General features: G+C 59.6%; 53 protein-coding genes, 2 tRNA genes and 1 other RNA gene (1 of these 56 running past the window's edge). 30 read left to right on the top strand and 26 right to left on the bottom strand.

Going from position 1 to position 56,439, the window contains the following annotated elements; translation table 11 throughout:
- Positions 1-22 precede the first annotated feature (22 nt).
- From ACRAWE_RS08850 to ACRAWE_RS08780, 15 genes are all read left to right on the top strand, one after another.
- The gene (locus ACRAWE_RS08850; protein ID WP_063919343.1) at positions 23-439 is read left to right on the top strand and encodes a DUF2502 domain-containing protein; all 417 of its coding nucleotides are present in this window, start codon (positions 23-25) and stop codon (positions 437-439) included.
- Positions 440-618: 179 nt separating this feature from the next.
- Positions 619-1,626 (top strand): vitamin B12 ABC transporter permease BtuC, encoded by a 1,008-nt coding sequence (gene btuC, locus ACRAWE_RS08845; protein ID WP_063919344.1) that lies wholly within the window; start codon positions 619-621, stop codon positions 1,624-1,626.
- Positions 1,627-1,669: 43 nt separating this feature from the next.
- On the top strand, positions 1,670-2,221 hold the full coding sequence (locus tag ACRAWE_RS08840; RefSeq protein WP_063919345.1) for a glutathione peroxidase: 552 nt from the start codon (positions 1,670-1,672) through the stop codon (positions 2,219-2,221).
- Positions 2,222-2,226: 5 nt separating this feature from the next.
- A complete protein-coding gene (btuD, locus tag ACRAWE_RS08835) occupies positions 2,227-2,982 on the top strand; it encodes a vitamin B12 ABC transporter ATP-binding protein BtuD (protein ID WP_019456025.1) in 756 nt (251 codons plus the stop codon).
- A gap of 401 nt (positions 2,983-3,383) precedes the next feature.
- Positions 3,384-4,538 carry a UDP-4-amino-4-deoxy-L-arabinose aminotransferase gene (gene arnB, locus ACRAWE_RS08830; protein ID WP_063919346.1) on the top strand — a complete coding sequence of 385 codons (1,155 nt, stop codon included), beginning with the start codon at positions 3,384-3,386 and terminating at the stop codon, positions 4,536-4,538.
- Positions 4,525-5,505 carry an undecaprenyl-phosphate 4-deoxy-4-formamido-L-arabinose transferase gene (arnC, locus tag ACRAWE_RS08825; RefSeq protein ID WP_019456023.1) on the top strand — a complete coding sequence of 327 codons (981 nt, stop codon included), beginning with the start codon at positions 4,525-4,527 and terminating at the stop codon, positions 5,503-5,505. The genes arnB and arnC overlap by 14 nt, the downstream gene beginning before the upstream one ends.
- Positions 5,505-7,487, top strand: a complete 1,983-nt coding sequence (gene arnA, locus ACRAWE_RS08820) for a bifunctional UDP-4-amino-4-deoxy-L-arabinose formyltransferase/UDP-glucuronic acid oxidase ArnA (RefSeq protein WP_063919614.1) — start codon at positions 5,505-5,507, stop codon at positions 7,485-7,487. The genes arnC and arnA overlap by 1 nt, the downstream gene beginning before the upstream one ends.
- Entirely contained in the window at positions 7,484-8,389 is a 906-nt protein-coding gene (arnD, locus tag ACRAWE_RS08815) for a 4-deoxy-4-formamido-L-arabinose-phosphoundecaprenol deformylase (protein ID WP_019456021.1), read from the top strand. The genes arnA and arnD overlap by 4 nt, the downstream gene beginning before the upstream one ends.
- Positions 8,386-10,050 (top strand): lipid IV(A) 4-amino-4-deoxy-L-arabinosyltransferase, encoded by a 1,665-nt coding sequence (gene arnT / locus ACRAWE_RS08810; RefSeq protein WP_432525249.1) that lies wholly within the window; start codon positions 8,386-8,388, stop codon positions 10,048-10,050. Before arnD ends, arnT begins: the two co-directional genes overlap by 4 nt.
- Positions 10,047-10,391: a 4-amino-4-deoxy-L-arabinose-phosphoundecaprenol flippase subunit ArnE gene (gene arnE / locus ACRAWE_RS08805; protein ID WP_025159699.1), complete on the top strand. Its 345-nt coding sequence runs from the start codon at positions 10,047-10,049 to the stop codon at positions 10,389-10,391. The genes arnT and arnE overlap by 4 nt, the downstream gene beginning before the upstream one ends.
- A complete protein-coding gene (gene arnF, locus ACRAWE_RS08800; protein ID WP_019456018.1) occupies positions 10,388-10,780 on the top strand; it encodes a 4-amino-4-deoxy-L-arabinose-phosphoundecaprenol flippase subunit ArnF in 393 nt (130 codons plus the stop codon). The genes arnE and arnF overlap by 4 nt, the downstream gene beginning before the upstream one ends.
- A gap of 173 nt (positions 10,781-10,953) precedes the next feature.
- Positions 10,954-11,418 carry an NlpC/P60 family protein gene (locus ACRAWE_RS08795; protein ID WP_016927954.1) on the top strand — a complete coding sequence of 155 codons (465 nt, stop codon included), beginning with the start codon at positions 10,954-10,956 and terminating at the stop codon, positions 11,416-11,418.
- Between the two features lie 59 nt (positions 11,419-11,477).
- On the top strand, positions 11,478-12,491 hold the full coding sequence (locus tag ACRAWE_RS08790; protein WP_309531170.1) for a lipoate--protein ligase A: 1,014 nt from the start codon (positions 11,478-11,480) through the stop codon (positions 12,489-12,491).
- 514 nt (positions 12,492-13,005) lie between these two features.
- Entirely contained in the window at positions 13,006-13,737 is a 732-nt protein-coding gene (locus tag ACRAWE_RS08785; RefSeq protein WP_063919349.1) for an EAL domain-containing protein, read from the top strand.
- A gap of 248 nt (positions 13,738-13,985) precedes the next feature.
- Positions 13,986-15,428 carry a protein adenylyltransferase SelO gene (locus ACRAWE_RS08780; protein ID WP_432525248.1) on the top strand — a complete coding sequence of 481 codons (1,443 nt, stop codon included), beginning with the start codon at positions 13,986-13,988 and terminating at the stop codon, positions 15,426-15,428.
- Positions 15,429-15,463: 35 nt separating this feature from the next.
- Here ACRAWE_RS08780 and ACRAWE_RS08775 read toward each other — a convergent pair whose 3' ends face one another.
- The 9 genes from ACRAWE_RS08775 to ppsR all read right to left on the bottom strand — a co-directional run bounded on the left by ACRAWE_RS08775 (position 15,464) and on the right by ppsR (position 24,362).
- Positions 15,464-16,249: a heme ABC transporter ATP-binding protein gene (locus tag ACRAWE_RS08775; protein ID WP_019456014.1), complete on the bottom strand. Its 786-nt coding sequence runs from the start codon at positions 16,247-16,249 to the stop codon at positions 15,464-15,466.
- On the bottom strand, positions 16,242-17,246 hold the full coding sequence (locus ACRAWE_RS08770) for a FecCD family ABC transporter permease (RefSeq protein WP_016927948.1): 1,005 nt from the start codon (positions 17,244-17,246) through the stop codon (positions 16,242-16,244). Before ACRAWE_RS08770 ends, ACRAWE_RS08775 begins: the two co-directional genes overlap by 8 nt.
- Positions 17,246-18,076, bottom strand: a complete 831-nt coding sequence (locus ACRAWE_RS08765; protein WP_432525247.1) for a heme/hemin ABC transporter substrate-binding protein — start codon at positions 18,074-18,076, stop codon at positions 17,246-17,248. The genes ACRAWE_RS08770 and ACRAWE_RS08765 overlap by 1 nt, the downstream gene beginning before the upstream one ends.
- Complete coding sequence (locus tag ACRAWE_RS08760; RefSeq protein WP_198636456.1) at positions 18,073-19,110, bottom strand: hemin-degrading factor; 1,038 nt, start codon at positions 19,108-19,110, stop codon at positions 18,073-18,075. Before ACRAWE_RS08760 ends, ACRAWE_RS08765 begins: the two co-directional genes overlap by 4 nt.
- Before the next feature lie 65 nt (positions 19,111-19,175).
- Positions 19,176-21,218 (bottom strand): TonB-dependent hemoglobin/transferrin/lactoferrin family receptor, encoded by a 2,043-nt coding sequence (locus tag ACRAWE_RS08755; protein ID WP_432525246.1) that lies wholly within the window; start codon positions 21,216-21,218, stop codon positions 19,176-19,178.
- Positions 21,219-21,312: 94 nt separating this feature from the next.
- Positions 21,313-21,495, bottom strand: a complete 183-nt coding sequence (gene hemP / locus ACRAWE_RS08750) for a hemin uptake protein HemP (protein WP_004931384.1) — start codon at positions 21,493-21,495, stop codon at positions 21,313-21,315.
- 171 nt (positions 21,496-21,666) lie between these two features.
- Positions 21,667-22,152, bottom strand: coding sequence for a glutathione peroxidase (locus tag ACRAWE_RS08745; RefSeq protein ID WP_019456010.1), 486 nt, complete (start codon positions 22,150-22,152; stop codon positions 21,667-21,669).
- A 105-nt stretch (positions 22,153-22,257) separates the two neighbouring features.
- Entirely contained in the window at positions 22,258-23,304 is a 1,047-nt protein-coding gene (locus ACRAWE_RS08740; RefSeq protein WP_004931381.1) for a 3-deoxy-7-phosphoheptulonate synthase, read from the bottom strand.
- Positions 23,305-23,501: 197 nt separating this feature from the next.
- Complete coding sequence (gene ppsR, locus ACRAWE_RS08735) at positions 23,502-24,362, bottom strand: posphoenolpyruvate synthetase regulatory kinase/phosphorylase PpsR (protein WP_049239973.1); 861 nt, start codon at positions 24,360-24,362, stop codon at positions 23,502-23,504.
- Between the two features lie 458 nt (positions 24,363-24,820).
- Here ppsR and ppsA point away from each other — a divergent pair, with 458 nt between their 5' ends.
- Positions 24,821-27,199 carry a phosphoenolpyruvate synthase gene (gene ppsA / locus ACRAWE_RS08730; protein WP_063919355.1) on the top strand — a complete coding sequence of 793 codons (2,379 nt, stop codon included), beginning with the start codon at positions 24,821-24,823 and terminating at the stop codon, positions 27,197-27,199.
- 109 nt (positions 27,200-27,308) lie between these two features.
- On the opposite strand, the gene rprA is transcribed toward ppsA, so the two are convergent.
- An RNA gene (gene rprA, locus ACRAWE_RS08725) (antisense sRNA RprA) lies at positions 27,309-27,418 on the bottom strand.
- 257 nt (positions 27,419-27,675) lie between these two features.
- Positions 27,676-28,776: an AI-2E family transporter YdiK gene (gene ydiK / locus ACRAWE_RS08720; RefSeq protein ID WP_432525245.1), complete on the bottom strand. Its 1,101-nt coding sequence runs from the start codon at positions 28,774-28,776 to the stop codon at positions 27,676-27,678.
- A gap of 245 nt (positions 28,777-29,021) precedes the next feature.
- Here ydiK and ydiJ point away from each other — a divergent pair, with 245 nt between their 5' ends.
- Positions 29,022-32,078 (top strand): D-2-hydroxyglutarate dehydrogenase YdiJ, encoded by a 3,057-nt coding sequence (ydiJ, locus tag ACRAWE_RS08715; RefSeq protein WP_025159701.1) that lies wholly within the window; start codon positions 29,022-29,024, stop codon positions 32,076-32,078.
- Positions 32,075-32,491: a 1,4-dihydroxy-2-naphthoyl-CoA hydrolase gene (gene menI / locus ACRAWE_RS08710; RefSeq protein ID WP_019456005.1), complete on the top strand. Its 417-nt coding sequence runs from the start codon at positions 32,075-32,077 to the stop codon at positions 32,489-32,491. Before ydiJ ends, menI begins: the two co-directional genes overlap by 4 nt.
- A 45-nt stretch (positions 32,492-32,536) precedes the next feature.
- Here the strand turns inward: menI and ACRAWE_RS08705 are convergent, their stop codons facing one another.
- Positions 32,537-32,941, bottom strand: a complete 405-nt coding sequence (locus tag ACRAWE_RS08705; RefSeq protein ID WP_019456004.1) for a hypothetical protein — start codon at positions 32,939-32,941, stop codon at positions 32,537-32,539.
- A 527-nt stretch (positions 32,942-33,468) separates the two neighbouring features.
- On the opposite strand from ACRAWE_RS08705, the gene sufA reads away from it, so the two are divergent.
- From sufA to ACRAWE_RS08670, 7 genes are all read left to right on the top strand, one after another.
- Positions 33,469-33,840: a Fe-S cluster assembly scaffold SufA gene (sufA, locus tag ACRAWE_RS08700; protein WP_019456003.1), complete on the top strand. Its 372-nt coding sequence runs from the start codon at positions 33,469-33,471 to the stop codon at positions 33,838-33,840.
- Positions 33,841-33,854: 14 nt separating this feature from the next.
- A complete protein-coding gene (gene sufB / locus ACRAWE_RS08695) occupies positions 33,855-35,351 on the top strand; it encodes a Fe-S cluster assembly protein SufB (RefSeq protein WP_025159702.1) in 1,497 nt (498 codons plus the stop codon).
- A gap of 43 nt (positions 35,352-35,394) precedes the next feature.
- Positions 35,395-36,141 (top strand): Fe-S cluster assembly ATPase SufC, encoded by a 747-nt coding sequence (gene sufC / locus ACRAWE_RS08690; protein ID WP_004931365.1) that lies wholly within the window; start codon positions 35,395-35,397, stop codon positions 36,139-36,141.
- The gene (gene sufD / locus ACRAWE_RS08685; protein WP_019456001.1) at positions 36,116-37,402 is read left to right on the top strand and encodes a Fe-S cluster assembly protein SufD; all 1,287 of its coding nucleotides are present in this window, start codon (positions 36,116-36,118) and stop codon (positions 37,400-37,402) included. Before sufC ends, sufD begins: the two co-directional genes overlap by 26 nt.
- On the top strand, positions 37,399-38,625 hold the full coding sequence (sufS, locus tag ACRAWE_RS08680) for a cysteine desulfurase SufS (RefSeq protein WP_432525244.1): 1,227 nt from the start codon (positions 37,399-37,401) through the stop codon (positions 38,623-38,625). The genes sufD and sufS overlap by 4 nt, the downstream gene beginning before the upstream one ends.
- A 36-nt stretch (positions 38,626-38,661) precedes the next feature.
- Positions 38,662-39,078, top strand: a complete 417-nt coding sequence (gene sufE, locus ACRAWE_RS08675; RefSeq protein WP_019455999.1) for a cysteine desulfuration protein SufE — start codon at positions 38,662-38,664, stop codon at positions 39,076-39,078.
- A gap of 298 nt (positions 39,079-39,376) precedes the next feature.
- A complete protein-coding gene (locus tag ACRAWE_RS08670) occupies positions 39,377-40,390 on the top strand; it encodes a L,D-transpeptidase family protein (RefSeq protein ID WP_063919358.1) in 1,014 nt (337 codons plus the stop codon).
- Positions 40,391-40,531: 141 nt separating this feature from the next.
- Here ACRAWE_RS08670 and ACRAWE_RS08665 read toward each other — a convergent pair whose 3' ends face one another.
- The 6 genes from ACRAWE_RS08665 to ACRAWE_RS08640 all read right to left on the bottom strand — a co-directional run bounded on the left by ACRAWE_RS08665 (position 40,532) and on the right by ACRAWE_RS08640 (position 45,043).
- On the bottom strand, positions 40,532-40,768 hold the full coding sequence (locus tag ACRAWE_RS08665; protein WP_004931354.1) for a major outer membrane lipoprotein: 237 nt from the start codon (positions 40,766-40,768) through the stop codon (positions 40,532-40,534).
- A 308-nt stretch (positions 40,769-41,076) separates the two neighbouring features.
- Entirely contained in the window at positions 41,077-42,489 is a 1,413-nt protein-coding gene (pykF, locus tag ACRAWE_RS08660) for a pyruvate kinase PykF (protein ID WP_063919359.1), read from the bottom strand.
- A gap of 393 nt (positions 42,490-42,882) precedes the next feature.
- A complete protein-coding gene (locus ACRAWE_RS08655) occupies positions 42,883-43,188 on the bottom strand; it encodes a hypothetical protein (protein WP_019455996.1) in 306 nt (101 codons plus the stop codon).
- Between the two features lie 122 nt (positions 43,189-43,310).
- A tRNA-Val gene (locus ACRAWE_RS08650) sits at positions 43,311-43,387 on the bottom strand.
- A gap of 20 nt (positions 43,388-43,407) precedes the next feature.
- A tRNA-Val gene (locus tag ACRAWE_RS08645) sits at positions 43,408-43,484 on the bottom strand.
- Positions 43,485-43,666: 182 nt separating this feature from the next.
- Positions 43,667-45,043 (bottom strand): MATE family efflux transporter, encoded by a 1,377-nt coding sequence (locus tag ACRAWE_RS08640; RefSeq protein ID WP_025159704.1) that lies wholly within the window; start codon positions 45,041-45,043, stop codon positions 43,667-43,669.
- A gap of 238 nt (positions 45,044-45,281) precedes the next feature.
- Here ACRAWE_RS08640 and ACRAWE_RS08635 point away from each other — a divergent pair, with 238 nt between their 5' ends.
- On the top strand, positions 45,282-45,932 hold the full coding sequence (locus tag ACRAWE_RS08635) for a riboflavin synthase (protein ID WP_016927930.1): 651 nt from the start codon (positions 45,282-45,284) through the stop codon (positions 45,930-45,932).
- Between the two features lie 54 nt (positions 45,933-45,986).
- The gene (locus tag ACRAWE_RS08630; RefSeq protein WP_019455994.1) at positions 45,987-46,277 is read left to right on the top strand and encodes an I78 family peptidase inhibitor; all 291 of its coding nucleotides are present in this window, start codon (positions 45,987-45,989) and stop codon (positions 46,275-46,277) included.
- A gap of 73 nt (positions 46,278-46,350) precedes the next feature.
- Here ACRAWE_RS08630 and cfa read toward each other — a convergent pair whose 3' ends face one another.
- Both cfa and punC read right to left on the bottom strand, forming a co-directional pair.
- On the bottom strand, positions 46,351-47,502 hold the full coding sequence (cfa, locus tag ACRAWE_RS08625; RefSeq protein ID WP_019455993.1) for a cyclopropane fatty acyl phospholipid synthase: 1,152 nt from the start codon (positions 47,500-47,502) through the stop codon (positions 46,351-46,353).
- Between the two features lie 343 nt (positions 47,503-47,845).
- Entirely contained in the window at positions 47,846-49,057 is a 1,212-nt protein-coding gene (punC, locus tag ACRAWE_RS08620; protein ID WP_063919362.1) for a purine nucleoside transporter PunC, read from the bottom strand.
- 123 nt (positions 49,058-49,180) lie between these two features.
- On the opposite strand from punC, the gene punR reads away from it, so the two are divergent.
- The gene (gene punR, locus ACRAWE_RS08615; RefSeq protein ID WP_019455991.1) at positions 49,181-50,125 is read left to right on the top strand and encodes a DNA-binding transcriptional activator PunR; all 945 of its coding nucleotides are present in this window, start codon (positions 49,181-49,183) and stop codon (positions 50,123-50,125) included.
- On the opposite strand, the gene purR is transcribed toward punR, so the two are convergent.
- Positions 50,122-51,147 carry an HTH-type transcriptional repressor PurR gene (gene purR / locus ACRAWE_RS08610; protein WP_063919363.1) on the bottom strand — a complete coding sequence of 342 codons (1,026 nt, stop codon included), beginning with the start codon at positions 51,145-51,147 and terminating at the stop codon, positions 50,122-50,124. The genes punR and purR overlap by 4 nt on opposite strands.
- Positions 51,148-51,471: 324 nt before the next feature.
- Between purR and ACRAWE_RS08605 the strand changes: the two genes are divergently transcribed.
- On the top strand, positions 51,472-51,561 hold the full coding sequence (locus tag ACRAWE_RS08605) for a YnhF family membrane protein (RefSeq protein WP_019455989.1): 90 nt from the start codon (positions 51,472-51,474) through the stop codon (positions 51,559-51,561).
- Between the two features lie 62 nt (positions 51,562-51,623).
- Here the strand turns inward: ACRAWE_RS08605 and sodB are convergent, their stop codons facing one another.
- Together sodB and ACRAWE_RS08595 are read right to left on the bottom strand one after the other, a co-directional pair.
- A complete protein-coding gene (sodB, locus tag ACRAWE_RS08600) occupies positions 51,624-52,202 on the bottom strand; it encodes a superoxide dismutase [Fe] (protein WP_004931333.1) in 579 nt (192 codons plus the stop codon).
- Between the two features lie 199 nt (positions 52,203-52,401).
- Positions 52,402-53,220 (bottom strand): C40 family peptidase, encoded by an 819-nt coding sequence (locus ACRAWE_RS08595; RefSeq protein ID WP_019455988.1) that lies wholly within the window; start codon positions 53,218-53,220, stop codon positions 52,402-52,404.
- 416 nt (positions 53,221-53,636) lie between these two features.
- Here ACRAWE_RS08595 and ACRAWE_RS08590 point away from each other — a divergent pair, with 416 nt between their 5' ends.
- Positions 53,637-53,984: a Grx4 family monothiol glutaredoxin gene (locus tag ACRAWE_RS08590; protein WP_019455987.1), complete on the top strand. Its 348-nt coding sequence runs from the start codon at positions 53,637-53,639 to the stop codon at positions 53,982-53,984.
- A 68-nt stretch (positions 53,985-54,052) separates the two neighbouring features.
- Here ACRAWE_RS08590 and rnt read toward each other — a convergent pair whose 3' ends face one another.
- The 3 genes from rnt to ACRAWE_RS08575 form a co-directional block, all read right to left on the bottom strand.
- On the bottom strand, positions 54,053-54,736 hold the full coding sequence (rnt, locus tag ACRAWE_RS08585; RefSeq protein ID WP_019455986.1) for a ribonuclease T: 684 nt from the start codon (positions 54,734-54,736) through the stop codon (positions 54,053-54,055).
- Between the two features lie 78 nt (positions 54,737-54,814).
- On the bottom strand, positions 54,815-55,222 hold the full coding sequence (gene gloA / locus ACRAWE_RS08580; RefSeq protein ID WP_004931325.1) for a lactoylglutathione lyase: 408 nt from the start codon (positions 55,220-55,222) through the stop codon (positions 54,815-54,817).
- A gap of 337 nt (positions 55,223-55,559) precedes the next feature.
- Positions 55,560-56,439: the 3' portion of an alkene reductase gene (locus ACRAWE_RS08575; protein WP_019455985.1), read on the bottom strand. 224 nt of this gene lie beyond the right edge of the window; 880 of the gene's 1,104 nt are visible here — the last part of the coding sequence; its start codon lies off the right edge, out of view; it ends in the stop codon at positions 55,560-55,562.

Raw genomic sequence — 56,439 nt, 5'->3', positions numbered from 1 at the left:
AAAAATAGAGTGAGAAGGCAAAATGAAAAAGATCCTGTTGCTGGTGTGTTTCCCTCTGTTGCTGCCTTTGGCGGCGCAGGCCGATGTGTCCGTCGATATCAACGTACCGGGCGTTTCCCTGCATCTGGGGGATCAGGACCGCCGCGGTTACTACTGGGATGGCTACGACTGGCGTCCACCGCAATGGTGGCATGCGCATCAGGGGCGTGGCCTCGGCGAGCGCAATGCGCGTGGCTTGTACTGGGACGGCGGGCGTTGGCAACCTTCGCCACCGCGCGGGTATGAGCATCGCGAGCCGGCGCGCAGCGGCAATCCGTTCCACGGCGATCGCGATAATCGCGACCATGACCGGCGTCATGACGATCGCGGCGATCATAGTCGTGGCGATGACGGCCGCGGCCAGCCTTATCCGCAAGGCAACCCTGGCCCGCATCGTTAACCCCTGAGTTTATCGGCGGCTGGTTTTGCCATCATCGTTGCGATGACGGGCAGGGCCAGCCGCTGCTTTCCTGCGCCATCGCCAACGCAAGGCTTCCCCTTGCGGCGTTAACCCCCTAATATTCGACTCAGACGTCAATTATCCGGCCACCATAGCGGCCGGCAGGGAACCGCCGCGCCATGCCAACCAGCCGTACCTTCACCTTACTGTTGCAACACCAACGTTACCGCGACAAACGCCAGGTCATGCTGTTGGCGTTGGGCGTGGCGGTGGCGTTGTTGTTCAGCCTGTGCGCCGGGGATCAATGGATATGGCCGTCGGCGTGGTTCAGCGATCGGGCGCAGCTGTTTGTCTGGCAACTGCGTTTGCCGCGCGCGCTGGCGGTGATGCTGGTTGGCGCCGCCCTGGCGGTAGCGGGTGCGGTGATGCAGGCGCTGTTTGAAAACCCACTGGCGGAACCAGGCCTGCTGGGCGTGGCGAACGGCGCCGGCGTAGCGCTGGTGCTGACGGTATTGTTGGGCCACGGTCTGCTGCCGGTGGCGCTGATGAGCGCCGCCGCGATAGCCGGCGCGCTGGTGATGACTTTCTTGCTGCTGTGGTTTGCTCGCCGGCGGCGCCTGACCAATGCGCGGCTGTTGCTGGTTGGCGTAGCGCTGGGCATCGTGTGCAGCGCGCTGATGACCTGGGCGGTCTATTTCAGCACCAGCCTCGATCTGCGGCAGCTGATGTACTGGATGATGGGCGGTTTCGGCGGTGTCGACTGGCGTCAAAAGTGGCTGGTGCTGGCGTTGTTGCCGGTGCTGCTGTGGCTGTGCGGCCAGGGCCGAGCGCTCAATCTGATGGCGCTGGGCGAAGTGCAGGCGCGGCAGCTCGGGCTGTCGCTGCATGTGTGGCGCAATCTGCTGGTGCTGGCGATCGGCTGGCTGGTCGGTGTCAGCGTGGCGCTTGCCGGCGTGATCGGCTTCGTCGGGCTGGTGATCCCGCATATTCTGCGGCTCACCGGCCTGACCGACCAACGCTATCTGCTGCCGGCCTGTGCGCTGGCGGGAGCCGGCGTATTGCTGGTGGCCGATGTGATCGCCCGCGTTGCGCTACTGGCGGCCGAATTGCCGATCGGCGTGGTGACCGCCACGCTGGGGGCGCCGCTATTTATCTGGTTACTGACCCGGGCAAAAGGCGTAAGGTAGTTTTCTTCATTCACCTGCGATTAAAACTAAAGGATGACAACCGATGAGCAAGCCAATCTACAACCTGCCGTTACAAACCATCGAAAATCAGGCCACCACGTTGGGCGCCTATCAGGGCAAGGTGCTGCTGGTGGTCAATGTGGCCTCGGAGTGCGGCCTGACCAAGCAGTACGAAGGGCTGGAAGCGCTGTACGAAACCTATCGCGATCGGGGCCTGGAAGTGCTGGGGTTCCCGTCCAATGAATTCCTGGGCCAGGAGCCGGGCAGCAACGAAGAGATCCTGGCGTTTTGCCGTGGCACCTTCGGCGTGCAATTCCCGATGTTTGCCAAAATTGAGGTGAACGGCGACCAGCGCCATCCGCTGTATCAGGCGCTGATTGCCGCGCAGCCGGAGGCCACCGCCCCAGAGGGCAGCGAATTCCTGGCGCGGATGACCAGCAAAGGCCGCGCGCCGAAGCAAGCCGGCGATATTCTGTGGAACTTCGAGAAATTCCTCGTCGCGCGCGACGGTACGGTGATCCAGCGCTTCTCGCCTGACACTACGCCGGAAGATCCGGCGCTGGTGGCGGCGGTGAAACAAGCGCTGGCGGGATAAGACGGATGCTGCAGCTCGTTGAGGTTGGCGTGGCGGGGCGCCTGGCGCCTTTTTCGGCACAGATTGACGGCGGGTTGCAGGTCCATCTGATCGGCCCGAACGGCGCGGGGAAGAGCACCCTGTTGGCGCGGGTGGCGGGCATGTTGCCGGGGCTGGGCGAGGTCCGCCTGAACGAACGCGCGCTGTCCGATTATTCGGGGAGCGAACTGGCATGCCGGCGCGGTTACCTCAGCCAGCAACAGCCGCCGGTGTCGCTGATGCCGGTATTTCAGTATTTGGCGTTGCATCGGCCCGCGGCAGCGCCGCAAACTGATGTGGAGCACGCCATCCTCTATCTGTGCCAGCGCCTGAAGCTGGCGGATAAGCTGTCGCGCATGCTGACGCAGCTTTCTGGCGGCGAATGGCAGCGGGTGCGGCTGGCGGCGGTGCTGTTGCAGGTGTGGCCCAGCGTCAATCCGCACAGTCGGCTGTTGCTGTTGGATGAACCGACCAACAGCCTGGACGTGGCACAGAAAGTTGCGCTGGATCGCCTGCTGCGGGAGTTTTGCCAGAGCGGGCGCAGCGCTCTGGTGTGCGCGCACGATCTGAATCATACCTTGCAGCAAGCCGATCGGGTTTGGTTGCTGCACGCCGGGCGGCTGGTGGCGCAGGGCGTGACGCGTGAGGTGATGGCGCCCGCACTGCTGTCGCAGATCTACGAAGTGGATTTCCACCTGCAATGGGTGGGAGAACAGCGTTGGATCATGACCAAAACGGCTTAGATTTCTCCGCCAGCGTTCCACAACATAAACGAAAACTAAACATAGTGAATATAAATAGCGGGGTAAGCATTGACCAATATTGTGCTGCCTCTCATTTTCTCGTCGATTTTCTTGAAAAACGTCGATGACGTGCTACGCTTGATTCGGCAAAAATAAAATAAGTAAATAATTATTTAAAAACATAATAAATTGATTTTAATAATGATTTTAAATTGATGATGGCGACACCCACCAATCAGTTAACCCACTGATGACAAGTCTCGTCTTAAGGTTTAGTTAAGCTTGCGGCCTTACATTGGCAGTTAATCCACGGAAACGATTCTTCTCTGGCGTTTAATATTCGTTAAACGAAAGGGATTTACAGTGTCATCAAAAGCAGTTCGATACGTTTGGGGTTAACTATGGATCAATTTTTGCCTTTCTCTCGCCCGGCCATTGGCGATGAAGAAATCGCCGCGGTAGAGAAAGTGTTGCGTTCAGGTTGGATCACCACCGGGCCGCAAAACCAGCAATTGGAAAGCGACTTCTGTTCCACCTTCGGTTGTAAGCACGCCATCGCCGTCAGTTCCGCCACCGCGGGCATGCACATCACGCTGATGGCGCTCGGCATCGGTCCCGGCGACGAAGTCATCACCCCCTCGCAAACCTGGGTTTCCACCCTCAACATGATCGAGCTGCTGGGCGCCACGCCGGTGATGATCGACGTTGACCGTGATACGCTGATGGTCAGCGCCGCCGATGTCGAGGCCGCCATCACCCCGAAAACCAAAGCGATCGTTCCGGTGCATTACGCTGGGGCTCCCCTGCAGATGGACGCGCTGCGCGCCGTGGCCGAACGCCACCGTCTGCCGTTGATCGAAGACGCCGCTCACGCGGTCGGTACGCGTTACAACGGCGAATGGGTCGGCGCACGCGGCACGGCGATTTTCTCGTTCCACGCGATTAAAAACGTGACCTGCGCCGAAGGCGGCCTGATCGCCACCGACGACGATGCGCTGGCGGATCGCCTGCGTTGCCTGAAATTCCACGGTCTGGCCGTCGATGCCTTCGACCGCCAACAGCTCGGCCGCAAACCGCAGGCCGAAGTGGTGGAGCCGGGTTACAAATACAACCTGTCCGACATTCACGCGGCGATCGCCGTGGTGCAACTGTCGCGCTTCGCTGAGCTGAACGCGCGCCGTAAAGCGCTGGCGCAGCGCTACCTGAAGGCGCTGGAAGGTTCGCCGTTCCAACCGTTGGGCGTGCCGGATTACCCGCATGAACACGCCTGGCACCTGTTTATGGTCCGCGTCGATCCAGAACGCTGCGGCATCGATCGCGACCAGCTGATGGAGCGCCTGAAGGAGGTTGGTGTCGGCACCGGGCTGCATTTCCGCGCCGCCCATACCCAGAAATTCTACCGTGAGCGTTATCCGCAGCTTTCTTTGCCGAATACCGAATGGAACTCGGCGCGGCTGTGCACCTTACCGCTATTCCCTGATATGACCGACGCCGATGTCGATCGCGTGGTCAATGCCTTGTCTTCTGTTGTGGAGTCTTTACGTGTCTCGCGTTGAACCGATTAAAAAAGTGTCGATAGTCATCCCGGTATACAACGAGCAGGAAAGCCTGCCAGCGTTGCTGGAGCGTACTACCGCCGCCTGTAAGCAGTTGTCTCAGCCTTATGAAATCATCCTCGTCGACGATGGCAGCAGCGACAACTCCGCTGACATGCTGACCGCGGCGGCAGAAAAGCCGGACAGCCACGTGATCGCCGTCCTGCTGAACCGCAACTATGGCCAGCACTCGGCCATTATGGCCGGTTTCAATCAGGTGACCGGCGATCTGGTGATTACGCTGGACGCCGATCTGCAGAACCCGCCGGAAGAGATCCCGCGCTTGGTCAGCGTGGCGGAAGAGGGCTATGACGTGGTGGGCACCGTACGCGCCAACCGTCAGGACTCCTGGTTCCGCAAAAGCGCCTCGCGGGTGATCAACATGATGATTCAACGCGCCACCGGCAAGTCGATGGGGGACTACGGCTGCATGCTGCGCGCCTATCGTCGTCATATCGTGGAGGCGATGCTGCACTGTCATGAGCGCAGCACCTTTATCCCTATTCTGGCGAACACCTTCGCCCGTCGCACCACCGAAATCGAAGTGCGCCACGCCGAGCGCGAGTTTGGCGATTCCAAATACAGCCTGATGAAGCTGATCAACCTGATGTACGACCTGATCACCTGCCTGACCACCACGCCGCTGCGTTTGCTCAGCGTGGTCGGCAGCATCGTGGCGCTGTCCGGTTTCGTGCTGGCGCTGGTGCTGATTGCGCTGCGTCTGCTGCTGGGTCCTGAATGGGCCGCCGGCGGCGTGTTCACCCTCTTCGCCGTCCTGTTCACCTTTATCGGCGCCCAGTTTGTTGGCATGGGGCTACTGGGTGAATACATCGGCCGCATCTATACCGACGTGCGCGCACGTCCTCGCTATTTTGTTCAGAAAGTGGTCGGCGTACAGCAAGACCACAATACTCAGGAAGAAGAATGATGAAAGCTATTGTATTTGCTTACCATGATATTGGCTGCGCAGGTCTGAAAGCGCTGACTGAGGCGGGTTATGACGTGCAGGCCGTATTCACGCACACTGATGACCCTGGTGAGAACAACTTCTTCTCCTCCGTGGCCCGTTTGGGCGCCGAATTGGATCTGCCGGTCTACGCGCCGGAAGATGTGAACCACCCGCTGTGGGTTGATCGCATTCGCGAACTGCAGCCGGACGTGATCTTCTCGTTCTATTACCGTCACATGCTGAGCGACGAGATCCTGTCGCTGGCGCCGCTGGGCGGTTTCAACCTGCACGGTTCGCTGCTGCCGCGCTACCGTGGCCGCGCGCCGGTGAACTGGGCGTTGGTGAATGGCGAAACCGAAACCGGCGCCACGCTGCACAAGATGGTGAAACGCCCGGATGCCGGCGACATCGTTGGTCAGCAGAAAGTGACCATCGCCGACAACGACACCGCGTTGACGCTGCACAAAAAAGTGCTGGAAGCCGCGCAGGCCGTATTGAAAGAGCAGTTGCCGAAGCTGAAGAACGGCACCGCCAGCTTCACCAAGCAGGATGAGTCTCAGGCCAGCTACTTCGGTCGCCGCACCGCGGCGGACGGCGAGATCCTGTGGCACAAATCCGCCAAAGAGATCAACAACCTGGTGCGCGCCGTCACCGAACCGTACCCGGGTGCCTTCAGCTACCTCGGCCAGCGCAAGCTGATCGTCTGGCGCTCTCGCGTGCTGGATACCCAACACGATAAGCAACCGGGCACCGTGCTGAGCACTGCGCCGCTGGTCATCGCTTGTGGCGAAGGCGCGCTGGAGATCGTCGCCGGTCAGAACGAAAGCGGCCTGTATGTACAGGGCAGCCGCCTGGCGCAGGAAATGGGCATCGTCACCGACGTGCGTCTGGCCGCCAAGCCGAATGCAGTGATGAAGCGCCGCACCCGCGTGCTGATCCTCGGGGTCAACGGTTTCATCGGTAACCACCTGACCGAGCGCCTGCTGCGCGACGATCGTTATGACATCTACGGTCTGGACATCGGCTCTGATGCCATCAGCCGCTTCCTCGACAACCCGCGTTTCCACTTCGTGGAAGGCGACATCAGCATCCATTCCGAGTGGATCGAGTATCACATCAAGAAATGCGACGTGGTGCTGCCGCTGGTGGCGATCGCGACGCCGATCGAATACACCCGCAACCCGCTGCGCGTGTTCGAGTTGGACTTCGAAGAGAACCTGAAGATCGTTCGCGACTGTGTGAAATACAACAAGCGCATCATCTTCCCGTCCACTTCCGAAGTGTACGGCATGTGCGACGACAAAGAGTTCGATGAAGATCATTCGCGTCTGATCGTCGGGCCGATCAACAAACAGCGCTGGATCTACTCGGTTTCCAAACAGCTGCTGGATCGGGTGATCTGGGCCTACGGCGCCAAAGAAGGCCTGAAGTTCACGCTGTTCCGTCCGTTCAACTGGATGGGGCCGCGTCTGGATAACCTGGACGCCGCGCGCATCGGTTCTTCCCGCGCCATCACCCAGCTGATCCTCAACCTGGTGGAAGGTTCGCCGATCAAACTGATGGACGGCGGCGCGCAGAAACGTTGCTTCACCGACATCAACGACGGCATCGAAGCGCTGTTCCGCATCATCGAGAACCGCGACGGCCTGTGCGACGGCCAGATCGTCAACATCGGCAACCCGACCAACGAAGCGAGCATTCGCGAGCTGGCGGAAATGCTGTTGGAAAGCTTCAACAACCACCCGCTGCGCGACCGCTTCCCGCCGTTTGCCGGCTTCAAGGACGTGGAGAGCAGCAGCTACTACGGTAAAGGTTACCAGGACGTCGAGCACCGCACGCCGAGCATCAAGAACGCGCGCCGCCTGCTGGACTGGCAGCCGACCATCGAGATGAAGCAAACCGTCGCCGATACGCTGGACTACTTCCTGCGCACTACCGTTCAGGAAGGGAACGGTGCATGAAGAAAGTCGGTCTGCGGGTTGATGTAGATACCTTCAGCGGCACCCGTGAAGGGGTGCCGCAGTTGCTGGACCTGTTCGAAAAGTACGACATTCAGGCCAGCTTCTTCTTCAGCGTGGGACCGGACAACATGGGGCGCCATCTTTGGCGCCTTTTGCGTCCGAAATTTCTATGGAAAATGCTGCGTTCGAATGCTGCCTCGCTGTACGGCCTGGACATTCTGCTGGCCGGCACCGCCTGGCCGGGGCGCAATATTTCGCGCGCGTTGGGGCCGCTGATGAAGCGCACCGCTGAAGCCGGCCATGAAGTCGGGCTGCACGCCTGGGATCACCAGGGCTGGCAGGCCAAGGTCGGCAAGTGGAGCGAGGCGCAGTTGACCGAACAGGTGCAATTGGGCGTCGACGCTCTGAGCGCCTGCACCGGTCGGCCGGTGAAATGCTCCGCCGTGGCGGGCTGGCGTGCCGATACGCGCGTGCTGGAGGTCAAGCAGCGCTTCGGCTTCCATTACAACAGCGATTGCCGCGGCACCCATCCGTTCCGCCCGGTGCTGAGCGACGGGCGTCACGGTACGGTGCAGATCCCGGTGACGTTGCCGACTTTCGACGAGGTGATCGGCAGCGAAGTGAGCATGGCCGACTTCAACGACTACATTCTGCGCGCCATCGAGAACGATAGCGGCGTACCGGTGTACACCATTCACACCGAAGTGGAAGGCATGTCGCAAGCGGCGATGTTCGAACAGTTATTGCAACGCGCACGGCAGCAGGGCATCGAATTCTGCCCGCTGAGCGCGCTGTTGCCGCAAGATTTGGCGTCACTGCCGTTGGGCCGCATCAAGCGCGCTCCTTTCCCCGGCCGCGAAGGTTGGCTGGGCTGTCAAACCGATGTGAAGGACGTTACATGAAGGCGCTAAAAGGATCCTGGGCCATTGTGCTGGCCGTTTTTTTTGCTCTGGTTTACCTGATCCCGCTGAACGGTCGCCTGCTGTGGCAGCCGGACGAGACGCGTTATGCCGAGATCAGCCGTGAGATGCTGCAGCGCGGCGATTGGGTGGTGCCGCATCTGCTGGGGCTGCGTTATTTCGAAAAGCCGGTAGCGGGTTACTGGTTCAATAACATCAGCCAATGGCTGTTCGGCGAAAACAACTTTGCGGTGCGCTTCGGCTCGGTGTTCAGCACCGGCATGACCGCATTGCTGGTGTTCGCGCTGGCGATGCTGATGTGGCGCAATGCGCGCCGCGCCAGCCTGGCGACGCTGATGTTCCTGTCGATGGTGCTGGTATTCAGCATCGGCACCTACAGCGTGCTCGATCCGATGATTTCGCTGTGGTTGGCGGCGGCGATGGTCAGCTACTATCTGACGCTGAAAGCCACCTCGGTCAAAGGCAAACTGGGCGCTTACGCGCTGCTGGGGCTGGCCTGCGGCATGGGCTTTATGACCAAGGGCTTCCTGGCGCTGGCGGTGCCGGTGATCGCGGTGATCCCGATCGTCATTCAGCAACGACGCATCAAGGATCTGCTGTTCTACGGCCCGGTGGCGATCGTAACCGCCACGCTGCTCAGCCTGCCGTGGGCGCTGGCGATCGCGCAGCGTGAACCCGATTTCTGGAATTACTTCTTCTGGGTCGAGCACATTCAGCGTTTCGCCGAAGATAACGCTCAGCACAAGGCGCCGTTCTGGTATTACCTGCCGATCCTGCTGGCGGCGGTGCTGCCGTGGCTGGCGCTGCTGCCCGGTGCGCTGCTCAAAGGCTGGCGTGAGCGCGTGCAGCGCCCGGAGCTGTTCTTCCTGCTGAGCTGGGCGATGATGCCGTTGATCTTCTTCAGCATCGCCAAAGGCAAGCTGCCGACCTACATTCTGCCGTGCATGGCGCCGCTGGCGCTGCTGATGACCGCCTATGCGGAAGACTACGCCGCTACGCTGCGCACCAAGTTGTTTAAGGCCAACGCCTGGCTGAACGGCCTGTTCGGGCTGATCGGCATCGTGGCGCTGGTGGTGTTGATCTCCGGTTTGCTGCCGAAAGCGCATCTATTTACCCTGCAGGAGTGGCCAAAAGTGGTTCTCGGCCTGGTCGCCTTCGGCGGCTGGCTGCTGTTCGCGCTGGTCTCCGTACGCGATAACGGCCGTCAATGGCGTTGGGCGGCGGCTTGCCCGGTGCTGTTGTGTCTGGTGATCGGTTACGCGATTCCGCAGCAGGTGACCGACTCCAAACTGCCGCAGAACTTCGCGCGCGCCACGATGGCCGAGCTGGGCAACAGCCGTTATGTGCTGACCGACAGCGTCGGGGTGGCGGCCGGCCTGGCCTGGGAGCTGAAGCGCAGCGACGTGCTGATGTTCAGCCAGAAAGGCGAGGTGGCCTATGGTCTGGAGTATCCGGACGCCAAGGGGCACCTGATCAGCGACGCCGACTTCCCGCAGTGGCTGGCGCAGGCGCGCAAGCAGGGGAACGTGTCGCTGGTGCTGCAGCTGTCCCGCGGCGAAGCGTTGCCGCAGGAACTGCCTGCCGCAGACAAGGTGGATCGCATGAATCGTCTGGTGCTGATGTGGTATAAACAGCAACCATGATGGGTTTTCTGTTGGTGATAGTGGTCAGTCTGCTCACCTGTGGTGGGCAGCTGTGCCAGAAGCAGGCGGCGCACTGTTGGGAACAGGCCGGCGAGGCGCGGCTGAAGCAGACGCTGCGCTGGCTGGCGCTGGCGGTGTTGTTGCTGGGGCTGGGCATGGCGGTGTGGCTCAATGTGCTGCAACGCCTGCCGCTCAGCCTGGCTTACCCGATGCTGAGCCTGAATTTCGTGATGGTGACACTGGCGGCGCGTTGGCTGTTTCATGAGCCAACGACCCCGCGCCATTGGTGCGGCGTGGCGTCGATTATGTTGGGGATCCTGCTGATGAGCGTGCATTCATGAGGGGCTATGCCTGGGGCGCTGCCAGCGTGCTGCTGGTGACGCTGGCGCAGTTGCTGATGAAGTGGGGCATGGTGCAAATCCCGCTGATGTCGTTCGCCGACGTCTCGTTGGCGTTGATCGGCGACTACTGGCTGCCGTTGCTGGCAGTGGGCGGCGGCATCTTCGGTTATGCGTTGTCGATGCTGTGTTGGTTCTTTGCGCTGCGCCACCTGCCGTTAAACCGCGCTTATCCTCTGCTGAGCGTCAGCTACGCGCTGGTCTATCTGGCGGCGGTGATCCTGCCGTGGTTTAACGAATCCGCTACGCTGCTGAAAACGTTGGGCACGCTGTTTATTCTGTTCGGCGTCTGGCTGATTAACAGCAAATCCGAGACGAAATCGCCGGAATAGGGTCAAAACCGGCGATCCTGCTATTATCTCCCTCATGGCGCTTGCCTTTTTCCCCGTGCGGGAGATAAATTACGCCAAATAGCGCTCTCCTTACGTGATGCCGGCTTTGCCTCGCAGGCGGTGGTGGTGTGCCGATTGGCATAATGCGGCAGCGTGTTCAATGAAGGGATATTATGCGGATGCGTGTGTGGTTTTTATTAGCCAGTTTGATTCTCGCCGGTTGCAGCAGCCATGCGCCGCCGCCCAGCGGCCGCCTGGCGGATTCGATCGTGGTGGTGGCCCAGCTCAATGAGCAGCTGCGCCAGTGGTACGGCACACCTTACCGCTATGGCGGTCTGGATCGCGGCGGCGTGGATTGTTCCGGCTTCGTTTACCGCACGTTCCGCGATCGTTTCGACATGCAGCTGCCCCGTTCGACCGAAGAGCAAACCTCGCTGGGCACCAAAGTCTCGCGCGATGAGCTGATGCCGGGCGATCTGGTGTTTTTCAAGACCGGCGGTGGCGAGAACGGCCTGCACGTCGGCATCTACGATACCAACGACCAATTTATCCACGCTTCGACCAGCCGCGGGGTGATCCGTTCCTCGCTCGATAACGTCTACTGGAAGCGGGTGTACTGGCAGGCGCGACGCATTTAGCCTTAACCCGTTGATTTGGTGTATCATGGCGGCATCACGTGTTTTGAACGGTGCCTGCCATGAACAGCCTGCGTTTACTGATCTCCGACTCCTACGATCCCTGGTTCAACCTGGCGGTGGAAGAGTGCATCTTCCGCGAAATGACCACGCAAAAAATCCTCTTCCTGTGGCGTAACGCCGAAACGGTGGTGATTGGCCAGTCGCAGAACCCCTGGAAAGAGTGCAACACCCGACGCATGGAGCAGGACGGCATTCGGCTGGCGCGGCGCAGCAGCGGCGGCGGGGCGGTATTTCATGACCTGGGCAACACCTGCTTTACCTTTATGGCCGGCAAGCCGGGTTACGACAAAAGCGTCTCGACCAACATCATTCTGCAAGCGTTGCGGCAGTTGGGGGTTACCGCCGACGCCTCGGGCCGCAACGACCTGGTAATGGAAACCGCCGACGGGCCGCGTAAAATCTCCGGTTCGGCCTATCGCGAAACGCAGGATCGCGGTTTCCATCACGGCACGCTGCTGCTGAACGCCGATCTGGAGCGGCTGGCGGACTATCTGAATCCGGATCCCAAAAAGCTGCAGGCCAAGGGCATCGCCTCGGTGCGTTCGCGCGTCGCCAATCTGGCGGAGTTTTTGCCGGGCATCAGCCATGAGCAGGTGTGCGAGGCGATCGCGCAGGCCTTCTTCGCCCACTATGGCGAAACGGCCGAACCGGAGATCATTTCGCCGGATGCGCTGCCCGATCTGCCCGATTTTGCCGCGCAGTTCGCCAAACAGAGCAGCTGGGAATGGAATTTTGGCAAAGCGCCGGCATTCAGTCACCTGCTGAACGAACGCTTCGTCTGGGGCGGCGTGGACCTGTTCTTCGATGTGGAGAAGGGGGGCATTGTCCGCGCGCAGCTGTTCACCGACAGCTTGAATCCTGCTCCGCTGCAGCGGCTGGCGGAGGCGCTGGTGGGCTGCGCATACCGCAGCGAGCCGGTTTCCGCGTGCTGTGATCGTCTGATGGCGGACTATCCGCAACAGGCGGCCGAATTGAGCGAGCTGCGGCAATGGCTGAGCGAAACAATCCGCTGACCGGCAGGCTGGCGAGGATGAAGGGATGAGCGTGCTCATCCCTTTTTTTATCCCTGAATCCGGCGATGTGCCAGGGCGTAGCGTAGATTTTCTAAAAATCAAGGTGGGCACTTTTTTACGTTTTCAATGCGGCGAATAACAGGTGGAATTGATGTGTTATTAAATTTAATCAGTCATCGTTAACGGCAGGAAAAATCGACGTTACGGGTGAAAGATTATTTTACTTTATTTAAGATTTTTCTTAATTAAAACAAAGGAGATAAGTCAAATTCCTGCCGTTATCCATTCTACTTAAGCCAAATATCTTTTCGTTCAACGCGCGGGCCGAGAAAACAGGCATAAGTCAGGCTGCTTTTCTTTGCGCCATTGACGATTGTCGTATAGCTTTAATCTATCAATTAAATGATATTTCATGGGCATTTGCATTGATATTTCCGATTAATCCCAGAAGGATTGATCGATAAAATATATTGATATACGATGATACGCTAGCCATTCATCCTGTGGCATAAAAATGAACATCCAACTCGAAGCTGACTTTATTAGTAGCTATGTTTTTCAACCTGTTTACTCAATGGAGGGTAGCCTGTTGGCGGTGGAAATGTTGAGCCGTTTCAACAGTCTAGACGGTGATTTAGCCATGCCGGCCGAAATTGGGATTAATTTATTGGCCCCTGAACAAAGGATTGAGTTATTTAATGAGCAATTGAAACTGGCGGAACGGCATGCTGCCTGGTTTACCGGTAACAGCGTGCAATTGACCATCAATATCGAAGAAACCATCGTCGAGCTTATTCTTTCCGATCCGGCGCTGTGCCAATGGATCAGGCAATACCCTTTTATTGCATTTGAAATGAGTGAGAGTTTTCCGAATCTTTCAGCCGGGAAGAACAACCCGAGCGTGCAGCGATTAAGCGAAATGTTTACGCTGTGGCTCGACGATTTTGGTTCCGGCAAAGCAACGTTGACCGCGTTGTACGATGGCTTGTTTGACTACGTTAAGATTGATAAGCGTTTTTATTGGCAGCTGTTTACCCATCAGGGGTATGACGTCGTCATCGACTCGTTGTTAAAGAATATCAATCTGTTGTGTAAAGGCGTGATCGTCGGAGGAATAGAGAAAAAAGAGTACTTTAATAAACTCAGATACGCCGGTGTTTTAGGCCTGCAAGGTTTTTTATGGCCCAGCGTTGGTGTGGATAATCTGCAATCTTTGCTGGCGATGCCCAGCGAATTCAATAATTAAGAAGTGATATAAAAAACTACACACAATGGGTAAATAATGGCGGGATGTTTATCCTGACTCCGTCGCCGTTATTCACCATCGTTTTTTGCTGATAACCGCGTTTGTCAGCCGGCGTTAAACCGCGCTTCCTCCGTTGGGGAAGCGCAACCCCCGCATCCGTCCTGGCGACAGGCGGATGCGTTCTCCCTGCATTCCTTCGGTGTTAATCCGCCCGTTCAGGCTCTACACTACGCTGAAACGGAGGGCCTATGCCGCAGTTCGATAACGCTTATTACCAACAGTTACCCGGTTTTTACACCGCCCTGAACCCGACGCCGCTCAAGGATGCGCGCCTGCTGTACCATAGCGAGCCGCTGGCGCGCGAGCTGGGGCTGGATGAAAGCTGGTTTACTCAGGATAAAACCCCGATTTGGGCGGGGGAAACGCTGCTGCCGGGCATGCAGCCGCTGGCGCAGGTGTACAGCGGCCACCAGTTCGGCGTCTGGGCCGGGCAACTGGGCGATGGTCGCGGCATTTTGCTTGGCGAACAGCGCCTGGCGGACGGCAGCCACCGCGACTGGCACCTGAAGGGCGCCGGGCTGACGCCGTATTCGCGCATGGGGGATGGGCGCGCGGTGCTGCGCTCGGTTATCCGCGAGTTTCTGGCCTCCGAGGCGCTGCATCATCTGGGGATCCCCACCACCCGGGCGTTGACGATCGTCACCAGCGGCCAACCGGTGTTCCGAGAGCAGCCGGAACGCGGCGCGATGCTGCTGCGGGTGGCGGAAAGCCATGTGCGCTTCGGCCACTTCGAACACTTTTACTACCGCAAACAGCCGGAGCAGGTGCGGCAGCTGGCGGATTTCGTCATCGCTCGTCACTGGCCGCAGCTGCAGGAGCAGGCCGATCGCTATCTGTTGTGGTTTACCGACGTGGTCGAACGCACGGCGCGCCTGATCGCCCATTGGCAAACCGTCGGCTTCGCTCATGGCGTGATGAACACCGACAACATGTCGATTCTTGGCATCACCATCGATTACGGCCCATACGGCTTCCTCGATGACTACCAGCCCGGCTATATCTGCAACCACTCCGACCATCAGGGGCGCTACGCTTTCGACAATCAACCGGCGGTGGCGCTGTGGAACCTGCATCGCCTGGCGCAAACCCTGTCGGGGTTGATGAGCACCGAACAGCTGCAGCAGGCGCTGGCGGCGTATGAACCGGCGCTGATGCGCGCCTATGGCGAACAGATGCGCGCCAAACTCGGCTTCTTCACGCCGACGGCGCAGGATAACGACGTGCTTACCGGCCTGTTGAGCCTGATGGCGCAGGAAGGACGGGACTATACCCGCACGTTCCGCCTGTTGAGCGACACCGAGCAGCAGCAGGCGCAGTCGCCGCTGCGCGACGAGTTTATCGACCGTGCGGCGTTCGACGCCTGGTATCAGCAGTATCGCCAGCGCCTGCAGCAGGAGCAGGTGAGCGATGCGGAGCGGCAACGGGCGATGAAGGCGGTGAACCCGCGTTTGATTCTGCGCAACTATCTGGCGCAGCAGGCGATTGAGGATGCCGAGAAAGACGACGCGGGCCGTTTGCAGCGCTTGCATCAGGCCTTGCTGCGGCCGTTCGACGAGGCGCCGGAGTATGACGATCTCGCTGCGCTGCCGCCGGATTGGGGCAAGCATCTGGAGATTTCCTGCTCCAGCTGAGATGAAAAAGGGCGCCTAATGGCGCCCTTGAATTTTTATTGCCGCAGATAGACCTGCGGCAGCGGCGCTTCGGGATGATGCACCACGCCGAGATCGGCCTGATACCAGCGGGTGAGAATGTCTGCCTGCAGCACCTCCTGCGGCGTGCCGCTTGCCACCAGGCGGCCCTGATGCAACAGCAGAATGCGATCGGCGTACAGCGCGGCCAGATTGAGATCGTGCAGCACGCAGCAGACGCCCAGCGGCTGTTGGCGCGTCAGCGAGCGCAGCAAGCGTAGGGTGTGCTGCTGGTGGTACAGATCCAGCGCCGAGGTCGGCTCGTCGAGAAACAGCCAGGCGGGGGACGGCTGCGGTTGCCACAGCTGCGCCAACACCCGCGCCAGCTGTACCCGCTGCTGTTCGCCGCCGGAAAGCTGACGGTAGTCGCGCTGCGCCAGCGCCAGGCAGTCGGTTTGTTCCATCACCTGTTGGATCGCCTGATGCTGGTCGCGTTTACCGTGCGGCGCCCGCCCCATGCTGACCACTTCTTCCACGCTGAAGGGGAACGCCAGATCGCTGTACTGACGCATCACGGCCCGGACTTTGGCCAATTGCTGCGGCGCCCAGTGTTCCAGCGGGCGGTCAAGCAGCCGGCATTCGCCGCAGTCCGGCGTCAGATAGCCGGTCAGCAAGCGCAGCAGCGTCGATTTGCCGGCGCCGTTAGGGCCGATAATCGCCACCATCTCACCGCTGGCGAGGCTCAGCGAAACGTCGTTGATCAAGCGGCGCACGCCGAGGCTGTAGCGCAGCTCCCGGGCCGTCAGGCAGGCGGCGTTATCCACCGGTTCGCTCCCGCTGGCGCATCACCAGCCACAAGAAGTAAGGACCGCCGATCAGGCTGGTCATCAGCCCCACCGGCATTTCGGCCGGCGCCACCAGCGTGCGCGCCAGCGTGTCGCTGACCAACAGCAGGCAGGCGCCGCCCAGTGCGGAGCAGGGCAGCAGCCAGCGGTGATCGCCGCCGAGGCGCATGCGCACCAGATGCGGCACCACCAGACCGACGAAGCCGATCACGCCGCTCATCGCCACCGCCGCGCCGATCAGCAGCGCGCTCAACAGCAGCAGCTGCAGCTTGGCGCGCTGGACGTTCACCCCAAGGTAGTGGGCCTCTTCGTCTCCCAGCTGCAGCAGGTTCAACCGACGCGCCTGCAGCAGCGTCAGCAGCGCCGTGGGCAGGATCAGCGAGGCGGAAACGGCCAGCGTCGGCCATTGCGACTGGCTGAGGCTGCCCATCATCCACAGCGAGAATTGGCGCAGCTGTTGATCGCTGCTGACGTAAGAAAGCACGCCGATGGCTGCCATGCACAGGGCGTTGATGGCGATGCCCGCCAGCAGCAGGCGCGACAGATTGCCGTGCCCGCTGCGGCTGATGCCGTAGATCAACAACGACACCAGCAGGCTGCCGAGGAACGCCGCCAGCATGTGGCCGTACAGCGCGATCGTCACCGGCAGCGCCAGCGGCATCACGATGAACAGCGCGACAAACAGCGCGCCGCCGCTGCTGATGCCCAGCAGGCTCGGATCCGCCAGCGGGTTGCGGAACAGCCCCTGCATCACTGCGCCGGACACCGCCAACGCGCAGCCGATCACCACCGCCAGCAACACGCGCGGCAGGCGGATATTCAGCCAGATGTGCCAGGCGGCATCGCTGAACGGTTCGCGCCACAGAGTGCGAAACGACAGCGTCAGCGCGCCGAGATTGGCGGCGACCAGCGCCAGCAGCGTCAACAGTACCAGCAGGCCGATAATGGCCAGCTGCGGCGAGGTGCGACAGCGCATTACTTTTGCTCCGCCGCGTGACGCAGTTTGGCCAACGCCGCCGGCGTTTCCAGGCCGAAGCCCAGCAGCGCCATGTCATCGACGATCAGCACGCGCCGCTGTTTGCCCGCCGGCGTCAGCGCCAGGCCCGGCAGCGTCCACAGCTGCTGCTCACCGCCGAGGGTGCGCACGCCGTCGGTAGTGACCAGCAGCAGGTCCGGCGCGCTGGCGATCACGCCTTCCTGCGACAGCGGGCGGTAGCGGTCAAAGCCCTGCATGGCGTTTTTCAATCCCGCGGCGGCGATCACCGCGTCGGCGGCGGTATGCTGCCCGGCGGCCATTGGCGTGATGCCGCCGTGGCTCATCACGAACAACACCTTCACCGGCAGCGGGGCGGTATCGACCGCCGCCAGCTGTTGTTGATAGCGCTGGCTCAGCCGCTTGCCTTGCTCAACGCGCTGCAGTGCGGCGGCGATCGCGGCGATTTTCTGCGGCACCGCCTGCAGGGTGGTGTCGCCCGGCACGCTGACCACGTTGACGCCGCTGTCTGCCAGCTGTTTGAGCACCAGCGCCGGCTGCGCCAGCTCGGTCGTCAACACCAGCGTCGGCTTCAGCGCCAGAATGCCTTCGGCGTTCAGCTGGCGCATATAGCCGACGTCAGGCAGCTTTTTCACCGCTTCCGGATTCAGGCTGGTGCTGTCGCGGGCGATCACTTCGTCGCCGGCGCCGAGCGCGAAGGCGATTTCCGTCACGTCGCCGCCGATCGAGACGATGCGCTGCGCCGCTGCCGCAGTGAGCGGCAGCGTCAGCGTCATCATCAGCGCCAGGCGGCGGATCAAGGATGATTTCATGCGGCGATGTCCTTGGGAGCAAGCGCGGCGACCTGCTCGCGCCACTGGGTTTGTTCCGGCTGGCCTTCGGTGCGTTGGCCGTACAGCTGCGCAATCTGCGTGCCGTCTGCGGCGAACAGCTCCAGGCTGGTGACGATGCCGTCCTTGGTGGGTTTGCGAGTGATCCAGCTTTCGGCGATGGCGTCTTCGATCAGGTGCAGCGTGAAGCGGCGGTTGAACACGTTGATCCAACCTTCCTGCGGCATCAGACGTTCGATCTGGCCGGTGAAGATCTGTACGCAGCCGCGGTTGCCGACGAAGATCATGATCTCATTTTGCAGTTGCTGCGCCGCTTCCAGCAGCTGCGACAGCGCGCTGTTGTCCACCTGATAGGCCAGATCGTCGCCGACGGCGCGGAATGCCTGCTGGCGCGTCAGCTTGTTGCGGCTGAGCAGCTGGAAAAACTGGTGAACGTCGGTCATTGCGCGCCATTCACCGTCGATTTTGGCATGATCCTGCGTCGTTTCATCTGCGGTGCTCGTCTCGGCGGGCTGCAGCGCCAGCGCCGGGTTTTCATCGCTCAGGTGGCGTTCCACCAGCGCCATCCAGGCCGGCAGATCGGTTTCCTCGGTGGTGTAGACCTTGTGTAGCGCATCGCCCTGTTGATCGAAGAACTGGATGCTGTGGCGCACGCCGCGCTTGTTGGTTTCGCTCATGGCGAAGACGCTGGTCCAGTGGTTGAGGAACAGACGCAGATCCAGCTCGCGCGGGTTGAGGATCAGCCCGGCGTGGCCGTTGAGGTGCTGATTGCGGTAGCGGCCCATCTGCTCATGCACCGCATAGCTGTTGCGAGTGATGGACTTGGTGACGCCCACCTGCTCGAGTTCGGTGAGCAGGGTGCGAGCGTCGGCCTGCAGGCGGCGGGCGTCGTGGCCGACGCGAGCGTGCGTCAGCTCCGCTTCGCTGACGCCGAGCAGCGCCGCCAGATCGCGAGCGTATTTGCCGGGATGGTCGATTTTAGCCTGTTGGTAGCGTTCGTACAGGGTGTTGCTCATGCGGGATTCTCCTGCGCTGTGATGCGAACGGCGGACACGTCGGTGTCCGCCAGATAGTCAAATGATCACCACTGGTAGCTGACCAGCAGTTTGGCGTTGCGGCCATCCTGCGGGACGCCCTGCGGCGAGTAATATTCTTTGTCGAAGGCGTTGCCCAGCACCACGGTGGTGGTGACGCCCTGCAGGCGGTCGCGGCCCTTGTAGCTCAGATAGAAGTCGTTGACGCCGTAACCGCCTTGTTCTGGAGACCCGGCTTGTACGCGGGTGGCGCGTTCGGCGAAGGTGGCGACCCAACCGGCGGACAGGCCGGTTTCGCCCAACGGCACGTCCAGCGAGCTGGTGACGGTGTCCGGGCTGATGTCGGCCAGCCAATCGCCGCTTTTCGCGTTCAGCTCGCCATTGCGTGACTTGTCCTTACCGCGCGTACGGTTGTAGGCCAGATCCCAGTTAAACCACTGGGTCTGGTAGTTAAGCGAGGTGTCCCAACCCCAGATCTTGGCGCGGGAGATATTGGTTGAAGCGGTTTGCGTGCGGGTGACGTACAGGCTGATGTAGTCCTTGGCGTCGGTGTCGAAATAGCTAGCCTTGAATTGCAGGCTGTCATCCGCCATCAGCAGATCGTCGAAGCGCAGGCCGAAACCGGCTTCGGTGGTGCTGGTGGTTTCCGGCCGCAGATTCGGGTTAGGCACCCAATAGTTGCCGGGGAAGTGGCGCGAATCGTTGTACATCTCGCCCATGGTTGGGGCGCGGAAGGCCTGGGAATAGGAGCCGAACAGCATCAGCCAGTCAGTCGGCGAGTAGCTCAGCGCGCCACGGGAAGACCATTTGTCAGCCTTGACGTCATCATGGCCCTGGCTGCTGCCCTTATAATCGTCATAGCGAGTGCCGGCCAGCACGGTGACCGGAATGTCGCGCAGCGTAATTTCATCCTGCAGCCAACCGGAGGCGAAGTTGATCTTGGCCTGCGGGAAGCTGGTGGTGGCGCCGCCCGGCTGCTGTTTCTGTTGATAAACCTCGGAGCCGTAGGTCAACAGGTGCGACGCGAAACTGTCGGCGAACAGGCGCGTGCGGTTTTCCAGCTTGCCGCCGTTGGTGGTCTGCTTGCGGAATTCGTCGGTCGCGCCGGCGTTGTGCGCGTTGATTTTGACTTCCGAGGTGTACAGTCTGGCGGTGGCGTCCAGCCAATCCTGGCCGACCGGCTTGAGCTTATAGCTCAGAGCGGCGTCGCGCTGGATGGTGGAACGGTTAGTCATCGGGTTGCCGCTAGAGCTGCCCGGCGTTTGCGGGTTTTTCGGCTCTTGGGCGTCGTTGTTGTAATAACGCAGATCGCCGCTCAGCGACTGGTTGTCGTCGATCTTCCAGGTGCCTTTGGCCAGCACGTTACTGATGGTTTCATCGTTAGGGGCGTCAAAACCGTTACCCTGGCGCAGATTGCCGACGTCGCGGGTGCCGAACGACAGCAGGCCGTCGAGGTTATCGGTCTTGCCGTAGGCGCTGGCGCCCATGCCCAGACTGTGATCGCCGGTGCCGGCGGTGCCGTAGACGCGGAACCCGGTATCGTGGCCCGGCAGCAGCAGATCGGCGGCATCGACGGTCTCGTAGGCGATGACGCCACCCAGTGCGCCGCTGCCGTACAGCAACGCAGAGGGGCCGCGCACGATTTCAATGCGCTTCACCAGCGCCGGATCGAGGAAGGTGCCGCCGATGTGGCCGGTATCGGTCCCCTGGCGAATGCCGTCGACCAGCGTCAGCACGCCGTTCTTGCCATAGCCGCGCATCGTCACATCCTGGCCGTTGCTGCGCCCGGTGCCGTTGACGGTGATGCCCGGCACGCGCCGCAGCATATCGGCGGCGGAGGTGGCGGTCTGGCTTTCCGGCGAATTGCCTTCGATGACCGTGACCATCATCGGCGCTTCAAAGCTGCTGCGTTGGTTGCCGGTGGCGACCACGGTCATGGTCTCGTCGGCGGCTTTGGTTTTTTTAGCCGCTGCCGCGTTGGAAGGGGATGTTGTGCTGGTGTTTTGTGCCAAGGCCACCGTAGGCAGAGCGCAGGCAATCGCCAGACTCAAAGCGGAAAAACGCAGCCGGGTGGAAAATGTCAGAGGCATGGTGCAACTCTCCGTATGTAATAAAACATATCAATAGATTTGCTGGCTGCCTGGATCAAACGATCGGGGTGGCTGGCGTTTGAGGATTCTGTGGTTATTTGGTCAGGATCAATTTCCCGGCTTTGGTCTGCCGCAGTTGATAGCGCTGGCCCTGATGGGTAATGAACGCGATGCCGTCGGCGCCGAGCAGCTGTGCGCTGTCGTAGCTGGGCGGCGCGTTTGCGCTGTGCTCGTTCGGGGCCGCGGCGGCGGGGGTTGGCGTGTTGGCAGTATCCATCATCATTGTGCTTAAAAAACAGACCATTAAATGGTAATTAATATCAAACTGAGAATCATTATCATGTGAAGGAAAGGTTACATCAAGGAAAATTTTCTTACCGATGGAACCTTTTTGCCGTATGGGCATCTGGCGGCGGGCCGAGCGCGTTCGGCCCGCAAAAAAAGAGGATTATTTCAGCAGGGTTTCGATACGGTCGAACAGACGCTCGGGTTTGGTGATCGGCGCAAAACGCGTGACGCGCTGGCCGTCGGCGGTCAGCAGGAATTTGGTGAAGTTCCACTTGATGCGGCGACTGCCGAGAATGCCGGGCGCCAGGCGTTTCAGCTCATTGAACAGCGGGTGGGCGCCGGGGCCGTTGACCTCTATCTTGCTGAACAGCGGAAAGCTGACGCCGTAGTTGAGGCTGCAAAAGTTGGCGATCTCCAGCGGGCTGCCGGGTTCCTGAGAACCAAACTGGTTGCAGGGGAAGCCGAGCACCATCAACCCGCGCTCGCGATAGTATTGCCACAGATTTTCCAGCCCGCGGTATTGCGGGGTGAAGCCGCACTTGCTGGCGGTGTTGACCACCAGGTAAGCGCGCGCCGGGAAATCGCCCAGCGTTTTTTGCTCGCCCTGCAGCGTGACGCAGGGAATGGATAACAGAGAGTGAATCATGCCGGGGCTCCCAGTGCATTTCGGCGGGTGCTAAAGCGTTGCAATCAGTATAGATGAGCAGGTCGGGATGAATAAAGCCGGGGCAAGGCCCCGGCCTGTGCGGCGTTAGAAACGGCTATCGACCGCATCCGCCAGCATCGCCAACAGCTGTTCGCTGTCGGACCAGCTCAGGCAAGGATCGGTGATCGACTGGCCATAGGTCAACGGCTGGCCGGCGACGATTTTCTGTGTGCCTTCCACCAGGAAGCTTTCGGCCATCACGCCGGTGATGGCGGCGGAGCCGGCGCGGATCTGCTGGCAGACGTTGTCGGCCACTTCCAACTGCCGGCGGTGCATTTTCTGACAGTTGCCGTGGCTGAAGTCGATCACCAGGTGCTCCGGCAGATCGAACTCGCGCAGGCTGTCGCAGGCGGCGGCGATATCGCTGGCGTGGTAGTTCGGCGTCTTGCCGCCGCGCATGATGATATGGCCGTACGGGTTGCCGCTGGTCTGGTAGATGGTCATCTGACCATGTTTGTCCGGCGACAGGAACATGTGCCCGGCGCGTGCCGCGCGAATGGCGTCGATGGCGATGCGGGTATTGCCGTCGGTGCCGTTTTTGAAGCCGACCGGGCAGGAGAGCGCCGAGGCCATTTCACGGTGGATCTGGCTTTCGGTGGTGCGCGCGCCGATGGCGCCCCAGCTGATCAGATCGGCGATATATTGGCCGACCACCATGTCCAGGAATTCGGTGGCGGTCGGCAGGCCGAGCTGGTTCACTTCCAGCAGCAGGCGGCGCGCCATTTCGATGCCGCGGTTCACCTGGAAAGTGCCGTCCAGCGCCGGATCGGAGATCAGGCCTTTCCAGCCAACGACGGTGCGCGGTTTTTCGAAATAGGTGCGCATCACGATCTCCAGGCGGTCCTGGTAACGTTCGCGCAGGGCGTTCAGCCGGCCGGCGTAATCGACGGCGGCGTCGAGATCGTGAATGGAGCAGGGGCCGATCACCACTAGCAGGCGGCGATCTTCGCCGGTGAGGATTTTTTCAATGCGTTTGCGTGACGCTGTCACGTTATCGGCGACGGCCGCCGAGATCGGCAGCTTGTCTGCCAACGCTTGCGGCGTGACGAGGCTGTCGATGCGCGCGGTCCGCAGTTCATCTGTTTTGTGCATGTTGTTCCCTGGAAACTGTTCTTCTCTGCGGCAGGAGTGCCGGGAAGTGATGGCGATCACAATAACGCAAAAAGCGCTGAATTCAACCGTAGAGATTGCGTTCTGTTGATCAAAGCCGCGAAAAAAAGCACAAAAAAATCAGCTGCTGCTGAAATAAACGGCAGGTGGCGGGGCGCGACGGCCCCGCGAGGGAAAGATCAGAACATGCGGCGGCTCATGCCGAGGATATCGAGGATTTTGGTGGAGATCTCTTCGACCGAATAGTTGGTGGTATTGAGGTAGCGGATTTGGTTTTTGCGGAACAGCGCCTCGACCTCGGCGATCTCCATGCGGCACTGGCGCAATGAAGCGTAGCGGCTGTTTTCACGCCGTTCTTCGCGGATCGCCGCCAGGCGCTCCGGATCGATGGTCAGACCGAATAATTTATGCTGAAACGGTTTCAGCGAGGCCGGCAGGTGCAAATTGTCCATATCGTCGGCGATAAACGGATAGTTGGCGGCGCGGATGCCGAACTGCATCGCCAGATAGAGGCTGGTGGGGGTTTTGCCGCAGCGCGACACGCCCAGCAGGATCACCTGCGCCTGATCGAGGTTGCGCAGCGAAATGCCGTCGTCATGTGCCAGGGTATAGTCGATGGCGGCAATGCGCGCGTCGTACTTACCGAGGTTGCTGGCGGTCAGGCCGTGGGTGCGGTTCGGCACCGGCGTCGGCTCCACCTCCAGCTCACCCTGCAGCGGGCCGACCAGCGCCTGCACGATATCCTGGCAGAAGCCCTGGCTCTGAACGATCACGTCGCGCACTTCCGGCGAGATGATGGAGTAAAACACCAGCGGACGCACGCCAGTTTCATTATAGATATCATCGATTTGCTGGCGAACTGCGCGAGCGCGCGCCTCGGTTTCGACAAACGGCAGGGTGTACGTGGTCGCCGTGACCGGAAACTGCGACAGCACCGCGTGTCCCAGCACTTCGGCGGTGATCGCCGTACCATCAGAAATATAAAAAACGCTTCTTTCCACCCGAGGCTCCTTACCTGAAAACGGTGTTCCTGCTGTCATCACTGCCAATATCATGGGCCGCAGAGGATCCGTCGGTAAAGGGGCGAGGGAAAAAATTGTGACGGCAGGGCGGTAAACCGCCTTTCGGCGGCAGGTGAAAAAAAGCGCGCCCTGGCGGCGGTAAAAATCGCGGTGCAACGACGCTTTGCATCTGAAACGCAAATTTGCCGCTATTTTCAACAAAAACGGTAGCGTTTGCGCGGTCATTAAAACAGAAGTTTAAAAAGAGCGTAATTTGTTGAGAACTAAGCTTTTCGTGCGATTGGGAACGGTTCCCAGCCAAATCAGCCGGTTAGGACATTCTCTTAAAAACCACTTTCTTCAGTGGGTTGATCGATTCACCTTTCCATTTTCCCCAGATCAGTGTGCTAGTCTGATTCGGCTCCGTGTTAGCGGCGCCGTAAAGCAAGCGAATTAAATCCGTCTTTACCCTACTGATAGCAATAAGGATTGTCTCGATGTCCAACAATGGCCCAGACTTGCGTAATGTGCTTTGGTACAACCAGCTTGGCATGCACGACGTTGACCGTGTCGGCGGCAAAAACGCCTCCCTCGGTGAAATGATCACCAATCTTTCCGATTTGGGCGTGGCCGTGCCAAACGGTTTTGCCACCACCGCGCAGGCGTTTAACGATTTTCTCGAACAAAGCGGTGTTAACCAGCGCATCTATCAGTTACTGGATCAGACTGACGTTGACGACGTTGCACAGCTGGCCAAGGCCGGCGCCCAGATCCGCCAATGGGTGATCGACACGCCGTTCCACGCCGAGTTCGAGCGTGAAATTCATCAGGCTTACCAACAGCTCGCCGACGGCGAGCCTGAAGCCTCTTTTGCCGTGCGCTCCTCCGCCACGGCGGAAGATATGCCGGACGCGTCCTTTGCCGGCCAGCAGGAAACCTTCCTCAACGTGCAGGGCATCGACGCCGTGATGGTGGCGATCAAGCACGTGTTCGCGTCGCTGTTCAACGACCGCGCCATCTCTTATCGCGTACACCAGGGCTATGACCACCGCGGCGTGGCGCTGTCGGCAGGTGTGCAGCGCATGGTGCGTTCCGATCTGGCCTCCTCGGGCGTGATGTTCACCATCGACACCGAGTCCGGCTTTGATCAGGTGGTGTTCATCACCTCCGCTTTCGGTCTCGGTGAGATGGTGGTGCAGGGCGCGGTGAACCCGGATGAGTTCTACGTGCACAAACCGACGCTGCAGAACGGCAAGCCGGCGATCGTGCGCCGCAACCTGGGCTCGAAAAAGATCCGCATGGTGTACGCGCCGTCGCAGGATCACGGTAAGCAGGTGCGCATCGAAGACGTGCCGGAAGCGCAGCGCAGCCGTTTCTCGCTGACGGATGACGAGGTGCAGGCGCTGGCGCAGCAGGCGATCCTGATCGAAAAACATTACGGCCGCCCGATGGATATCGAGTGGGCGAAAGACGGCCATACCGGCAAGCTGCTGATCGTGCAGGCGCGCCCGGAAACCGTACGCTCCAACGAGCAGACCATGGAACGTTACCAGCTGAACGGCTCCAGCCCGGTGCTGGTGGAAGGCCGCGCCATCGGCCACCGTATCGGCGCCGGCCCGGTGAAAGTGATCCACGACATCAGCGAAATGGATCGTATCCAGCCGGGCGATGTGCTGGTGACCGACATGACCGACCCGGATTGGGAACCGATCATGAAGAAGGCCGCCGCGATCGTCACCAACCGCGGCGGGCGCACCTGTCACGCGGCTATCATCGCGCGCGAGCTGGGCATTCCGGCGGTGGTGGGCTGCGGCCACGCCACCGACGTGCTGAAAGACGGCCAGAAAGTTACCGTTTCCTGCGCGGAAGGCGACACCGGCTTCGTTTACAGCGATATGCTGGACTTCAGCGTGCAGAGCTCCGAAGTGACCGAACTGCCTGAGCTGCCGCTGAAGATCATGATGAACGTCGGCAACCCGGATCGCGCCTTCGACTTCGCGCGCCTGCCGAACGAAGGCGTGGGCCTGGCGCGGCTGGAATTTATCATCAACCGCATGATCGGCGTGCACCCGCGCGCGTTGCTGGAGTTCGATCAGCAAACGCCGGCGCTGCAAAACGAGATCCGCGCGTTGATGCAGGGTTACGATCATCCGGTCGAGTTCTACGTCGGCCGTCTGACTGAAGGCATCGCGACGCTGGGCGCCGCTTTCTGGCCGAAGCGCGTGATCGTGCGCCTGTCCGACTTTAAATCCAACGAGTACGCCAACCTGGTGGGCGGCGACAAGTATGAACCGCACGAAGAGAACCCGATGCTGGGCTTCCGCGGCGCCGGCCGCTACGTGGCCGACAGCTTCCGCGATTGTTTCGCGCTGGAGTGCGAGGCGGTGAAACGCGTGCGTAACGAAATGGGGCTGACCAACGTCGAAATCATGGTGCCGTTTGTGCGTACCGTGGCGCAGGCGGAAGCGGTGGTGGCCGAACTGGCTCGTCAGGGGCTGAAGCGCGGCGAAAACGGGCTGAAAGTGATCATGATGTGCGAGATCCCGTCCAATGCGCTGTTGGCGGATCAGTTCCTGGAGCACTTCGACGGCTTCTCCATCGGTTCCAACGACATGACACAGCTGGCGTTGGGGCTGGATCGCGACTCGGGCGTGGTGTCGGAGCTGTTCGACGAACGCAACGAGGCGGTGAAAGCGCTGCTGTCGATGGCGATTCAGGCGGCCAAGCGCCACGGCAAATACGTCGGCATCTGCGGCCAGGGGCCTTCCGACCACGAAGACTTCGCCGAGTGGCTGATGGAGCAGGGCATCGACAGCCTGTCGCTCAATCCGGACACCGTAGTGCAGACCTGGATCAATTTGTCGAAAAAGAAATAATGCCTCGGCACCGCTAAGGCATAAACGCCAGGCCGCAGTTTACGCTGCGGCCTTTTTATTTCTGAATGTAAATAACGGCGCGTAAAATAATCAACTTGGCGAAAAAAGAATAAAAAAAAGCCCACCGTAGGAGATGGGCAAAGACTACACACAGCAATTCACATGTATGGCATTACATTGTTCAGAAAGGTTGCTTTAAAATCAGTGATTTGAAGCAATAGATGGCCATAATACTAAATTTTTGAACGCCACTAGTCATTAAGAATCATCCTAATCAATAGCGGCATCACATTTTATTTGCGGGCGTTCTCTCTTTTTACGGTGTGCAACAAAACAGGGATTTACATTGCACCTTTTATTCGTTGCGTCTTAATCAATATATAACGGCTTTATATTCAACAGGGATATTACCCGAATGAGGTAGGAATAATGCGCGGGCGAAAAATTCCGCCCGACGATGCGGGCGGAAGGGGGAATTAGCGTTTTTCCAGCTCTTCGACCACTTGCTCCGGCGCGGTGGTCGGCTCCGGCGCTTCATCCATCCAGGCGGTCAGCAGGCGATAAGACACCGCCAATACCACCGGGCCGATGAACAGGCCAATCATGCCGAAGGCCAGCAAGCCGCCGATAACGCCTGACAGGATCAGCAGCAGCGGCAGATCGGCGCCCATGCGGATCAACACCGGGCGCAGCACGTTATCCAGCGTGGCCACTACGCAGCTCCAGACCAACAGCACGGTGCCCCAGGTGGTGTCGCCGTGCCAGTACAGCCAAATGATGGCCGGCACCAGCACCAACAGCGGCCCCAATTGCGCCACGCAGCAGATGAAGATCAGCATCGTCAGCAGGGTGGCGGCCGGAATGCCGCTCACTGCCAGACCGATGCCGCCCAGCACCGACTGCACCAGCGCCGTCACCACCACGCCCAGCGCCACCGCACGGATCGCCTGGCCACCCAGCAGCACCGCCGCATCGCCGCGCGCAGAACCCAGGCGCACCGCAAAGTGGCGGATGCCCAACGCCACCTGCTCGCCGCGCGCATAAAGCAAGGCGCTGAACAGCAGCATCAGCGCGCAGTGCAGCAGCAGACGGCCGATATGCGCCGCCTGCGCCACGAACCAGGTGGCGGTCTGGCCGAAGTAAGGTTGTACCTTCGCCAGCAGCGCGGCGCCGCCGGCGTTAACCAGCGTGTGGTAGCTGGTATAAAGCTTGTCGCCGATCATCGGCACGGATTGCAGCCAGGCGAGATCGGGAATATGCAGTTTGCCCGGCGAACTGGCCCAGGCGATCAGCGGCGCACTGTTATCCACCACGCTGCTGATCAGCAGGGAGATGGGCAGAATGAACAGCAAGATCAGCAGCAGGGTCATGACCAGCACCGCCAGCGAGCGGCGGCCCCACAGCAGCTTTTGCAGTTTGAGCAGCAGCGGCCAGGTGGCGATCACCACCATGCCCGCCCAGGCGAAGCCGAGAATAAACGGTTGGATCACCCAGAAACAGGCGACGATCATGATGGCGATAAACAGCACGCCGAAAATAATTCGCGGTAAGTCGTAACGCGATTGCGGGAGTGGCATCAGTGGCTTCTCATCCTGGTCAATTTAATCCCTGGCACCGGCGAATCGGGGTGCCTGTCGGTCGGTTTCTCACCGCCGGGCGGCCGCCTGTGGCAGCGCTCGCAGGGCGGTAATAATGTGAATGCCTTCACTAAACGAGTATGTTAGTTTTTAGTGTCACTAAAAAATAGGGTGGGTCTGAATTAAAGGCCCGATTCAGCGTACATCAGCGCATAAAAAATAGACGGACAGGGTCAAAAAAGCGAATGATCCCACAGATTTCTCAGGCGCCCGGCCTCGTTCAACGGGTGCTCGACTTTTTGGAAGCACTGAAGCAAAACGGATTCAACGGCGATACCGCCACCAGCTACGCCGACCGGCTGACGATGGCCACCGACAACAGCATCTATCAGCTGTTGCCCGATGCGGTGGTGTTTCCCCGTTCCACCGCCGATGTGGCGCTGATCGCCCGCCTGGCGGGTGAAGAACGCTTCAAAACGCTGACCTTCAGCCCGCGCGGCGGCGGCACCGGCACCAACGGCCAGTCGCTCAATACCGGCATCGTGGTCGATATGTCGCGCCATATGAACCGCATTCTGGAGATCAACGTCGAACAGGGGTGGGTAAAAGTCGAAGCCGGGGTGATTAAGGACCAACTGAATCAATATCTGCGGCCGTTCGGCTACTTCTTCTCGCCGGAACTCTCCACCAGCAACCGCGCTACCCTGGGCGGCATGATCAATACCGACGCCTCCGGCCAAGGCTCGCTGGTGTACGGCAAAACCTCCGATCACGTATTGGGCCTGCGGGCGGTGCTGCTGGGTGGCGAGATGATCGATACCCGCGCCATGCCGACGACGCTGGCGGAAACGATTGCTCTGGAAGAGACCGCCGAAGGGCGCATCTATCGCACGGTGCTGAACCGCTGCCGCGAGCAGCGCGCGCTGATCCTGGAAAAATTCCCCAAGCTCAACCGTTTCCTCACCGGCTACGACCTGCGCCATGTGCTGAGCGACGATCTGCAAACCTTCGATCTGACGCGCATCCTGACCGGCGCCGAAGGCACGCTGGCGTTTATCACCGAAGCGCGGCTGGACATCACGCCGCTGCCGCAGGTGCGTCGCCTGGTCAACGTAAAGTACGACTCCTTCGACTCGGCGCTGCGCAATGCGCCCTTTATGGTCGAAGCCAAGGCGCTGTCGGTGGAAACCATCGACTCCAAGGTGCTGAACCTGGCGCGTGAAGATATCGTTTGGCACTCGGTGAACGAGCTGATCGCCGACGTGCCGGACAAAGAGATGCTCGGGCTGAACATCGTCGAGTTCGCCGGTGACGATCGGGCGCTGATCGACGGCCAGATGGAGGCCCTGTGCCAACGGCTGGACGAATTGATCGCACAGCGGCAGGGCGGCGTGATCGGATACCAGATCTGCGGCGATCTGGCGGGCATCGAGCGCATTTACAACATGCGCAAGAAAGCGGTCGGGTTGCTGGGCAACGCCAAAGGGCGCGCCAAGCCGATTCCGTTCGCCGAGGACACCTGCGTGCCGCCGCAGCACCTGGCTGACTATATCGTCGAGTTCCGTCAACTGCTCGACGAGCACAACCTGAGCTATGGCATGTTCGGCCACGTCGACGCCGGGGTGCTGCACGTGCGCCCGGCGCTCGACATGTGCGACCCGCAGCAGGAAGTGCTGATGAAACAGATCTCCGATCGGGTGGTGGCGCTGACCGCCAAATACGGCGGCCTGCTGTGGGGCGAGCACGGCAAAGGCTTCCGTGCGGAATACAGCCCTGAATTCTTCGGGGAAACGCTGTTTGAGGAGCTGCGCCGCATCAAGGCGGCGTTCGATCCGGATAACCGCCTGAACCCGGGCAAGATCTGTGCGCCGCTGGCGGTGGATGCGCCGATGATGCAGGTGGACGCGGTCAAACGCGGCACTTTCGATCGCCAGATCCCGGTCGAGGTGCGCACCTCGTTCCGCGGCGCGCTGGAGTGTAACGGCAACGGCCTGTGTTTCAACTTCGACGTGCGCAGCCCGATGTGCCCGTCGATGAAGATCAGCGGCAACCGCATTCATTCGCCGAAAGGGCGGGCGACGCTGGTGCGCGAGTGGCTGCGTCTGTTGGCCGAGCAGGGCGTGGATCCGCTGGCGCTGGAGAAACAGCTGCCGCAGCAGCGCCTCAGCTTGCGCGGCGTGATCGAAAAGACCCGCAACAGCTGGCACGCCGGCAAAGGCGAGTATGACTTCTCGCACGAAGTGAAAGAAGCGATGTCCGGCTGCCTGGCCTGCAAGGCCTGCTCCACCCAGTGCCCGATCAAGATTGACGTGCCGGGGTTCCGTTCGCGCTTCCTGCAGCTCTACCACACCCGCTATCTGCGCCCGGTGAGCGACTACATGGTCGCCGGCGTGGAGAGCTACACCCCGCTGATGGCCCGCGCGCCGAAGGTGTTCAACTTCTTCTTCCGCCAGCCGTGGCTGCGGGAGATGAGCCGCAACGCCATCGGCATGGTCGATCTGCCGCTGTTGTCCAGCCCGACGCTGCGTCAGCAGCTGTCCGGCCACCGCGCGACCACGTTGACGCTGGAGCAGTTGGAAGGGTTGAGCGCCGAGCAACGCGCAGAGCACGTGCTGATCGTTCAGGATCCGTTCACCAGCTATTACGACGCCAAAGTGGTGGCGGATTTCGTGCGGCTGGTGGAGAAGCTCGGCTATAAACCGGTGCTGCTGCCGTTCTCGCCGAACGGCAAGGCGCAGCATGTGAAAGGTTTCCTGACGCGTTTTGCCCGCACCGCACGCAAAACCGCCGATTTCCTCAACCGCGTGGCGCAGCTCGGCATGCCTATGGTGGGCGTCGATCCGGCGCTGGTGCTGTGCTACCGCGACGAATACCGCGAGATCCTCGGCGCCGAGCGCGGCGATTTCCAGGTGCAGCTGGTGCATGAATGGTTGCAACAGCGGATCGCGGATCGCGCCGAACAGCCGGCGACCGGCGAGCCCTGGTATCTGTTCGGCCACTGCACCGAAACTACCGCGCTGCCGGCCAGCGGCCAACAGTGGGCGGCGATCTTCGCCCGCTTCGGCGCCAAACTGGAGAACGTCAGCGTCGGCTGCTGCGGCATGGCGGGCACTTACGGCCACGAAGCCAAGAACCTGCAAAACTCGCTCGGCATTTATGAGCTATCATGGCATCCGACGCTGCAGCGTTTGCCGCGGCAGCGCTGCCTGGCGACCGGCTATTCGTGCCGCAGCCAGGTGAAACGCATCGAGGGCAATGGCGTGCGCCACCCATTACAGGCACTTCTGGAGATGATTGAGTGAAATTGTGGAAACGTGAAACATCGCTGGAGCAGCTGAACCGCGCCGGTGACGGCTGCATGGTCAGCCATGTGGGCATCGAGTTTACCCAGATGGGCGAGGATTTCCTCGAGGCCACCATGCCGGTCGATGGCCGTACCCGGCAGCCGTTCGGGCTGTTGCACGGCGGAGCGTCGGTGGTGCTGGCGGAATCGATGGGATCGATGGCCGGCTACCTGTGCAGCGAAGGCGAGCAGAAAGTGGTGGGGCTGGAGATCAACGCCAACCACCTGCGCGCGGTGTTCGATGGGCAGGTGCGCGGGGTGTGCCGTGCGCTGCACGTGGGCCGCCGCCATCAGGTGTGGCAGATAGAGATCTTCGACGCGCGCGACCGGCTGTGCTGCACCTCGCGTCTGACCACGGCGGTCATCGACTGATCCCCGTCGGCTTCCGCAGGCCAGCGGCCTGCGGAACGCATCGCTTTACAGTTGAAACGGCACGCGTTTGACGAAGTCCTTCTGAAACGCGTTCGCCTTCTCCCAGGTGCCTTCCATCGCATATTTTTGGCAGATCAGCGTCAGCGTGTGGCGTGCGAAGTGGTAGCTTTGCACCCGAAACAGCTGGCAGCGCTGCGGATTGTTGATCTCGACGATCAGCCGGTTGTGCAGCTTGCTGAGCGCGTGCAGGTAGCTGTCGTCGTCGCCGTTCTCCAGGCACAGATTGGCCATGGTCAGGCTGACGCTGTTGTATCGCTTCAGATGATCAATATTGCATTCCGGGCGTCGCAGCGCCGCTTCGGCCATATAAAAGTCCACCGTGGCGTCGCGCACGCTGAATTTGTATTCGTCAATCTTGCCCAGCAACCATGCGTTGATCGTAAGAGTCATTGGCTTCGCGCTCAAATTCAAATTGAATGATAATCATTATCATATAAACTGCCGCGTTGCCGATCAATCCCCGATACGGCGTTTTTTTGTTGTGTAGGGTGGCAATTGGCCCTCGGCGGCCCAACTTGATCCAGAGCGACTAAACTTTAATCAGCAGCCTCTCAGTCCGCACAGGGCGAGAAATGCCGATAAACGCACATTTACGACAGACAGAATGCAGAAATAGGTATTTTCTATGAATGTTTAGAACGGCAACGCACCGTGGCGCTGTAACGCTGACGGGCCACCGGGGAGTGCGGTACGGTGATGCAGGATAGATAACAAATTCATAGGGATAGCATGCACACCTTGCCGCCTGACGCCGCAAGCCGCCACGGATGTCCCGTTGGCTTGCCGCGCGCCGCAGCGAAAAACCGCGCTCGCGGCGGATACCCCCGCAAAACAAACGGTTGAAGTGATAATCGTTATCACTAACATATAAGCAACCCAGATTGGCTGTGGCCAAACACGAGTGTGAGGTAGACCCTATGCAAACGGAAAATGTCGGCACTTTTTCTCTGGATGAAAATGTCTGGCAAGGCATTTCGCTCAGCGACAGCGCCGTAAGACAAATAACGAAACTGATGCAGCAGGATCCGCAGGTGAAAGGGCTGCAGCTAGGGGTGAAACAATCCGGCTGCGCCGGCTTTGCCTATGTGCTGGATCTGACCCGCGACCCCGCCGATGACGATCTGCTGTTTGAGCGCGACGGCGCCAAACTGTATGTGCCGCTGAAGGCGATGCCGTTTATCGATGGCACCACGGTCGATTATGTCCGTGAAGGGCTGAACCAGATCTTCAAATTCAACAACCCTAAAGCTCAGCATGCCTGCGGGTGCGGCGAGAGTTTTGGCGTTTGAGCGATGCAATCAACATGACACGAAGCAATGTAGAAATGCCTAATGAAGTGCAGGCTTGGGTCAGCGAAGGTCGCTACAAAGAAGGCTTCTTCACCCAGCTGGCAACCGATGAGTTGGCCAAGGGCATCAACGAAGAGGTGGTGCGCGCCATCTCGGCCAAGCGCAACGAACCCGAGTGGATGCTGGAATTCCGCCTCGAGGCCTATCGCGCCTGGCTGCAGATGGAAGAACCGCACTGGCTGAAGGCCAATTACGATCGCCTGAACTACCAGGACTACAGTTACTATTCGGCGCCGTCCTGCGGCAGCTGCGACGACGCCTGCGGTTCGCAACCCGGCGCCGAGCAGCAAACGGGCGCGGCGACGGAAAAAGATTACCTGACCAGCGAAGTGGAGCTGGCGTTCAACCAGCTCGGCGTGCCGGTACGCGAGGGCAGCGAGGTGGCGGTGGACGCCATCTTCGACTCGGTCTCGGTCGCCACCACCTACCGTGAAAAACTGGCGGAGAGCGGGGTGATCTTCTGCTCGTTCGGCGAAGCGATCCAGGAGTACCCGGATCTGGTGCGCCAATACCTGGGGCGGGTGGTGCCGTCCAACGATAACTTCTTCGCCGCGCTGAACGCCGCGGTGGCTTCCGACGGCACCTTCGTCTACGTGCCGAAGGGCGTGCGTTGCCCGATGGAGCTGTCGACCTATTTCCGTATCAACGCCGCCAAAACCGGCCAGTTTGAGCGCACCATCCTGATCGCCGACGAAGGCAGTTACGTCAGCTACATCGAGGGCTGTTCTGCCCCGGTGCGCGACAGCTACCAGCTGCACGCGGCGGTGGTGGAAGTGATCTTGCATAAAGATGCCGAAGTGAAATACTCGACGGTGCAGAACTGGTTCTCCGGCGGCGAGAGCAAGGGCGGCATCCTCAACTTCGTCACCAAGCGCGCGCTGTGTGAAGGCGCCGGTTCGAAAATGTCTTGGACCCAGTCGGAAACCGGCTCGGCCATCACCTGGAAATACCCGAGCGTGATCCTGCAGGGCGACAACTCGATCGGCGAATTCTTCTCGGTGGCGCTGACCAGCGGCCATCAGCAGGCGGATACCGGCACCAAGATGATCCACATCGGCAAAAACACCAAGTCGACCATCATCGCCAAAGGCATCTCCGCCGGCCACAGCGAGAACACCTATCGCGGCCTGGTGAAAATCCTGCCGGGGGCGGAAAACGCTCGTAACTTTACCCAGTGCGACTCGATGCTGATCGGGCCGGACAGCGGCGCCCACACGTTCCCGTACGTCGAAGCGCGCAACAACAGCGCTCAGCTGGAGCACGAAGCCACCACCTCGAAGATCGGCGACGACCAGCTGTTCTACTGCCTGCAGCGCGGCATCAGCGAGGATGACGCCATTTCGATGATCGTCAACGGTTTCTGCAAGGACGTTTTCTCCGAGCTGCCGCTGGAGTTCGCCGTCGAGGCGCAGAAACTTTTGGCCATCAGCCTGGAACACAGCGTGGGCTAATCGCCGCATTTTTAGCGCCGTCGGCGCTATCTGAGGACACAGCATGTTAAGCATCAAGAATTTGAAAGTCAGCGTGGAAGGCAACGAGATCCTCAAGGGATTGGATCTGGAGATTAAACCGGGCGAAGTGCACGCCATCATGGGCCCGAACGGCTCGGGCAAGAGTACGCTGTCCGCCACGCTGGCCGGGCGTGAAGAGTACGAAGTGACCGAAGGGGAAGTCACCTTCAAGGGCAAGGACCTGCTGGAGCTGGATCCGGAAGATCGCGCCGGCGAAGGCGTGTTTCTGGCCTTCCAGTACCCGGTGGAGATCCCCGGCGTCAGCAACCACTTTTTCCTGCAAACGTCGGTCAACGCGGTGCGCAAATACCGCGAACAGGAGCCTCTGGATCGCTTTGACTTCGCCGATTTCATCGAAGAGAAGATCGCGCTGCTGGATATGCCGGCCGATCTGCTGACCCGTTCGGTCAACGTCGGTTTCTCGGGCGGCGAGAAAAAGCGCAACGATATTCTGCAGATGGCGGCGCTGGAGCCGGATCTGTGCATTCTCGATGAAACCGACTCCGGTCTGGACATCGACGCGCTGAAGATCGTCGCCAACGGCGTCAATTCGCTGCGTGACGGCAAGCGCGCCTTTATCATCGTCACCCACTACCAGCGTATTCTGGACTACATCAAACCGGATTACGTGCACGTGCTGTCGCAGGGGCGCATCGTCAAATCCGGCGATTTCTCGCTGGTGAAACAGTTGGAGGAGCAGGGCTATGGCTGGCTTACCGACCAACAGTAATTCAAACGCGCTGCAGCAGCTGTATCGCCTGTTCGAAGGGCGCGGCGGCGAGCGTTCACCGCATGCGCTGGCGCACTGGCAGCAGGCGCTGCGGCTCGGCTGGCCGACGCGCAAGCATGAGAACTGGAAATACACGCCGCTGGAAGGCCTGCTGGAGCAGCAATTCCTCGAGCCGCAGCCCGCGCCGGTAACCGCCGAGCAGGCCGATGCGTTGGCGCTTGGCATCGACGCCTGTCGGCTGGTGTTCATCGACGGCCGCTACAGTGCCGCGCTCAGCGATGGCGACCTGGGCGACTACCAGTTTGAGCTGACCGCCTACGGCACGCCGCAGGCGCTGCCGGAGCCGATCCAACCGGAGGTCTTCCTGCACCTGACCGAAAGCCTGGCGCAGGAAACCAGCCTGATCCGCCTGCCCGCCGGCAAAGCCCCCGCGCGGCCGCTGTACCTGCTGCATATCAGCAGCGGACGCGGCGGTGCCGGGGAAGTGAACACCGTGCATCATCGCCATCATCTGGAGATCGGGCGCGGGGCCGAGGCGGAAGTGATCGAACACTATGTCAGCCTGGGCGAAGCCGCGCACTTTACCGGCGCGCGCCTGACCGCCAACGTGGCGGACAACGCTGGGCTGTTGCACTGCAAGCTGGCGTTTGAGAGCCAGCCAAGCTACCACTTCGCCCATAACGATCTGGTCATCGGCCGCGACGCGCGAGTGAAAAGCGACAGCTTCCTGCTGGGCGCCGGCCTGACGCGCCACAACACCAGCGCGCAGCTGAACGGCGAGGGCGCCAATCTGGTGATCAATAGCCTGGTGCTGCCGGTGGGCAAAGAGATCTGCGATACCCGCACCTATCTGGAACACAACAAGGGCTATTGCGAAAGCCGTCAGCTGCATAAAACCGTGGTCAGCGATCGCGGCAAGGCGGTGTTCAACGGCATGATCAAAGTGGCCAAGCACGCGATCAAAACCGACGGCCAGATGACCAACCATAACCTGCTGCTGGGTAAGGTGGCGGAAGTGGATACCAAACCGCAGTTGGAGATCTACGCCGACGACGTCAAGTGCAGTCACGGTGCCACCGTGGGGCGCATCGATGAAGAGCAGCTGTTCTATCTGCAGTCGCGCGGCATCGACAAGCATGCGGCGCAGCAGATGATCATCTTCGCCTTCGCCGCCGAGCTGACCGAAGGTATTGCCAACGACATCATCCGGGAACGTGTGCTGGCGCGCATCGCCCAGCGCCTGCCGGGGGAGGCCGCATGAGTTATCCGATTGAACGCGTGCGCGGCGATTTCCCGCTGCTGGCGCGTGAGGTGAACGGCCAACCGCTGGCCTATCTCGACAGTGCCGCCAGCGCGCAGAAACCGCAGGCGGTGATCGACCGCGAGCTGGATTTCTATCGCCACGGCTATGCGGCGGTGCATCGCGGCATCCATACTCTGAGCGCCGAGGCGACTCAGCAGATGGAAGCGGTGCGGGAACAGGCGGCGCGCTTTATCAACGCCGCGTCGGCGGAAGAGATGGTGTTCGTCAAAGGCACCACCGAAGGCATCAACCTGATGGCCAACAGCTTCGGCCGCCACCTGCTGCAGCCGGGCGACGCCATCCTTATCACCGAGATGGAGCACCACGCCAACATCGTGCCTTGGCAGATGCTGGCGCAGGAACGCGGGCTGCAGCTGCGGGTTTGGCCGCTGCAGCCGGACGGCACGCTGGATCTGGCGCGGTTGCCGGAGCTGGTCGACGCGTCCTGTAAACTGCTGGCGCTGACCGAGGTCTCCAACGTGCTGGGCACCGTCAACCCGGTGCGCGAGATCATCGCTCGCGCCAGAGCCTTGGCACCGGATCTGACGGTATTGGTGGACGGCGCGCAGGCGGTGATGCACCAACGCGTCGATGTTCAGGCGCTGGACTGCGATTTCTATGTGTTTTCCGGCCACAAGCTGTATGGCCCTTCCGGCATCGGCATGCTGTATGGGCGCCAGGCGTTGTTGCAGCAGATGCCGCCGTGGGAAGGGGGCGGTTCGATGATCCGTCAGGTCAGCCTGACGGCAGGCACCACCTTCGCCGATCCGCCGTGGCGCTTCGAGGCCGGTTCGCCGAACACCGCCGGCATCATGGGGCTGGGGGCGGCGTTCGATTACGTCGAGGCCTTGGGGCTGAATGCGATCCACGATTATGAACAGTCGCTGATGCACTACGCGCTTGAGGCGCTCAAGCAGGTGCCGACGCTGAAAATCTATGGCCCGGCTCATCGCGCCGGGGTGATCGCCTTCAATCTGGGAGAGCATCACGCCTATGATGTCGGCAGCTTCCTCGACCAGTACGGCATCGCCATCCGCACCGGCCACCATTGCGCCATGCCGCTGATGGCGTTTTATCAGGTGCCGAGCATGTGCCGCGCTTCGCTGGCGTTATATAATACCCGGGAAGAGGTGGACCGGCTGGTGGCCGGGCTGCAACGCATTCATCAGCTATTAGGCTAGGCCGGGGCGTGTCCCCGGCGGTACAAAAGGATCCCCATGGCGAATTTGCCGGACAAAGATAAATTGGTGCGTAATTTCTCCCGCTGCTTGAATTGGGAGGAGAAATACCTGTACGTGATTGAACTCGGCGCCAAATTGCCGCCGCTGGACGAGGCCGAGCGTCAGGCCGGCAACCTGATCTCCGGCTGTCAAAGTCAGGTATGGATCGTGATGCGCCGCGATGAGCAGGGGCAGGTCGAGTTTCACGGCGACAGCGACGCCGCGATCGTCAAAGGGCTGCTGGCGGTGGTGTTTATTCTCTATCGTCAATTGACGCCACAGCAGATAGTCTCTCTCGATGTGCGGCCGTTTTTCGCCGAGCTGGCGCTCAGCCAACATCTGACGCCTTCGCGCTCCCAGGGATTGGAGGCGATGATTCGTGCCATTCGCAGTAAAGCCGCGCAGCTGGCCTGAGCCTCAACCCCCCTCGACCTGGCAGACTCATTGATACCTTCGCTTTGTCAATGAGTCTTTACAATCCGCCGTTTCCCCCCAGACAGCACTCCCAATTCAGTGATATTTCAGCAGCTTATCCGTTGACGTTTCGTTGACAATCAGCGGTGGCGATTACGTTATAACGTGTTGATTTTTAGAGAACTTATTGCCTTTGATGCCAGCGTTGCTAGTATTAATCAGGTATTGTCTGATTTACCCGCCGCCGGGCGCTCGTTAGCCTTGGGGACGAACCGTCATAAAAAATATAGGGATGATAATGAAACGTGCGTTGAGTTTAATGGGCATGGTCTTCGCCACCGTACTGGCCGGCACGCAGGCCGCCAGTGCGACCGAGTACCCGCTGCCGCCGCCGGACAGCCGTCTGATCGGCGAAAACACCACTTATACCGTGCCAAACGACGGCCGTCCGCTGGAGGCGATCGCCGCCGACTACAAGATTGGCCTGCTGGGCATGCTGGAAGCCAACCCCGGCACCGACCCGTTCCTGCCTAAGCCAGGCACGGTGCTGACCATTCCGACCCAAATGCTGCTGCCCGACACCAAGCGTGAAGGGATCATCGTCAACCTGGCCGAGCTGCGTCTTTACTACTTCCCGAAAGGCGAGAATAAAGTAATCGTCTATCCGATCGGCATCGGCCAGACCGGGATGCATACGCCGCTGGAGGTGACCTCCATCAGCCAGAAGATCCCTAACCCGACCTGGACGCCAACCGCCAATATCCGCAAGCGCTATCAGTCCCAGGGCGTGACGCTGCCGGCGGTGGTGCCGGCCGGCCCTGAGAACCCGATGGGGCTGTTCGCCCTGCGTCTGGCGATGGGCCGCGGTGAATACCTGATCCACGGCACCAACGCCAACTTCGGCATCGGCATGCGCGTCAGCTCCGGCTGTATTCGTCTGCGCCCGACCGATATCGAGGCGCTGTTCAATATGGTGCCGCGCGGCACGCGGGTGCAGGTGATCAACGATCCGGTGAAGGTTTCGGTCGAACCGGACGGCAAACGCTATGTTGAAGTGCACCAGCCGCTGTCGCGGGTAGAAAGCGACGATCCGCAGACCATGCCGATCACGCTGTCGAAAGCCGAGAAAGCCTTCGTTGCGGATGGGCAAACCGATCGCGCCATGTTCGATAGCGCGGTTGTACGCCGCTCTGGCATGCCGGTGTTGGTTAACGTGGGGGAGAACCCGTCTGAGGTGAGTTTAACGCCTGCAGCGGCTCCTGCGACGAATAAGAGCCCATTCAAGGGCGCGCCTATCAGTTCGGTGAACTAAGTTTGCGGGATTGAGCGGTCGAAGAGGGGTTCAGCGTGCTGAACCTCTTTTTTTTGCCTGCGGCGGGGGAAGGTTCAGGCCTGCGAGCAGGCAAAAAAAAACGGCGCACAATGTGCGCCGTTTTCAATAACCAAAGCTATCTTACTTTTTGTAAGCGTGAGCTTGGTTGTCCAGACGCTGGTTAGCGCGTGCTGCGTCGTCTTTAGCAGCTTGAACGTCAGAACGCATTGCGTTCACGTCGTTGCTCAGCTGATCAACTTTAGCGTTCAGAGTCTGAACGTCAGAAGACAGTTGATCGATTTTAGCGTTGCTAGAGCAGCCAGCCAGCAGAGTGGAACCCAGGATTACCGCGCCCAGTACCAGTTTAGTACGATTCATTATAACACCCTCTAGATTGAGTTAATCTCCATGTAGCGTTACAAGTATTACACAAACTTTTTTCGAAAGAGAATAATTTTTTAGTCTTGAGGTGCTTTATTTTGATCGTTCGCTCAAACTTGCATCTGGTTTTACAAATTAGTTAAAAAAACGAGGGAAAACAGCCGGCTTCCATGGGACAACTCCGATTTGTTATTAGCTAAATAATGAGCGATTCGCAGTTGCGTTTTGAGAAAAATAGGTTACTGCCGATAAAAAAAACGCCGCAAAGCGGCGTTTTGATCAAGGCAATTATGTCACGTTTTATATTACAGCACGTGCACCGAGGCGGTGTTGGTGGTGCCGCTCGGCACCAGCGCGCCGGAAACCATCACCACGACGTCGCCTTTCTGCGCCAGGCCGCTGGCCAGCGCGGCTTCTTTACCGATGCGGTAGAAGTCGTCGGTAGAGGCGATTTCCTTGACCATCTGCGGGATGACGCCCTTGCTCAGCACCAGCTGATGCGCGGTGGTCTGGTTGGTGGTCAGCGCCAGGATCACTGCGTTAGGGAAGTATTTACGCACGGATTTCGCTGATTTGCCGCCGCTGGTGGCGACGACGATCAGTGGCGCGTCCAGTTTCTCGGCGGTTTCAACCGCGCCGCGGCACACCGCTTCGGTGATGCGCAGCTTGCGGCGATCGTTCAGGGTGTCGATGCGGCTTGGCATCACGCGATCGGTGCGCTCGCAGATAGTCGCCATGATGTTGACCGCTTCCAGCGGGTATTTGCCCTTGGCGCTCTCGCCGGACAGCATGACGGCGTCGGTGCCGTCCAGGATGGCGTTGGCGACGTCGCCGGCTTCCGCACGGGTAGGGCGCGGGTTCTTGATCATGGAATCGAGCATCTGGGTGGCGGTGATCACCACTTTACGCGCACGGTTGCATTTTTCGATCATCATCTTCTGGGCGAAGATCACTTCTTCTACCGGGATCTCCACGCCCAGATCGCCACGGGCAACCATGATGCCGTCTGACGCTTCGAGGATTTCGTCGAAGTTGTTCAGGCCTTCCTGGTTTTCGATCTTGGAGATGATCTGGATCTGCTCGCCGCCGTGGGCTTTCAGGTGCTCGCGGATCTCCAGCACGTCAGAGCGTTTACGGATGAAGGACGCCGCTACGAAGTCGACGCCTTGCTCGCAGCCGAAGATCAGGTCGCGTTTGTCTTTCTCGGCCAGCGCAGGCAGCTGGATGGACACGCCCGGCAGGTTAACGCCTTTGTTCTCGCCCAGATCGCCGTTGTTCAGCACCTTACAGATGACTTCGTTCTCAGTCACGTTGGTGACTTCCATGCCGATCAGGCCGTCGTCAACCAGCACGGTGTTGCCGATCTTCAGGTCAGCGGCGAAGCCGGCGTAGGTGACCGCCACGCGCTCGCTGTTGCCGATCACGCTCTGGTCAGTGGTGAAGGTGAAGGTTTGGCCGGCGACCAGCGAGGCGTCTTTGCCGCCTTCCAGCTTCATGGTGCGAATTTCCGGGCCTTTGGTATCCAGCAGGATGCCGGCGTTGATACCGGTTTTCGCCATCACGGCGCGCATGTTTTTGATGCGGTTGCCGTGCTCTTCATAGTCGCCGTGAGAGAAGTTGAGACGCATCACGTTCATGCCCGCATTGAGCAGGTTGGTCAGCATTTCTTCCGATTCGGTTTTTGGACCGATGGTACAAACAATTTTGGTCTTTTTCATGGCGGAGTTTTCTACAAGTTGTGATGGATAAAAAAACGAATTTGACCGGCGCGGTTGACGCCGGTAGGGAATTTGGGCCGTGCCTGGTGGTGAAAAACATAGTTAAGGATAGGTGACGACAGTTGAAGTGGGGCGGAAAAATTCAGCCCGCGCGGGGGCGCGAGGAGGCTGCGCAACGGGGTAAGATCAAATCGTGTTGTTATTGCGTTTTCGCAGATCAAGGGCTGAAACCATTCAACTGATAGACGTTGCGCATTATAAAGGCTAAGCGGCGGGAAACAAAATAAAAAACCGCGGCGGCGCGGCGGATATGTCAAAACGCGGGCAAATGTGGCGCAAATGCAACAGGTTGCGGGCCGCTTGTTGCGCAAATAACCTTGCTGTAAATGCGGCTTAGCGCGTTTGCGGGATTTCCAGCAGCACGCCGGCGCTCAGGCAGAAGCAGCCGCTGGCGACGTTGGCCGGCAGGGTCAGGCTCTCGCCGGCCCGCACCACTCGCGTGTCGCCGCCGAGCGTGAACTCGAATTCACCGGACATCACTCGGGTTTGCAGCGCGTGCGGGGGCTTTTGCAGTTGGCCAAAGGCGCCGGCCTCGAACCGCACTTCCGCCGCCGGCGCACCGTCGCTCATCACGCCTTCCCGGCGGGCAAGGCCATTTTCGAGCGGTAAAAAGGCGGTTTTGGCGGTGAAAGTGGTCATGTGGCGTTCCTGATAGCTGATGGCGGTGGCGCGACGCGAACGACATGAAAGACTCGGGCGGTCGGGCAGAGACGAAACAATGAGAAGTATAACGCGACAGGGGGAGAGATGAATCAGCAATATGGTGCGTCCGAGTGGACTCGAACCACCGACCCCCACCATGTCAAGGTGGTGCTCTAACCAACTGAGCTACGGACGCACTGTACTGCTTCAGGAATTTGGTGCGTCCGAGTGGACTCGAACCACCGACCCCCACCATGTCAAGGTGGTGCTCTAACCAACTGAGCTACGGACGCATCTTTTCCTGTCTGTCATGGCTGACAGCGGGGACGAATATTAACGAGCTACCCGCGCGCTGGCAAGGGGAAAAGCGCAATTTTATTCGGTATTTCACGCGATTGCTGAGGTTGTGCGCAGTCCGGCGTTTTTTTCCGCAAACCGCAGCCCGACCGGGGAGGAAACCGGCCGGGCTGCGGGTTCAGCGTGTGGATCGCTGCAGGATGACGGTGGTCGGCTGTTTCTGCAGCCAGCGCATGCGCAGCGCCATCATGATGGCGGCGAAGGTCAGACCGATGATAAAGCCGATCCAGAAGCCGCTCGGCCCCATCGCCGGCACCACCACATCGGTCAGCGCCAGCAGATAGCCGCTCGGCAGGCCCAATACCCAATAAGCGATGAAGGTGATGAAAAAGATCGCGCGGGTATCTTTATAGCCGCGCAGCACGCCGCTGCCAATCACCTGAATAGAATCCGAGATTTGGTACAGCGCCGCCAGCAGCATCAGCTGCGAAGCCATCGCCACCACCGCCGGGCTGTCGTTGTACAGCAGGGCGATAGGCTCGCGGAAGGTGGCGGTAAACAGTGCGGTGCAGACGGCCATGGTGATGCCGACGCCGATGGCGGAGTAAGCGGCGACGCGCGCGCCTTCGACCGAACCTTCCCCCAGACGGTAACCGACGCGAATGGTGGCGCCGACGCCCAGCGACAACGGCAGCACGAACATCAGCGCGCTGAAGTTAAGCGCGATCTGGTGGCCGGCGACCGCGACGATCCCCAGCGGCGAAACCAGCAGCGCCACCACGGCGAACAGCGTGACTTCGAAGAACAGCGCCAGCGCCACCGGCATGCCGATGCCGATCAGGCGCTTCAGCGCCGCCCAGTCCGGGCCGCCGAGATCGCCGGCCTGGCGTTTGATGTCGCGCTGCGACGGCGCACGCTTCACGTACCAGCGCATCATCAGGAACATGATCCAGTAGACGCTGCCGGTGGCGACGCCGCAGCCGACGCCGCCCAACTCCGGCATGCCGAACTTGCCGTAGATGAAAATGTAGTTGATCGGGATATTCACCAACAGGCCGAGGAAGCCGATCACCATGCCGGGCTTGGTTTTGGACAGCCCTTCGCACTGGTTGCGCATCACCTGGAAGAACAGGTAGCCTGGCGCACCCCACATGATGGCGTGCAGGTAGCCGACGGCCTTGTCCGCCAGTTGCGGATCGATGTTGTGCATCATGTCGATGACGAACTTGCAGTTATACAGCACGACGATCAACAGCAGCGAGACGCCGGAGGCCAGCCAGAAGCCCTGACGCACCTGGTGGGCGATGCGATCGCGCCGCCCGGCGCCGTTGAGCTGGGCGATAACCGGGGTCAGCGCCAGCAGCAGGCCGTGGCCGAACAGAATGGCCGGCAGCCAGATCGAGGTGCCGACCGCGACAGCCGCCATGTCGGTGGCGCTGTAAGCGCCGGCCATGATGGTATCGACCACGCCCATGGCGGTTTGCGATATTTGCGCGATGATGACCGGGATAGCGAGAGCCAATAAACTACGCGCTTCAATTAAGTACTTCTGCACGCATACACCTTTCTATTTATATATGTGGGAGGGAGGGCTGCCGCGAGAGGACAACAATTAAAATAGCGGAATTTTGTCAAAAAGATTGTACCTGCTCGGCGTCGTTAAGCAAACGCCGCAGATAAATAGTTATTAAATGCGCAGGCAGCCGATTTTTGCCGCTGCGGATTTGGTTTTCCGCGCCAACTGGGGCAAACTGCCGGAAGCGTTTTAACCTATTTAGCAAGAAGAGGCACATATGTTCACCGGTATCGTACAAGGCACCGCGCCGCTGGTCGCCATTGATGAGAAACCCAATTTCCGCACCCACGTGATCGAGATGCCTGCAGAACTGCTGCCGGGGCTGGAGCTGGGCGCGTCGGTGGCCCATAACGGCTGCTGTCTGACCGTGACCGCGGTGGAAGGCAACCGCGTCAGCTTCGATTTGATCAAGGAAACGCTGCGCTTGACCAACCTTGGCGATTTGGCGCTGGGCGACATCGTCAATATTGAGCGCGCGGCAAAATTCAATGATGAAATTGGCGGGCATTTGATGTCCGGCCATATTATCTGCACGGCGGAAGTGGCCAAAATTTATACGTCGGAAAATAACCGCCAGGTATGGCTGCGCATGCCGAACGCGGAATTGATGAAATATGTGCTGCACAAAGGCTTCATCGGCATCGACGGCATTAGCCTGACCATCGGCGAAGTGGTGAATAACCGTTTCTGCGTGCACCTGATCCCGGAAACGCTGGATCGCACCACGCTGGGTAAAAAACGCCTGGGCGACAAGGTGAACATCGAGATCGATCCGCAAACCCAGGCGGTGGTGGACACCGTCGAGCGCGTGTTGGCCAATCGCGAAGCGACGCTGGCAGCGGCGATGGCGCCGGCGCACAAAGACTGACCGCGATTCTGGCGTTGCCGCCGGAATCGAATCATAAGCAGAGAGGAGAAACGCGTGAAGTTTTATGGGAAAACGTTGTTGTTAACCGCGTTGTTGGCGCTGAGCGCCTGCAGCAGTTCACCTGAGCAGGGCGCCGCGCAAATGGCCGATGCGGACGATACCTGCGGCGCTTCGCAGTATCAAAACTACGTCGGCAAGCCGATGACTTCGCTGGAAGGCGTACGGATCGAATCCAAAGTGCGAGCCATTCCGTATAACTCCGCCGTTACCATGGATTTCAACCTGCGCCGTCTGAACTTCCTTGGCGATAGCAACGATAAAATTATTCGCGTTTACTGCGGTTAACCCGCAGGGTCCGAAAGCGCAAAAAAAAGCCCCGGCGATGTTGTTGCCGGGGCTTTTTTTATCGGGAAAGCGTTCAGCGGGAGACGCGAATCCCGCCTTCAACGCCTTTCGGGCTGAACACCACCTGCCAGAGCTGCAGATCGCGCGCCCGGAACGCACCGGCGCAGGCGTTCAGGTAATAACTGAACATCCGCTCGAAGCGCTCGGAATAGCGCTCGGCGAGCTGTGGCCACGCCTGTTTGAAACGCTCGAACCAGGCCATCAGCGTGCGGTCGTAATCGGCGCCGATGTTGTGCCAATCTTCCATCACGAAGTGGCCTTCGCTGGCCTCGGCGATATGGCTCACCGACGGCAGACAGCCGTTCGGGAAGATATATTTGTTGATCCACGGATCGACGTTCATGTCGGTCTTGTTGGAGCCGATGGTGTGCAGCAGGAACAGCCCGTGCGGCACCAGATTGCGCTCTACCACGTTGAAATAGGTGCGGTAGTTTTTCGGCCCGACGTGCTCGAACATGCCGACCGAGACGATGCGATCGAACTGCTGATGCAGGTCGCGGTAATCCTGCAGCAGGATCTGCACATCGAGTCCGGCGCAGCGCGCCTGAGCCAGCTTCTGCTGTTCGGCGGAAATGGTCACGCCAACCACCGACACGCCGTAGTTTTTCGCCGCGTAGGCGGAGAGGCCGCCCCAACCGCAGCCGATGTCCAGCAAGCGCATGCCCGGCTGCAGCTGCAGTTTCTCGCAGATCATCCGCAGTTTCGCTTCCTGCGCCTCTTCCAGCGTGGTGGCGTCTTTCCAGTAGCCGCAGGAATATTGCATGTAAGGATCGAGCATCAGGGTAAACAGATCGTTGCCGAGATCGTAATGCTCTTTGCCGACGATCCAGGCGCGCTTTTTCGATTGCAGATTGGTCAGGCGCGCGGCGGCGATACGCAGGGTATCTTTCAGGTGGTGGGGGAGTTTTTTCTCCAGCCCGGCGCTGACCACGCGCTGGAAGAACATATCCAGCCGCTCACACTCCCACCAGCCGTCCATATAGCTTTCGCCCAGGCCCAACGAGCCTTGCTGCAACACGCGTTTAAAGAATTCGGGGTTTTTAACCTGAATATCGAAGGGGCGCGAACCGTTGATTTCAATGCCGGCCAGGCCGAGCATTTCATGCGCGATACGGTACCACTGATTGTCCTGGATACTCAGATCTTCTATACACGATGAACTCATAGCTTCTCCATCACCTTCTTCTGACTGATGACCCGTTAGGAAACAGCTTAGACAATTTCTGCGGGTGCATACGTTTACCGGCGGAAAATAGGCCCGCGGCGTCTGATATCCGACTATGAACAGAGGAAATTTTAAGAAGCTACCCGGCGCAAATAGGCGCGGGATGAATGCATCCTTAAAAAGAGTGTGACGCAAGACGCGTACACAAGCGCTAATTGAGATATAAAGATTATAAGGTGTTACTTTACAAGGTTGTTTTTGAGTATAGGCGTGCCGAGGCGTCGACTCAACAGTAAATCGCACTCGGCACGCATATTCTTTAAGTGATTATTAATCTTGGCAATTATGACGCTGAGTTAGCATGTTCCCGCTGCGCCTTTTGCTGCGCATCGGCCGTTTTCCCCCGCTGCAGGAAATACCCCAGCGCGGCCAGAATCACCGTAGACACCATTACCGTCACCGTCGCCAACAGCGGCTGGGCAATAAACGCCGATACCAGCATGCTCGCCACAAAACACAGCCCCAGCTGCAGCGTATTTTGCAGCGCGGCGGCTTTGCCGCTGCTTTCCGGGAACGGCATCAACGCATTCGCCACCATGATCGGGTAGCCAGCGCCATTGACCAGCGCCATCACGCAGAATGGAATCAGCAGCGTGGTGAGCGTCGGAGAGGTCAGCGTCGCCACCAGATACAGCGCCACCATGCTGACACCATAAGCTACCAGCAGCCACGGCAGCAGAGTTTTGCCATTGATGCGCTTGAGCGCGGCGCGGCAGCCGTAGCCGCCCAGCAGGAAGGCCAGCGTTTGCGGCACATAGCTCAGACCGATGTCGCTCGGGCTATAGCCCATATCGCCGAGGATGAACGGCGAACCGGTCAGCCAGGCGAAGAAACCGGCCGAGCAGGCGGCGTACATCGCGACGTTGCCGCTGAACACCGGAGATTTCAACAGTTGCCAGAAGCTGACGCCGTTTTTCGGCGCGTCGGCGGCGGGTTGCGTTTTGGCGCGCTCTTTGAGCATCAACGTCGGCAGCAGCAGCAGCGCGGTGATCACCAACAGCGCGGCGAAGATCGCCCGCCAGCTGGCGTGGTTCAGCAGCCAGGCGCCAAGCAGCGGGGCCAACGCCGGTGACAGCGCCACCAGCGGCATTATGGTGGCGAACACGCGATTGGCCTGACCTTCACGATAACGGTCGACCACCAGCGCTTGCCAGATGGCGGTGGCGGAACAGACGCCGACCGCCTGAATAAAGCGCAGGATCCACAGCTGCAGGGCGTTTTCCACCCACAGCATGCCGAGGCAGCCGAGAGCGAACAGCGTCAGGCCAATCAATAATACCGGTTTACGCCCCAGGCGATCGGAGAGCGGCCCCCACAGCAGTTGCGCGAAGGCGAAGCCGGCCAGGAAGATGCTCAGGCTGGCGCTCACGGCGCCGGCGGAGATTTGCAGTTCTTCGCGCATGGCACCGAAGGCAGGCAGATACATATCGGTCGCCAGATAACCCAACATGCTCAGGCCGGCGAGGTAGAACATAAAGCCAAAAGAATTTCGCATGGTATTTCTCGTTAATATTTTAGTGTCGCAGGTTTTTAGCGCCGGCCAGTGTATCCGGCTGGATCTCTGCTTGTGAAACGGTAATATTTGCAAAGTGCTGTTAAAAAAATTGAAGGCAAAGCGATGTGGTCTGAATATTCACTTGAAGTCGTCGACGCGGTAGCGCGCACCGGCAGTTTCAGCGCGGCGGCGCAGGAGCTGCACCGGGTGCCGTCGGCGGTGAGTTATACCGTGCGGCAGCTGGAGCAATGGCTGGCGGTGCCGCTGTTTGAGCGGCGTCACCGCGATGTGGAGCTGACGCCGGCCGGTGCGTTGTTTATCAAGGATGCGCGAGCTGTTATCAAAAAAATGCTCGACACCCGCCGGCACTGTCAGCAGGTGGCCAACGGTTGGCGCGGTCAGCTGAATATCGCGGTGGATATCATCGTCAAACCGCAGCGCAGCCGCCAGCTGGTACTGGATTTCTACCGCCATTTCCCCGACGTTGAGTTGATGCTGCAACCCGAGGTGTTCAACGGCGTCTGGGATGCGCTGGCGGACGGCAGGGCGGACATGGCGATCGGCGCCACGCGTGCGGTGCCGGTCGGCGGCGGTTTTGCCTTCCGCGACATGGGCTATATGAACTGGCTGTGCGTAGTCAGCCCGCAACACCCGCTGGCGCAGCTGGCGGGGCCGCTGCATGACGATCAGTTGCGGCCGTACCCTTCGCTTTGTCTGGAGGACACCTCGCGCAATTTGCCCAAGCGCGTCACCTGGACGCTGGATAACCAGCGGCGGCTGGTGGTGCCGGACTGGACGTCGGCGCTCGACTGTTTGTGCGCCGGGCTGTGCGTCGGCATGATGCCGGCACATCGGGCGCTGCCGCTGGTGCAGCGCGGTGAGCTGAAGGCGTTGCAGCTGCAGCAGCCGTTTCCCGCCAGCCCTTGCTGCCTGACCTGGCAGCAGGATAAACCGTCACCGGCGATGAGTTGGCTACTGGCGTATCTGGGCGATGGGGAGACGCTGAATCAGGAGTGGCTGAGCGAGGCGGCACCGGAAGCCGTGCAGGCTTCCGGCTCAGGGGATTAGCGGCGGTAGTCGATGAACGGGCCATCGGCGACCGAGCGGCGTTCGATCAGCTTCGGATGCACTTCGATCACCTGCGACTCTTCGCGCTTGCTGATGATGCGATCCAGCAGCATGGTGAAGGCCATTTCGCCCAGGCGTTCTTTCGGCTGATGAATGGTGGTCAGCGCCGGGGTGAAGTAGCGGGCGTTGCGCACGTTGTCGTAGCCGATTACGGAAATATCCTGCGGCACCCGCAGCCCCAGTTCGTCGGCGGCGCAGATGGCGCCCATCGCCATGATGTCGCCGCCGCAGAATACCGCAGTCGGCCGCTGTTTTTGCGACAGGATCTGGTGCATCGCCTTGTAACCGGATTCCGGCTCGAAGTCGCCCTGCACGATCCACTCTTCGCGAATGTCGATCTGCGCTTCCTGCAGCGCCTTCATAAAGCCTTGATGACGGCCGCCGCCGGTATTGCGCGACAGCTGGCCCGGGATGGCGCCGATATCGCGGTGGCCGCGTTCTATCAGGTAACGGCCGGCGAGATAGCCGCCTTCGAAGGCGTTATCGATGATGGTGTCGGTGAAGTCGCCGCGCGCCGCACCCCAGTCCATCACCACCATCGGGATGTTACGGTAGTCTTCCAGCATGCCCAGCAGCTGATCCGGGTATTCGGAACACATCACCAGCAGGCCGTCGACGCGCTTTTGCGCCAGCATCGCCAGGTAGGCGCGCTGTTTGTCCAGGTTGTTGTGCGAGTTGCACAGGATCAGGGTGTAGCCTTTGCTGTAGCAACTGTTTTCCACCGCTTCGATCACTTCGGCGAAGTAGGGGGCTTCACTCGAGGTGGCCAGCAGGCCGATCGACTTGGTGTGATTGACTTTCAGGCTGCGCGCCACGGCGCTCGGCGAGTAGTGCAGTTCTTTGATGGCGGCCCACACGGCCGCTTTGGTCTCTTCGGCGACGAAACGAGTCTTATTGATGACGTGCGAAACGGTGGTGGTGGAAACGCCCGCGCGTTTGGCCACATCTTTAATCGTTGCCATGTAAGGAATGACTCCTGAACTCACATGTTTACAGCATGTAAGTGTGATGTTAATCGTTTGCCTACGTAGATCCTTCTCCAGAGAAGCGAAAACTGAGTTTTTAGTGTGTTGAAGTCTTCAGCGCTTAATCAGGAGGGGCATGGATGCCGGTACGCAGTTGTGAACTGCGAATTTTGTCGCATATTGAGCAAAAGTGGAAGAGGTAATCGATATTATAAACCGGGAAATGATAACAAGATTTTATCGGCGAACTGTGGGAAAATGATTTGACGTACTAATTGTACGCCTTTTATCCTTAGGAAAGCCCATTTTAAAGGAGTTGTCATGGATACCGAATTGAAGATGTCGCTGTTCACCACCGTTTGCGCGCTGGCGGTCATTATCGCTTTCAGCTTCGTTGCCGCGTTGAACTGATTTCCCCCCGGCGCTAAAAAAGGCGCAGCTTGGCTGCGCCTCGTCACATCAGAAACCTGTGCTTACGCCAGGTTTTCCGCTGCGAAGGTCCAGTTGACCAACGCCCAGAAGTTTTCCAGGTATTTTGGACGCGCATTGCGGTAATCGATGTAATACGCGTGTTCCCACACGTCAACGGTCAGCAGCGGTTTGTCTTCACCGGTCAGCGGGGTTGCCGCGTTAGAGGTGTTGACGATCGCCAGCGCGCCGTCCGGTTTTTTCACCAGCCAGGTCCAGCCGGCGCCGAAGTTTTTCACGGCGGCATCGGTGAACTGCTCTTTGAACGCAGCGAAAGAGCCGAAGGACTTGACGATCGCCGCCGCCAGTTCGCCCTGCGGTTCACCGCCGCCCTGTGGCGACAGGCAGTGCCAGTAGAAGGTGTGGTTCCACACCTGCGCGGCGTTGTTGAACACGCCGCCGTTAGAGGTCTTGATGATCTCTTCGAGCGATTTGCCCTCGAACTCGCTGCCTTTCACCAGGTTGTTCAGGTTAACCACGTAGGTGTTGTGGTGTTTGCCGTAGTGGTATTCCAGGGTTTCGGCGGAGATGTGCGGCTCGAGCGCGTTTTTCTCATACGGTAATGCAGGTAATTCAAACGACATTGCTTCCTCCTTTACAGCGCCATGTGCTTCCCGCCGGGGCGGGAGCCGGATGGGCCGTTTTTTATTGTGGTCATTCAATCTTAACAATTTTCATCATAAAAAACAGGAGGAAAAGCGAGAAATGCGCGTGGGGAAGTGCGATGGGCGATAGCTTGAGCAGGCGGTTGCGACCGGGGCCGCAACCGCGCAGAGCGGGAAATTAACGAATGGTTTTCGGCGTCACTACGCGGCGTGCGCCGATGTAGTGGTTCTGCCAATAGTCGTTGTCGAGCTGGCTGATGCGGATCTCTTCGCCGGTGCGTGGCGACTGGATGAATTTGCCGTTGCCGAGGTAGACGCCGACGTGGTCCGCCACGCCGCGGTTGTTGATGCGGAAGAACACCAGATCGCCGCTTTCCAGCTCGCTTTTCTTGATCGGCGCCGCGTCACGCAGGTGATACATCTCGTTGGCGGTGCGCGGCATCTTGATTTTCACCACGTCTTTATAGGCGTAATAGATGAGGCCGCTGCAGTCGAAGCCGGTGCGCGGCGAGCTGCCGCCCCAGCGGTAAGGTTTGCCCATCTGGCCCATCAGCTTGGCCATCGCGGTCTGTTTGGCGTGCTGGTAGCGTTTCTTGTGCGCCGGGCTGAGTTTCAACGGCTTTTCTTCACGCGCCAGCTTGGCGGTGGCCATGCCGGCTTCGCGGTGGCGGCCATAGCCTTTTTTGTAGCCCTTTTTCGGCGGGGTGACTTTAATCTTGGCGGTTTTCTGCGCTTTGGCCTTGGGTTTGGCGCTGACGATCTTTTTCGCGCTTTTCTCGCTTTTGGCCTTGGCGGTCTTGGTTTTTTTCTCGGGAGCCGTCACTTTGGCTTTCTTGGCGGCTTTATCCGCTTTCTTTTTTCTGCGGTCATCGGGCCGCGCTTCATTGGCATGGCTTTTACGCTGCTCGGCGGCAATACGCGCCTGTGGCGCAGCGTGCGCCAAATTGAAGAAGAGCTGCGTAAACAGCAGCGCAAAGAGCGTAAGAATTAAACGCATGTCGACGTCACCAACCTTGGCCCCGAAACGGATATCGAAAGAGTTACAGTATTCCCGAATTTCGCCATATAAAACAGCGAAGAACTCAGAAATAATAATCCATATTGTGAGAAAACGTTAATGACATTTTTTTTGGTTTAAAATCAGCCTGTTGGTGTATGAAAAAACGTCAACCCATGGCGGATGGGATAATTAATCCGCGCCGTCGTCGCGGCGCAATATATTAGTGAAATGGTCGGATTAAAAATGTTATTCTCAACGTATGTTTTGACCGGAATGACGTGGCCGGTGAAACGCGATCGGCGGCGGGTGAATATCCTTGCAAAAGATGGCGTTTTCTTGCGACTGTTCCAGCCGCTACAATAGAGCGCGTGATGCATGTTGTAGCCATGAAATGTGGCTTGAGGAAGCAATAAATGACGACGACAATTGAAAAAATTCAGCACCAGATCGCTGAAAACCCGATTCTGCTGTACATGAAAGGCTCGCCAAAGCTGCCGAGCTGCGGCTTCTCCGCACAGGCTGTGCAAGCGCTGTCCGCCTGCGGCGAGCGTTTCGCCTACGTGGATATTCTGCAGAACCCGGACATCCGCGCCGAGCTGCCAAAATACGCCAACTGGCCGACTTTCCCGCAGCTGTGGGTTGACGGTGAGCTGGTCGGCGGTTGCGATATCATCATCGAAATGTATCAGCGCGGCGAGCTCCAGCAGCTGATCAAAGAGACGGCTGAAAAGTATAAAGCGCAGGAAGACCAGCAGTCTTAATCGACAGGCTTGCGGTTATCGCGTAACGGGCGGCGCCAGTGCAAACTGGGCCGCCTTTTTCATTGGTTTTATTCGGCGAGATCGGCGGCGGGCAGCGGCCAGCCGCCGAGGCGTTTCCAGCGGTTAACCAGCTCACAAAACAGCAGGGCGGTTTGCTCGGTGTCGTACAGCGCGGAGTGCGCCTGGCTGCTGTCGAACGGCATGCCGGCGGCGATGCAGGCTTTGGCCAGCACCGTTTGGCCCAGCACCAGGCCGCTCAGCGCCGCGGTGTCGAAGGTGGCGAACGGATGGAACGGGTTGCGCTTCAGCCCGGCGCGTTCTGCCGCGGCCATCAGGAAGCTGTGATCGAAGTTGGCGTTGTGCGCGACGATAATGGCCCGATTACAACCGCGATCCTTGAGCCCTTTGCGCACCGCTTTGAAAATGGCGTGCAACGCGTCATATTCGCTGACTGCGCCGCGCAGCGGGTTGTGCGGATCGATGCCGTTAAACGCCAGCGCCTCCGGTTGCAGGTTGGCGCCCTCGAAAGGCTCCACGTGGAAGTGCAGGGTTTCGTCCTGCTGCAGCCAGCCGTCTTCATCCATTTTCAGCGTCACGGCGGCGATTTCCAGCAACGCATCAGTATTGGCGTTGAACCCGGCGGTTTCAACATCTATTACTACGGGATAAAACCCACGAAAACGACCACTCAGGGCGTTAAGATCACTTTTCTCGGCCATCAGTTTCTTATCTTCATCGAATGCAGCGCGCATTATGGCAAATTTTGCGCCCGGTTGCAGGCGCTATCGCGCGGAGAATCAGCAGGGCGCGGGGCGCCCTGAAGGGGAGGCTTAGTGGCCGAGGCCCTGACCGGCGTGTTTGTTTTCGATCAGCTCGATTTTGTAACCGTCCGGATCTTCGACGAAGGCGATCACCGTGGTGCCGCCCTTCACCGGACCGGCCTCGCGGGTGACCTTGCCGCCGGCGCGACGGATGCTGTCGCAGGTGGCGGCGACGTCGTCCACGCCCAGCGCCAGGTGGCCGAAGGCGGTGCCCATGTCGTAGCTGTCGGTGCCCCAGTTATAGGTCAGTTCGATAACCGCGCCTTCGCTCTCTTCCGTATAGCCGACGAAAGCCAGCGAGTATTTGTACTCCGGGTTCTCACTGGTGCGCAGCAGGCGCATGCCTAATACCTTGGTGTAGAAGTCGATGGCGCGTTGCAGGTCACCGACGCGGATCATGGTATGGAGTAAGCGCATAATTCCTCTGAATTAACTGTGCCGTGGCAGACGGCGGGTGGATTGAAGCACAAGCGAGTATAGCCTTGTCCCGCAAGGAAATTCAATGTAACGACTGAGTGACAATGTCACATGTTGTCGTCATGCCGGTGATGCCTAATTATTGATCGAGCGTGCCGATCGATACGAAGTAATTGATCTGCACAATCAATTATCAATCCTGCGTGCAACCGTGTAAAAATTAAACGGCAGTATAAACAACACCAGGGAACAGCGGCCCGCCTTGTGCGGGCCTTTTTGCAAGCGGCGCATAAAAAAACGGCCATGCGCTTGCGTGGCCGTTGGGCGTCAGGACGGGTTACTTCGCCAGAAACGGATAGTCGGTATAGCCTTCGGCACCGCCGCCGTAGAAGCTTTCCGGCTTAGGTTCGTTCAGTGGTGCGTGCTGACGGAAACGCTCGACCAGATCCGGGTTGGCGATATAGCTGCGGCCGAAGGCTACCGCGTCGATGAAACCTTTTTCGATCAACGCTTCGGCTTTTTCGGCGGTGTAGGCGCCGGCGCCGACGATCACCCCTTTAAAGTGGGCGCGCACCGAGTCGCGGAAGGCGTCGGAATACGGTTTGCCGCCTGCCCAGTCCGGTTCGGAAATGTGCAGGTAGGCGATGTTGCGCTTGTTCAGCTCTTCCACCAGGTACAGCGCCGCTTCCTCCTGATCTTCCCCGTTGTCCAGACCGTTGAACGGCCCCAGCGGCGAGATGCGGATGCCAATATGTTCGGAACCCCATTCGGCGACCGCCGCGTCGACCACTTCCAGCGTCAGGCGGGTGCGATTCTCGATGCTGCCGCCGTATTGATCGGTACGTTGGTTGGAAGCAGGGGACATGAACTGGTGCAGCAGATAGCCATGGGCCGCATGCAGCTCGATGAAGTCGAAGCCGGCCTCGCGCGCGTTGGCGGTCGCCTGACGGAAATCGTTGACGATACCCGGGATCTCGCGGGTTTCCAGCGCACGCGGCGTGGAGGTCGGTACGCGCACCCAGGCGCCGGTTTCATCGCGTACGGTGGTGCGCGATTCGGCGTTGATCGCCGAAGGGGCGACCGGCGCTTGTCCGCCCGGCTGCAGGCTGTCGTGGGAGATGCGCCCTACGTGCCACAGCTGCACGGCGATGTGGCCGTTTTTGTCATGCACCGCCTGCGTGATGTTTTTCCATGCGGCGATCTGTTCCGGAGTGTGC

The sequence above is a fragment of the Serratia sp. BFP-2025 genome (genome assembly GCF_050880365.1).
Taxonomy (GTDB): Bacteria; Pseudomonadota; Gammaproteobacteria; order Enterobacterales; family Enterobacteriaceae; genus Serratia; species Serratia surfactantfaciens.
The sequence above is the reverse complement of the archived record's forward strand: the minus strand, read 5'-3'. Positions and strand labels throughout refer to the sequence as shown.

Bases quoted from the DNA above. Each gene is read 5' to 3' on its own strand.
- ACRAWE_RS08850 (WP_063919343.1), top strand. From the start codon at position 23: ATGAAAAAGATCCTGTTGCTGGTGTGTTTCCCTCTGTTGCTGCCTTTG.
- btuC (WP_063919344.1), top strand. From the start codon at position 619: ATGCCAACCAGCCGTACCTTCACCTTACTGTTGCAACACCAACGTTAC.
- ACRAWE_RS08840 (WP_063919345.1), top strand. From the start codon at position 1,670: ATGAGCAAGCCAATCTACAACCTGCCGTTACAAACCATCGAAAATCAG.
- btuD (WP_019456025.1), top strand. From the start codon at position 2,227: ATGCTGCAGCTCGTTGAGGTTGGCGTGGCGGGGCGCCTGGCGCCTTTT.
- arnB (WP_063919346.1), top strand. From the start codon at position 3,384: ATGGATCAATTTTTGCCTTTCTCTCGCCCGGCCATTGGCGATGAAGAA.
- arnA (WP_063919614.1), top strand. From the start codon at position 5,505: ATGAAAGCTATTGTATTTGCTTACCATGATATTGGCTGCGCAGGTCTG.
- arnD (WP_019456021.1), top strand. From the start codon at position 7,484: ATGAAGAAAGTCGGTCTGCGGGTTGATGTAGATACCTTCAGCGGCACC.
- arnT (WP_432525249.1), top strand. From the start codon at position 8,386: ATGAAGGCGCTAAAAGGATCCTGGGCCATTGTGCTGGCCGTTTTTTTT.
- arnE (WP_025159699.1), top strand. From the start codon at position 10,047: ATGATGGGTTTTCTGTTGGTGATAGTGGTCAGTCTGCTCACCTGTGGT.
- arnF (WP_019456018.1), top strand. From the start codon at position 10,388: ATGAGGGGCTATGCCTGGGGCGCTGCCAGCGTGCTGCTGGTGACGCTG.
- ACRAWE_RS08795 (WP_016927954.1), top strand. From the start codon at position 10,954: ATGCGGATGCGTGTGTGGTTTTTATTAGCCAGTTTGATTCTCGCCGGT.
- ACRAWE_RS08790 (WP_309531170.1), top strand. From the start codon at position 11,478: ATGAACAGCCTGCGTTTACTGATCTCCGACTCCTACGATCCCTGGTTC.
- ACRAWE_RS08785 (WP_063919349.1), top strand. From the start codon at position 13,006: ATGAACATCCAACTCGAAGCTGACTTTATTAGTAGCTATGTTTTTCAA.
- ACRAWE_RS08780 (WP_432525248.1), top strand. From the start codon at position 13,986: ATGCCGCAGTTCGATAACGCTTATTACCAACAGTTACCCGGTTTTTAC.
- ACRAWE_RS08770 (WP_016927948.1), bottom strand. From the start codon at position 17,246: ATGCGCTGTCGCACCTCGCCGCAGCTGGCCATTATCGGCCTGCTGGTA.
- ACRAWE_RS08765 (WP_432525247.1), bottom strand. From the start codon at position 18,076: ATGAAATCATCCTTGATCCGCCGCCTGGCGCTGATGATGACGCTGACG.
- ACRAWE_RS08760 (WP_198636456.1), bottom strand. From the start codon at position 19,110: ATGAGCAACACCCTGTACGAACGCTACCAACAGGCTAAAATCGACCAT.
- ACRAWE_RS08755 (WP_432525246.1), bottom strand. From the start codon at position 21,218: ATGCCTCTGACATTTTCCACCCGGCTGCGTTTTTCCGCTTTGAGTCTG.
- hemP (WP_004931384.1), bottom strand. From the start codon at position 21,495: ATGGATACTGCCAACACGCCAACCCCCGCCGCCGCGGCCCCGAACGAG.
- ACRAWE_RS08745 (WP_019456010.1), bottom strand. From the start codon at position 22,152: ATGATTCACTCTCTGTTATCCATTCCCTGCGTCACGCTGCAGGGCGAG.
- ACRAWE_RS08740 (WP_004931381.1), bottom strand. From the start codon at position 23,304: ATGCACAAAACAGATGAACTGCGGACCGCGCGCATCGACAGCCTCGTC.
- ppsR (WP_049239973.1), bottom strand. From the start codon at position 24,362: ATGACAGCAGGAACACCGTTTTCAGGTAAGGAGCCTCGGGTGGAAAGA.
- ppsA (WP_063919355.1), top strand. From the start codon at position 24,821: ATGTCCAACAATGGCCCAGACTTGCGTAATGTGCTTTGGTACAACCAG.
- ydiK (WP_432525245.1), bottom strand. From the start codon at position 28,776: ATGCCACTCCCGCAATCGCGTTACGACTTACCGCGAATTATTTTCGGC.
- ydiJ (WP_025159701.1), top strand. From the start codon at position 29,022: ATGATCCCACAGATTTCTCAGGCGCCCGGCCTCGTTCAACGGGTGCTC.
- ACRAWE_RS08705 (WP_019456004.1), bottom strand. From the start codon at position 32,941: ATGACTCTTACGATCAACGCATGGTTGCTGGGCAAGATTGACGAATAC.
- sufA (WP_019456003.1), top strand. From the start codon at position 33,469: ATGCAAACGGAAAATGTCGGCACTTTTTCTCTGGATGAAAATGTCTGG.
- sufB (WP_025159702.1), top strand. From the start codon at position 33,855: ATGACACGAAGCAATGTAGAAATGCCTAATGAAGTGCAGGCTTGGGTC.
- sufC (WP_004931365.1), top strand. From the start codon at position 35,395: ATGTTAAGCATCAAGAATTTGAAAGTCAGCGTGGAAGGCAACGAGATC.
- sufD (WP_019456001.1), top strand. From the start codon at position 36,116: ATGGCTGGCTTACCGACCAACAGTAATTCAAACGCGCTGCAGCAGCTG.
- sufS (WP_432525244.1), top strand. From the start codon at position 37,399: ATGAGTTATCCGATTGAACGCGTGCGCGGCGATTTCCCGCTGCTGGCG.
- sufE (WP_019455999.1), top strand. From the start codon at position 38,662: ATGGCGAATTTGCCGGACAAAGATAAATTGGTGCGTAATTTCTCCCGC.
- ACRAWE_RS08670 (WP_063919358.1), top strand. From the start codon at position 39,377: ATGAAACGTGCGTTGAGTTTAATGGGCATGGTCTTCGCCACCGTACTG.
- ACRAWE_RS08665 (WP_004931354.1), bottom strand. From the start codon at position 40,768: ATGAATCGTACTAAACTGGTACTGGGCGCGGTAATCCTGGGTTCCACT.
- pykF (WP_063919359.1), bottom strand. From the start codon at position 42,489: ATGAAAAAGACCAAAATTGTTTGTACCATCGGTCCAAAAACCGAATCG.
- ACRAWE_RS08655 (WP_019455996.1), bottom strand. From the start codon at position 43,188: ATGACCACTTTCACCGCCAAAACCGCCTTTTTACCGCTCGAAAATGGC.
- ACRAWE_RS08635 (WP_016927930.1), top strand. From the start codon at position 45,282: ATGTTCACCGGTATCGTACAAGGCACCGCGCCGCTGGTCGCCATTGAT.
- cfa (WP_019455993.1), bottom strand. From the start codon at position 47,502: ATGAGTTCATCGTGTATAGAAGATCTGAGTATCCAGGACAATCAGTGG.
- punC (WP_063919362.1), bottom strand. From the start codon at position 49,057: ATGCGAAATTCTTTTGGCTTTATGTTCTACCTCGCCGGCCTGAGCATG.
- punR (WP_019455991.1), top strand. From the start codon at position 49,181: ATGTGGTCTGAATATTCACTTGAAGTCGTCGACGCGGTAGCGCGCACC.
- purR (WP_063919363.1), bottom strand. From the start codon at position 51,147: ATGGCAACGATTAAAGATGTGGCCAAACGCGCGGGCGTTTCCACCACC.
- ACRAWE_RS08605 (WP_019455989.1), top strand. From the start codon at position 51,472: ATGGATACCGAATTGAAGATGTCGCTGTTCACCACCGTTTGCGCGCTG.
- sodB (WP_004931333.1), bottom strand. From the start codon at position 52,202: ATGTCGTTTGAATTACCTGCATTACCGTATGAGAAAAACGCGCTCGAG.
- ACRAWE_RS08595 (WP_019455988.1), bottom strand. From the start codon at position 53,220: ATGCGTTTAATTCTTACGCTCTTTGCGCTGCTGTTTACGCAGCTCTTC.
- ACRAWE_RS08590 (WP_019455987.1), top strand. From the start codon at position 53,637: ATGACGACGACAATTGAAAAAATTCAGCACCAGATCGCTGAAAACCCG.
- rnt (WP_019455986.1), bottom strand. From the start codon at position 54,736: ATGCGCGCTGCATTCGATGAAGATAAGAAACTGATGGCCGAGAAAAGT.
- gloA (WP_004931325.1), bottom strand. From the start codon at position 55,222: ATGCGCTTACTCCATACCATGATCCGCGTCGGTGACCTGCAACGCGCC.